Origin of the sequence: Streptomyces sp. NPDC046197 (genome assembly GCF_040646295.1) — a bacterium.
GTDB lineage: Bacteria > Actinomycetota > Actinomycetes > Streptomycetales > Streptomycetaceae > Streptomyces.
Window position 1 is genome coordinate 1 of the sequence record NZ_JBEYZY010000039.1, and the last position, 57,263, is coordinate 57,263.

46 protein-coding genes and 4 pseudogenes (1 of these 50 running past the window's edge) are annotated in these 57,263 nt (G+C 73.5%); 35 read left to right on the forward strand and 15 right to left on the reverse strand.

The genetic code is table 11. From position 1 onward, the window contains the following. Positions 1 to 91: 91 nt before the first annotated feature. A complete protein-coding gene (locus AB0A61_RS34490) occupies positions 92 to 724 on the reverse strand; it encodes a VOC family protein (RefSeq protein WP_361301377.1) in 633 nt (210 codons plus the stop codon). Between the two features lie 321 nt (positions 725 to 1,045). Here AB0A61_RS34490 and AB0A61_RS34495 point away from each other — a divergent pair, with 321 nt between their 5' ends. Both AB0A61_RS34495 and AB0A61_RS34500 read left to right on the forward strand, forming a co-directional pair. Further along, on the forward strand, positions 1,046 to 1,909 hold the full coding sequence (locus tag AB0A61_RS34495) for an isocitrate lyase/PEP mutase family protein (RefSeq protein WP_361301380.1): 864 nt from the start codon (positions 1,046 to 1,048) through the stop codon (positions 1,907 to 1,909). Beyond that, positions 1,906 to 2,166, forward strand: coding sequence for a hypothetical protein (locus tag AB0A61_RS34500; RefSeq protein WP_361301383.1), 261 nt, complete (start codon positions 1,906 to 1,908; stop codon positions 2,164 to 2,166). Before AB0A61_RS34495 ends, AB0A61_RS34500 begins: the two co-directional genes overlap by 4 nt. 109 nt (positions 2,167 to 2,275) lie before the next feature. Here the strand turns inward: AB0A61_RS34500 and AB0A61_RS34505 are convergent, their stop codons facing one another. Continuing rightward, positions 2,276 to 3,289 carry a hydroxyacid dehydrogenase gene (locus AB0A61_RS34505; protein WP_361301386.1) on the reverse strand — a complete coding sequence of 338 codons (1,014 nt, stop codon included), beginning with the start codon at positions 3,287 to 3,289 and terminating at the stop codon, positions 2,276 to 2,278. Between the two features lie 293 nt (positions 3,290 to 3,582). Between AB0A61_RS34505 and AB0A61_RS34510 the strand changes: the two are divergent. Together AB0A61_RS34510 and AB0A61_RS34515 are read left to right on the forward strand one after the other, a co-directional pair. Further along, positions 3,583 to 3,777, forward strand: a pseudogene (locus AB0A61_RS34510) (carboxylesterase family protein); the annotation flags it as partial. A 2-nt stretch (positions 3,778 to 3,779) separates the two neighbouring features. Beyond that, the gene (locus tag AB0A61_RS34515; RefSeq protein ID WP_361301524.1) at positions 3,780 to 4,022 is read left to right on the forward strand and encodes a hypothetical protein; all 243 of its coding nucleotides are present in this window, start codon (positions 3,780 to 3,782) and stop codon (positions 4,020 to 4,022) included. A 284-nt stretch (positions 4,023 to 4,306) separates the two neighbouring features. Here the strand turns inward: AB0A61_RS34515 and mmuM are convergent, their stop codons facing one another. The 3 genes and pseudogenes from mmuM to AB0A61_RS34530 all read right to left on the reverse strand — a co-directional run. Then, on the reverse strand, positions 4,307 to 5,236 hold the full coding sequence (gene mmuM, locus AB0A61_RS34520; protein ID WP_361301389.1) for a homocysteine S-methyltransferase: 930 nt from the start codon (positions 5,234 to 5,236) through the stop codon (positions 4,307 to 4,309). 356 nt (positions 5,237 to 5,592) lie between these two features. Beyond that, entirely contained in the window at positions 5,593 to 6,174 is a 582-nt protein-coding gene (locus tag AB0A61_RS34525) for a TetR-like C-terminal domain-containing protein (protein ID WP_361301392.1), read from the reverse strand. A gap of 192 nt (positions 6,175 to 6,366) precedes the next feature. Then, positions 6,367 to 6,555: pseudogene (locus AB0A61_RS34530) on the reverse strand (D-arabinono-1,4-lactone oxidase); the annotation flags it as partial. Here AB0A61_RS34530 and AB0A61_RS34535 point away from each other — a divergent pair. The 6 genes and pseudogenes from AB0A61_RS34535 to AB0A61_RS34560 form a co-directional block, all read left to right on the forward strand. Continuing rightward, positions 6,548 to 6,718: pseudogene (locus tag AB0A61_RS34535) on the forward strand (pyridoxamine 5'-phosphate oxidase family protein); the annotation flags it as partial. The pseudogenes AB0A61_RS34530 and AB0A61_RS34535 sit on opposite strands and share 8 nt — an antisense overlap. 58 nt (positions 6,719 to 6,776) lie before the next feature. Continuing rightward, complete coding sequence (locus AB0A61_RS34540; RefSeq protein WP_361301395.1) at positions 6,777 to 8,117, forward strand: radical SAM protein; 1,341 nt, start codon at positions 6,777 to 6,779, stop codon at positions 8,115 to 8,117. 229 nt (positions 8,118 to 8,346) lie between these two features. Continuing rightward, positions 8,347 to 9,846, forward strand: a complete 1,500-nt coding sequence (locus tag AB0A61_RS34545) for a cellulose-binding domain-containing protein (protein ID WP_361301398.1) — start codon at positions 8,347 to 8,349, stop codon at positions 9,844 to 9,846. Positions 9,847 to 10,158: 312 nt separating this feature from the next. Continuing rightward, entirely contained in the window at positions 10,159 to 11,244 is a 1,086-nt protein-coding gene (gene rsgA, locus AB0A61_RS34550) for a ribosome small subunit-dependent GTPase A (RefSeq protein WP_361301401.1), read from the forward strand. Between the two features lie 121 nt (positions 11,245 to 11,365). Continuing rightward, positions 11,366 to 12,763, forward strand: a complete 1,398-nt coding sequence (locus tag AB0A61_RS34555; protein WP_361301513.1) for an AlkA N-terminal domain-containing protein — start codon at positions 11,366 to 11,368, stop codon at positions 12,761 to 12,763. A 206-nt stretch (positions 12,764 to 12,969) separates the two neighbouring features. Beyond that, the gene (locus AB0A61_RS34560; RefSeq protein ID WP_361301516.1) at positions 12,970 to 13,473 is read left to right on the forward strand and encodes a methylated-DNA--[protein]-cysteine S-methyltransferase; all 504 of its coding nucleotides are present in this window, start codon (positions 12,970 to 12,972) and stop codon (positions 13,471 to 13,473) included. 183 nt (positions 13,474 to 13,656) lie between these two features. Here AB0A61_RS34560 and AB0A61_RS34565 read toward each other — a convergent pair whose 3' ends face one another. Next, positions 13,657 to 14,037, reverse strand: coding sequence for a PPOX class F420-dependent oxidoreductase (locus AB0A61_RS34565; protein ID WP_361301404.1), 381 nt, complete (start codon positions 14,035 to 14,037; stop codon positions 13,657 to 13,659). An 802-nt stretch (positions 14,038 to 14,839) separates the two neighbouring features. On the opposite strand from AB0A61_RS34565, the pseudogene AB0A61_RS34570 reads away from it, so the two are divergent. The 4 genes and pseudogenes from AB0A61_RS34570 to AB0A61_RS34585 all read left to right on the forward strand — a co-directional run. After that, positions 14,840 to 15,940 (forward strand): annotated as a pseudogene (locus tag AB0A61_RS34570) (SGNH/GDSL hydrolase family protein); the annotation flags it as partial. Between the two features lie 189 nt (positions 15,941 to 16,129). Continuing rightward, positions 16,130 to 17,986, forward strand: coding sequence for a protein phosphatase 2C domain-containing protein (locus tag AB0A61_RS34575; protein WP_361301407.1), 1,857 nt, complete (start codon positions 16,130 to 16,132; stop codon positions 17,984 to 17,986). 65 nt (positions 17,987 to 18,051) lie between these two features. Beyond that, the gene (locus AB0A61_RS34580; RefSeq protein ID WP_361301410.1) at positions 18,052 to 19,794 is read left to right on the forward strand and encodes a pyruvate dehydrogenase; all 1,743 of its coding nucleotides are present in this window, start codon (positions 18,052 to 18,054) and stop codon (positions 19,792 to 19,794) included. A gap of 400 nt (positions 19,795 to 20,194) precedes the next feature. After that, entirely contained in the window at positions 20,195 to 20,644 is a 450-nt protein-coding gene (locus AB0A61_RS34585; RefSeq protein ID WP_361301413.1) for an ATP-binding protein, read from the forward strand. 57 nt (positions 20,645 to 20,701) lie between these two features. Here AB0A61_RS34585 and AB0A61_RS34590 read toward each other — a convergent pair whose 3' ends face one another. Then, positions 20,702 to 21,745 carry a DUF2637 domain-containing protein gene (locus AB0A61_RS34590; RefSeq protein WP_361301415.1) on the reverse strand — a complete coding sequence of 348 codons (1,044 nt, stop codon included), beginning with the start codon at positions 21,743 to 21,745 and terminating at the stop codon, positions 20,702 to 20,704. A 748-nt stretch (positions 21,746 to 22,493) separates the two neighbouring features. Between AB0A61_RS34590 and AB0A61_RS34595 the strand changes: the two genes are divergently transcribed. Then, a complete protein-coding gene (locus AB0A61_RS34595; RefSeq protein ID WP_361301519.1) occupies positions 22,494 to 23,276 on the forward strand; it encodes a GntR family transcriptional regulator in 783 nt (260 codons plus the stop codon). Positions 23,277 to 23,352: 76 nt separating this feature from the next. Here AB0A61_RS34595 and AB0A61_RS34600 read toward each other — a convergent pair whose 3' ends face one another. The 3 genes from AB0A61_RS34600 to AB0A61_RS34610 form a co-directional block, all read right to left on the reverse strand. Beyond that, the gene (locus AB0A61_RS34600; RefSeq protein WP_361301418.1) at positions 23,353 to 23,874 is read right to left on the reverse strand and encodes a DUF2231 domain-containing protein; all 522 of its coding nucleotides are present in this window, start codon (positions 23,872 to 23,874) and stop codon (positions 23,353 to 23,355) included. A gap of 180 nt (positions 23,875 to 24,054) precedes the next feature. Further along, entirely contained in the window at positions 24,055 to 24,843 is a 789-nt protein-coding gene (locus AB0A61_RS34605; protein WP_361301421.1) for a hypothetical protein, read from the reverse strand. A gap of 151 nt (positions 24,844 to 24,994) precedes the next feature. Next, positions 24,995 to 26,665 carry a PucR family transcriptional regulator ligand-binding domain-containing protein gene (locus AB0A61_RS34610; RefSeq protein ID WP_361301424.1) on the reverse strand — a complete coding sequence of 557 codons (1,671 nt, stop codon included), beginning with the start codon at positions 26,663 to 26,665 and terminating at the stop codon, positions 24,995 to 24,997. A gap of 343 nt (positions 26,666 to 27,008) precedes the next feature. Here AB0A61_RS34610 and AB0A61_RS34615 point away from each other — a divergent pair, with 343 nt between their 5' ends. The 5 genes from AB0A61_RS34615 to AB0A61_RS34635 all read left to right on the forward strand — a co-directional run bounded on the left by AB0A61_RS34615 (position 27,009) and on the right by AB0A61_RS34635 (position 33,727). Then, positions 27,009 to 27,902 (forward strand): xanthine dehydrogenase family protein subunit M, encoded by an 894-nt coding sequence (locus AB0A61_RS34615; protein ID WP_361301427.1) that lies wholly within the window; start codon positions 27,009 to 27,011, stop codon positions 27,900 to 27,902. Beyond that, positions 27,902 to 28,477 (forward strand): (2Fe-2S)-binding protein, encoded by a 576-nt coding sequence (locus AB0A61_RS34620; protein ID WP_361301430.1) that lies wholly within the window; start codon positions 27,902 to 27,904, stop codon positions 28,475 to 28,477. The genes AB0A61_RS34615 and AB0A61_RS34620 overlap by 1 nt, the downstream gene beginning before the upstream one ends. 5 nt (positions 28,478 to 28,482) lie before the next feature. Beyond that, complete coding sequence (gene pucD / locus AB0A61_RS34625) at positions 28,483 to 30,906, forward strand: xanthine dehydrogenase subunit D (RefSeq protein WP_361301433.1); 2,424 nt, start codon at positions 28,483 to 28,485, stop codon at positions 30,904 to 30,906. Positions 30,907 to 31,066: 160 nt separating this feature from the next. Then, positions 31,067 to 32,524: an NCS2 family permease gene (locus tag AB0A61_RS34630; RefSeq protein ID WP_361301436.1), complete on the forward strand. Its 1,458-nt coding sequence runs from the start codon at positions 31,067 to 31,069 to the stop codon at positions 32,522 to 32,524. 51 nt (positions 32,525 to 32,575) lie between these two features. Continuing rightward, complete coding sequence (locus AB0A61_RS34635; RefSeq protein ID WP_361301439.1) at positions 32,576 to 33,727, forward strand: XdhC/CoxI family protein; 1,152 nt, start codon at positions 32,576 to 32,578, stop codon at positions 33,725 to 33,727. 47 nt (positions 33,728 to 33,774) lie between these two features. On the opposite strand, the gene AB0A61_RS34640 is transcribed toward AB0A61_RS34635, so the two are convergent. Both AB0A61_RS34640 and AB0A61_RS34645 read right to left on the reverse strand, forming a co-directional pair. After that, entirely contained in the window at positions 33,775 to 34,980 is a 1,206-nt protein-coding gene (locus AB0A61_RS34640) for a GH25 family lysozyme (protein ID WP_361301442.1), read from the reverse strand. 138 nt (positions 34,981 to 35,118) lie between these two features. After that, positions 35,119 to 36,063 carry a peptidoglycan-binding protein gene (locus AB0A61_RS34645; RefSeq protein ID WP_361301445.1) on the reverse strand — a complete coding sequence of 315 codons (945 nt, stop codon included), beginning with the start codon at positions 36,061 to 36,063 and terminating at the stop codon, positions 35,119 to 35,121. Between the two features lie 248 nt (positions 36,064 to 36,311). On the opposite strand from AB0A61_RS34645, the gene AB0A61_RS34650 reads away from it, so the two are divergent. Beyond that, entirely contained in the window at positions 36,312 to 40,175 is a 3,864-nt protein-coding gene (locus tag AB0A61_RS34650; protein ID WP_361301448.1) for a WD40 repeat domain-containing protein, read from the forward strand. A gap of 221 nt (positions 40,176 to 40,396) precedes the next feature. Next, the gene (locus AB0A61_RS34655) at positions 40,397 to 40,777 is read left to right on the forward strand and encodes a peptidoglycan-binding domain-containing protein (RefSeq protein WP_361301451.1); all 381 of its coding nucleotides are present in this window, start codon (positions 40,397 to 40,399) and stop codon (positions 40,775 to 40,777) included. A gap of 139 nt (positions 40,778 to 40,916) precedes the next feature. On the opposite strand, the gene AB0A61_RS34660 is transcribed toward AB0A61_RS34655, so the two are convergent. Further along, on the reverse strand, positions 40,917 to 41,357 hold the full coding sequence (locus AB0A61_RS34660; protein ID WP_361301454.1) for an SRPBCC family protein: 441 nt from the start codon (positions 41,355 to 41,357) through the stop codon (positions 40,917 to 40,919). Positions 41,358 to 41,557: 200 nt separating this feature from the next. Between AB0A61_RS34660 and AB0A61_RS34665 the strand changes: the two genes are divergently transcribed. From AB0A61_RS34665 to AB0A61_RS34725, 13 genes are all read left to right on the forward strand, one after another. After that, on the forward strand, positions 41,558 to 42,568 hold the full coding sequence (locus AB0A61_RS34665; protein WP_361301457.1) for a DUF2278 family protein: 1,011 nt from the start codon (positions 41,558 to 41,560) through the stop codon (positions 42,566 to 42,568). Between the two features lie 189 nt (positions 42,569 to 42,757). Next, positions 42,758 to 43,720 carry an NAD-dependent epimerase/dehydratase family protein gene (locus tag AB0A61_RS34670; RefSeq protein ID WP_361301460.1) on the forward strand — a complete coding sequence of 321 codons (963 nt, stop codon included), beginning with the start codon at positions 42,758 to 42,760 and terminating at the stop codon, positions 43,718 to 43,720. Between the two features lie 199 nt (positions 43,721 to 43,919). Then, positions 43,920 to 45,557: a carbamoyltransferase C-terminal domain-containing protein gene (locus tag AB0A61_RS34675; RefSeq protein WP_361301463.1), complete on the forward strand. Its 1,638-nt coding sequence runs from the start codon at positions 43,920 to 43,922 to the stop codon at positions 45,555 to 45,557. After that, the gene (locus AB0A61_RS34680; RefSeq protein WP_361301465.1) at positions 45,554 to 46,570 is read left to right on the forward strand and encodes a glycosyltransferase; all 1,017 of its coding nucleotides are present in this window, start codon (positions 45,554 to 45,556) and stop codon (positions 46,568 to 46,570) included. Before AB0A61_RS34675 ends, AB0A61_RS34680 begins: the two co-directional genes overlap by 4 nt. Then, the gene (locus AB0A61_RS34685) at positions 46,567 to 47,181 is read left to right on the forward strand and encodes an HAD family hydrolase (protein WP_361301468.1); all 615 of its coding nucleotides are present in this window, start codon (positions 46,567 to 46,569) and stop codon (positions 47,179 to 47,181) included. The genes AB0A61_RS34680 and AB0A61_RS34685 overlap by 4 nt, the downstream gene beginning before the upstream one ends. After that, positions 47,178 to 48,164, forward strand: a complete 987-nt coding sequence (locus AB0A61_RS34690; protein ID WP_361301470.1) for a glycosyltransferase family 9 protein — start codon at positions 47,178 to 47,180, stop codon at positions 48,162 to 48,164. Before AB0A61_RS34685 ends, AB0A61_RS34690 begins: the two co-directional genes overlap by 4 nt. Next, a complete protein-coding gene (locus AB0A61_RS34695) occupies positions 48,161 to 49,114 on the forward strand; it encodes a glycosyltransferase (RefSeq protein ID WP_361301473.1) in 954 nt (317 codons plus the stop codon). The genes AB0A61_RS34690 and AB0A61_RS34695 overlap by 4 nt, the downstream gene beginning before the upstream one ends. Further along, positions 49,111 to 50,328, forward strand: a complete 1,218-nt coding sequence (locus tag AB0A61_RS34700; RefSeq protein ID WP_361301476.1) for a glycosyltransferase — start codon at positions 49,111 to 49,113, stop codon at positions 50,326 to 50,328. Before AB0A61_RS34695 ends, AB0A61_RS34700 begins: the two co-directional genes overlap by 4 nt. 121 nt (positions 50,329 to 50,449) lie before the next feature. Further along, positions 50,450 to 51,034 carry an SIS domain-containing protein gene (locus AB0A61_RS34705; protein WP_361301479.1) on the forward strand — a complete coding sequence of 195 codons (585 nt, stop codon included), beginning with the start codon at positions 50,450 to 50,452 and terminating at the stop codon, positions 51,032 to 51,034. A 1-nt stretch (position 51,035) separates the two neighbouring features. Continuing rightward, positions 51,036 to 52,613: a D-glycero-beta-D-manno-heptose 1-phosphate adenylyltransferase gene (rfaE2, locus tag AB0A61_RS34710; protein WP_361301482.1), complete on the forward strand. Its 1,578-nt coding sequence runs from the start codon at positions 51,036 to 51,038 to the stop codon at positions 52,611 to 52,613. Between the two features lie 257 nt (positions 52,614 to 52,870). Beyond that, entirely contained in the window at positions 52,871 to 53,833 is a 963-nt protein-coding gene (locus tag AB0A61_RS34715; RefSeq protein WP_361301485.1) for a glycosyltransferase family 9 protein, read from the forward strand. Positions 53,834 to 53,849: 16 nt separating this feature from the next. After that, positions 53,850 to 54,725, forward strand: a complete 876-nt coding sequence (locus tag AB0A61_RS34720; protein ID WP_361301488.1) for a glycosyltransferase — start codon at positions 53,850 to 53,852, stop codon at positions 54,723 to 54,725. Next, positions 54,722 to 55,618, forward strand: coding sequence for a glycosyltransferase (locus AB0A61_RS34725; RefSeq protein ID WP_361301491.1), 897 nt, complete (start codon positions 54,722 to 54,724; stop codon positions 55,616 to 55,618). Before AB0A61_RS34720 ends, AB0A61_RS34725 begins: the two co-directional genes overlap by 4 nt. Positions 55,619 to 55,688: 70 nt before the next feature. On the opposite strand, the gene AB0A61_RS34730 is transcribed toward AB0A61_RS34725, so the two are convergent. Beyond that, on the reverse strand, positions 55,689 to 56,021 hold the full coding sequence (locus AB0A61_RS34730) for a hypothetical protein (protein WP_361301494.1): 333 nt from the start codon (positions 56,019 to 56,021) through the stop codon (positions 55,689 to 55,691). Positions 56,022 to 56,431: 410 nt separating this feature from the next. Continuing rightward, positions 56,432 to 57,263 carry the 3' portion of a polysaccharide pyruvyl transferase family protein gene (locus AB0A61_RS34735; RefSeq protein ID WP_361301497.1) on the reverse strand. It continues 224 nt past the right edge of the window, so 832 of the gene's 1,056 nt are visible here — the last part of the coding sequence; the start codon falls outside the window, past its right edge — the gene reads right to left on this strand; its stop codon occupies positions 56,432 to 56,434.

A 57,263-nucleotide genomic window follows, 5' to 3' on the forward strand; every position in this document is an offset into this window, starting at 1 on the left:
CTCCCCGGCCCATTCCCCCATCACCACAACAAAGAGTCTGGCCCCGCCGCTCACGCGGCGGGGCCAGAACCCCAAGATCTTCATGAGTCTTCTAGCCGAAGGTCACGGGTCCCTGCTGCGTCTCCACGGTGAAGGAGAAGCCCACCGGCCCCTCGCTGAGGCGGAGTTCGGTGCCCAGGGCGGCCAGCAGGGGGCGGATCTCGTCCGGGTCGGGGGCGGTCGCCGAGACCTCCACCAGGGGTGTGACGGGCAGTCCCGACGCGGACGGGTGGACCGAGTCACCCCAGTCGATCAGGAAGGGCACCAGACCGGAGGGGTGCGCGTCGGCACCGTCGGTCAGCCGCCACTCCAGCAGGGTGCCGTCGGGGGTGCGGCGGCTCATTGGACGGACGGGACCCGGGTCGTAGCCCCGCGCCCGGGCCGCCGTGACCGCCGCGTCCACGTCGGGGGTGGCGATCGCCCACGTCACCGTCCGTGCCGTGGGAAGACCGTCCACGCCGAAAGGGCGCGCGTCCGACGGATCCGCCTGCTCCGGGTCCGGCCCGATGATCTCCAGGTAGCCGGTACCGCCCAGCGACACCAGGTAGTTGCGGGTGCCGAAACCGACGTGGACACCGCCGGGAGCCGGCGCCACACCGGTCCGCCGCGCGAAGTCGGCGACCGTCGCCGCAAGATCGGGGGTCGCCAGGACGAGGTGGTCAAGGAGCGGCGGGATGGCATTCATTCCGGCCGAGGCTAGGGGTGCCGGTGTCCCCGTTCAAGACAAGCGCCACAAGAGAAAGGCCCCCTTCCTGTGGAACATCTGGTCGAAGGACGGCGGCGTCCTCGACGGTACGTCGAGTCCGGGGGCGGCTTCGTCGGCGTGAGCGGCATGAGTGGGCCAGTGACGTTTCTCCGGTGAACGGGCTACTCCATTCGAGTGAGTAAAGGTCATCCCATGGAGAACTCCCCCATGAACCAAGGAATGCTTTTGTCTTGGCAAAGGGTCGTCGGGTCGGCGGTCCTCTTGGCGTGGTGTGTCCATCCCCCATCGAGGAGTCACGCATTGACTTACGGGAAGAAGCTGCGCGAGCAGATCGCCGAGCCGGGAACCACTCCGCTGATCGGTGTGTACGACATGTACTCGGCGTCGATCGCGGCCGCGCACTACGACGGCATGTTCGTCTCCGGCTTCGGCTTCGCGGCGTCGTACTACGGACTGCCGGACATCGGGTTCATCGCCTGGCCGGACATGGTGGCCTTCGTCCAGCGGCTGCGGGGCGCGTTCCCCGGTCACCACCTACTGGTGGACATCGACGACGGCTACGTCGACCCGGAGGTCGCCTGCCATGTGGTGGAGCGGCTGGAGCGGATCGGTGCCTCCGGGGTGATCCTGGAGGACCAGAAGCGCCCTCGCCGGTGCGGCCACGCCGACGGCAAGCAGGTGCTGCCGCTCGACGAGTACCTGGAGAAGCTGCAGAGGGTGCTGGCGACCCGTCAGGACATGGTCGTGGTGGCCCGTACGGACGCCACCGAGGAGGACGACATCCTCGACCGGGCCAAGGCCCTCGCGGCCACCGACGCGGACGTGATCCTCGTCGACGGGATCCGCAGCGTGGAGTGGATCCGCCGGGTGCGGGACATGGCCGGGGACAAGCCGCTGCTGTTCAACCAGATCGCGGGCGGCAAGTCTCCGAGGCTCTCGCTGGGTGAGCTCACCCGGCTCGGCGTGGACGTCGCCATCTACAGCACCCCCTGCCTCTTCGCAGCCCACGAGGCGATGGACGCCGCGCTCGGCGAGCTGAAGCAGGCCGACGGGCGGCTGCCCGAGACGGACGCGGCCCGTGGCGTCGGCGTGCAGGCCGCCACCCGCCTGCTGGAACGCAACCTGGGCCACCGGCGGCTCGACCGCGCGGGCGTAAGCACGTGAGCGGCAACCTGCCGCCGCTGCGCACGGCCACGCTCCTGGCGGTGGCACTGCTATGCGCCGCAGCGCCCACGGCGACGGCGGCCGACGGCCTGATCACCGTGATCGACAACTCGCAGGCCGACTCGATCCTCGAGGTCGACCGCACTGCCAATGTGCAGACCGGCAGCGGTACGGCGGGCAGCGATCACGACGGCAGCGCCGTCGACCTGATGGAGGCCCTCGTCGGTGCGGCGCACGGAGGGGAGAACGGCGGCTGACACGGTGAACGGCCGGGCGCGGCCCGGCCGTTCACCCCGTTCGCCCGATGCCGGAAGCGGTGGTCGCGGACGGGCCCCTCGGTGATTGCGGACGGGAACCCCTTGAGCGTCACGCCACCCGGCCGAGATCCGCGTACCGCACCTCGTGCGCGGGCGGCAGACCCGCCGTCAGGCGCTCCAACTCCTCGACGACGACACGTCCGAGCCGTTCGAGCTCGTTGCCCAGGGAGCCCGCGAGGTGCGGGGTGAGGAGCACGTTGGGCAGTGTGTACAGCGGGGATTCGGCGGGCAGCGGCTCGGGTTCGGTGACGTCGAGGACGGCGTGCAGGCGGCCGGAGACCAACTCCTCGGTGAGGGCCTCGTGGTCCACCAGGGCGCCCCGAGCGGTGTTGATCAGCACGCCGCCGTCCCGGATCAGCGCAAGGCGCGGGCGGTCGAGCATGTGGCGCGTCTCAGGGATGTCGGGAGCGTGCAGACTCACGATGTCGCCACGGCGCAGCAGGTCCTCCAGCGGCAGCAGTTCGGCGCCCAGTGCCGCGGCCTCCTCGGCGCCGACGTAGGGATCGTGCAGCAGTACCTCGAAGTCGTGCGGCCGCAGCAGCTCCAGCAGCCGCCGGCCCACCCGTGACGCCCCGACGATCCCAACGCTGCGGCCCACATTGCCGATCGTCGCGGTCTCGGCGGGCGAGGGGCGGACGTGCGTGGCACGGAACCGCTCGCGCTGGGTGAACACGTCCTTCCCGGCGAGCAGGATCATCGCGAGCGTGTACTCCGCGACCGGCAGCGCATTGGCGCCCGCCGCGCTGGAGACGGTGACGCCCCGCTCCCACACGGCCTCGCCGACCAGTGCGCGCACGGAACCCGCCGCGTGCAGGACGGCCCGCAGCCGGGGCGCCGCGGTGAGCGTGCGCGCGTCGATACGGGGACAGCCCCAGCCGGTGATCAGCACCTCGGCACCGGCCAGATACGGGGCGGCGGTGCGGTCGGTGAAATCCCGCACGACGTGGGCCGGGTCGAGCTCCGCCGTCCGCCGCAGCCGCGCCAGCAGGGGCGGCGGGAACAGCAGCGGCAGATGCACCGGATCCATGGCGAACACGGCCCTGGGCAGCTTGGCGCTGGGCATGACTCTCCTGAGGCGCGCGGAACGACACTCGGTGAAAGCGCCTTCTACCGTAGATCCGCAGCGCAGGCCGGGGCAATCGGCGCAACGGGTCACCGGGCAGCGGGCACCGCCCGGCGGCTCCGCGCGTCAACTCGCGGACGGCGCAAGGCCGCGGTGACGCGGGCCGCCCCGGCCGACCCTCCCCGCAGATGTACGCCGAACGGCCCTCCCACCGTGCCGCACAGCGGAATACCGGGAGACGATGGAGCGCTGCGGTGGTACCGGTGCACGACGCGGCGAAGGGCTGGTGACGCATGACGGCAGACCAGACGGACCCCGTGGTCGCGACGCCCCACGGCTCGGTGCGCGGCCGGTACGAGAACGGGGTGGCGGTGTTCCGCGGCATCCCGTACGCCGCACCTCCGTTCGGGCCCCGCCGGTTCCGGTCACCGATGCCGCCCGAGCCTTGGGACGGCGTGCGCGACGCGGGTGCCTTCGGGCCGACCGCTGGGTGCGATTCGCCGCCGAGGGCGACCCGGGCCGGGAGGCGTGGGACACGACGCATCCCGTGCGGATCTTCGGCGACGGCCGACCGTATACCGCATACGGTCCGCGGGATCCGGAGCTCGCCCTGTGGACGTCCGGCGGCGCCGATTCCGCACCGGGCCGGGCCGGTGGTCCGCCCGTGCGGGCCACGGAACTGCGGTCGGTGGTACGGCGGTTGCGGCGCTCCGGAGGCGTGCCCGAGCGCTGAGGGCGAGGCCGGGCCATGTCCCCTCGTCCGTATCCGGTTGCCGGTTGCCGGTCGCCTGTGGTCAGTCACTGGTTGCCGGTTGCCGGTCGCCTGCGGTCAGTCACTGGTTGCTGGTTTGTCGCCTGTCGCCTGTCGCCCGTCTTCTGGCTCGGGTTTCCGGGCTCCGGTCCTCCGTCTTCTGCCTCCGGCCGCCGTCTTCCGTCTCCGGTCTCCGGCCTCCGGTCTTCCGTCTCCGGTCTTCCGTCTCCGGATTCCAGCCTTCCGTCTCCGGCCTCCGGCCGTTGCTACCCCGCGCCCAGCGTGCGGGCGACCTCCGTGATCGCCGCGGGGCCGACCCGGCAGCAGCCACCGATCAGCCGGGCTCCGGCGGCCTGCCATGCCTCGACCCGTTCGGCGGTGAAGGCGGAACGGCCCTTCCAGACCCGGGCCTCGGCGTCCCACTCCTCACCGCTGTTGGGGTACACCACCACCGGCTTGCCCGTCACCCGCGCCGCGGTCGCGACGGCGGCCCCGGCGTCCTGCGGGGCGCAGCAGTTGACGCCGACCGCGATCACCTCCTCGGCGTCGGCGGCCAGGGCGAACGCCTCGTCCAGCGGCTGTCCGGCGCGGGTGCGGTCACCGGCGACGGTGTACGACAGCCAGGCCGGCACCCCGAGCCCGCGCACGGCCCGCAGCAGGGCCTGGGCCTCGTCGGTGTCCGGCACGGTCTCCAGGGCCAGGACGTCGGGCCGGGCCGCGGCCAGCACCTCCAGCCGGGGCCGGTGGAAGTGTTCAAGTTCCTCGACCGTGAGCCCGTAGCGGCCCCGGTACTCGGAACCGTCCGCCAGCATCGCCCCGTACGGGCCGGCCGAAGCGGCCACCCACAGCGGCCGCGACACGCCCCGGGCGACTGCCAGCCGTGCCGCTTCTCGCGCCAACCCGACACTCAGGGCGATGAGTTCGGCGGCCCGCCTGCGATCGAATCCCCGCTCGGCGAACCCCTCGAAGGTGGCCTGGTAGCTCGCCGTGATCGTCACGTCGGCGCCCGCCAGGAAGTAGGCGAGGTGCGCCTCGGTGATCGCCTCGGGCCGCTCGGCGAGCAGCCGCGCCGACCACAGTGCGTCACTCAGGTCGTGCCCGGCCGCCTCCAGCTGGTTGGACATGCCGCCGTCGAGCACGACGGTCCCGGCGGCGAGGGCTGCGGCGAGGCTGCGCGGCGCGGTGTCGCTGGTCATGTCACGACGCTAGTCGACCCGGTGGTGGGCGGGCGCCGGGGAGCCGCCTGTTCCGAACGGGTCCGGCCTCTGGCGCCGGAGGGCAGGGTGCGGGTGGGATGAACACCGGATGAGCACCGGATACGTACCGCATGAGCCCCTGGGGCGCCCCGACCGGAACCGGGGCGTCCCAGGCCCCCGCGCAAGTCCTCGCTGGAAGAGATCCGGAAGGAAAGACGCCGCCGATGGAGCGGCCCGTCGACGATCGCACCCGCAGCCCGTACACCGGCTTCACCCGCGCCCAAAGCGAGCTGGTCGATGGCGCGCGTGCCCTGAACGAGAACGCCCCGGCACCCCGTCGGGCGTCGTAGCGCCGGTCAGTCCTGGGTTTCCTCGCGGGGCCAGTGTTCGAGCAGCACGTGCAGGGCGTCGATCGTCTTCTCCCACGAGGCCAGGACGTCGCGCGGGGCTCCGAAGCCGCCGGTGGCCTCCAGGGCGCAGTAGCCGTGGAAGGTGCTGCGCAGCAACCGGACGGCGTCGGTGAGGTCCGGTTCGCCGAGGCCGTAGGCGCGCAGCATGCCGTAGGTGATCTCCGCGGTGCGCTTCAGGACCGGGGACGCGGCGGCCACCGACTGGTCCAGGCGCATCTGCGTGGCCGTGTACCGCCCGGGATGTTCGAGGGCGTACGCGCGGTAGGCGCCGGCGAAGGCGCCCAGCGCTTCCCGGCCGGCCCGCCCGGCCACGGCCGCCGCGATCCGGTCGGTCATCTCGCCCCCGGCGAGCAGCGCGACCCGGGTCCGCAGGTCCTGCAGGTTCTTGACGTGCGAGTACAGGCTGGCGTCCTTGACCCCGAAGTGGCGTGCCAGCGCGGAGATGCTGACCTTCTCGAACCCGACCTCGTCGGCGAGATCGGCCGCCGCCTCGGCGAGACGGTCCCCGGTGAGCCCGACACGGGCCATGACGGACCCCCTTTCCCAGAACCTAAGGGCCCTAGCTTAGTGCCTAGGGGGCACGGGAGAGGCGCGAGGTCGCGGTGGACCGGGGCCGTGTTCGTCGTCCGGCCTGCGCCGATCTCCGCCCGGCGCACGTCCCGCGCGGGCGCCGTTCTCCTGCGGCCGGACGTACGGGGTCTGCTCCCAGGCGTGCGGCGGTCAGCCGGTGAGCACGTCCCGCACGAAGTCGTTGGTGAACTTTCCGGCCGGGTCGAGCTCCCTGGCCAGCCCGCGGAAGTCGTCGAGCCGCGGATACCGGGTCCGCAGCACCGCCGGTGCCACGGTGAACACCTTTCCCCAGTGCGGCCGCGACCCGAAGCCGTCCAGCGCCTCTTCGACCCGCACGGGGGCTCCCGACGACGGCGACGGACCCGACGCCGAACTGGGCCTGTGGGCCGGCGTCCTTCCGCTGACCTCCTCCTGGGGCGCGCCCGTCCCCGATCCCCGGCTGCCGCCGGACCTCGCCGTACCGGGGCACATCGTGCGCCGTGGGGGGACCCGGCACGGCTGACGCCGCAGCGGGGGCATACCGTGAGGAGTCGTACGCCTGAGCCGGGAGGAGAGACGCGATGGGCAGCCGCACCGCGCTGGTCGAGGATCTGATGGAGCGCTTCCCGCATGTGCCGCGGGAGGCCGTCTTCAAGGAGGATCTGCTCCGCGGCGGAGTCGCCTTCGACCAGTCGGCCCTGAGCGACACCGCCAACGAGGCGGCCGGGGACGTCAAACCGAAGTCGTACTTCATCTTCTCCTTCGACCACGGCACCCTGCCCGAGTTGGGCGAGGCCGCACTCAGGCGTCCGCCGGAGGAGATCATCCTCACCGGTGGTCCGTACGACCTGCGGCGCACCGTCGTCTCCGTTCGGGTGAATCCGGCCTCGCCGTACCGTGTGGCCGCCGACGACGAGGGGCTGCTCGGCCTCTACCTCGACGGCAGGCGGATCGCCGACGTCGGCGTGCCGCCCATGCCCGAGTACTACCGGCACACGCTGTCCAACGGGAAGTCCGTGATGGAGGTGGCGCCGACCATCCAGTGGGGCTACCTGATCTACCTCACCGTCTTCCGGGTCTGCCAGTACTTCGGCGCCAAGGAGGAGTGCCAGTACTGCGACATCAACCACAACTGGCGTCAGCACAAGGCGGCCGGACGCCCCTACACGGGCGTGAAGGACGTCGAGGAGGTGCTGGAGGCACTGGAGATCATCGACCGGTACGACACCCAGAAGGCGTCCACCGCCTACACCCTCACCGGTGGCGCGATCACCTCGAAGGTCGCGGGCCGCGACGAGGCGGACTTCTACGGCCAGTACGCCAAGGCCATCGAGGAGCGCTTCCCGGGCCGCTGGATCGGCAAGGTCGTCGCCCAGGCGCTGCCGAAGGACGACGTACAGCGGTTCAAGGACTACGGCGTGCAGATCTACCACCCCAACTACGAGGTGTGGGACCGCCGCCTGTTCGAGCTGTACTGCCCGGGCAAGGAACGCTACGTGGGCCGCGACGAGTGGCACCGGCGCATCCTCGACTCGGCGGAGGTGTTCGGCGCGCGCAACGTGATCCCCAACTTCGTCGCGGGCGTCGAGATGGCCGAGCCCTTCGGCTTCGCCACCGTCGACGAGGCCGTCGCCTCCACCACCGAGGGCCTGCGCTTCTTCATGTCCCACGGCATCACGCCACGGTTCACCACCTGGTGCCCGGAGCCCACGACCCCGCTGGGCAAGGCCAACCCGCAGGGCGCGCCCCTGGAGTACCACATCCGCCTCCTGGAGGCTTACCGCGCCACGATGGACGACTTCGGGCTGTCCTCGCCCCCCGGCTACGGCCCGCCCGGACCCGGCCGCGCCGTGTTCTCCGTCAGCTCCTTCATGGACAGCCTCCCCGCCCGGGAGACGGCGGAGGAGACCCCGGCCGTCTAGTGCCCCGGCACCAGTGCCCCGGCACTGGTTTCCGGCCACGGTGAGTCGAAGGGCCGCTCCGGTCCGTACTACGGACCGGAGTTGAGGGCAGCGGCGTCCGTGACAACATTTGAATACGCGGCTTGTCAGTTGTGTCGAGGACGTGAAAAGCTCCTGCCCTGCCGTGAGATTCCCCTCCAACTCCGCTCTGGACATGCCGAGTTGGCCTCGCCTGTGGAGCAGGAGACTCATGCCCGACCTGCCGACCCCCAAGGACGCCGGCGAGGCCGTGCTGTTCTCGGAATGCTGGGACCCGGTGCTCTCCTACGCCGACCTGTGCACGGCCGGCTCCACCGCGGCCCGGCAACTCGCCACGGAGGCCTTCGCGCTCGGCCTGCGCGAGGTCCGGGCCGCCGAGGCCGGCGCTTCCCGGGGACGCCGCACACCCCGGCTGCCCGTGCTCGCGGGGCTGCTGACCGCCGTGCGCACCAAGGCCGCGGCCTGGGAGGCCGACGGCCTCGGCCCCCAACTCGACCCCGACCTGCGCCTGTGGCTCAACTCCGGCACGGCGGCCCGCTACTCGGGCCCGCCCCTGCGCCGCCCGCTCGCCCTGCGCGGCCTGCGGGACCTGCCGGAACCGGACGCCGCGCTGCTGTGGCTGGCCGAGGTGGAGGCGCTGCCGCTGCCGGTCGTGGCCCGGCGGCTCGGTCTCGACCCGGCCACCGTGTCCGAGGAACTCGCACAGGTACGGACCCTGTTCCGCGACCGCTGCCACCGCAACCACCTCGACACGCCGATGGACGCGCGGTGCCGCAGCTACGCCCGGCTGCTGGACGCGGTCACCCGTTCGTCGCCCACCGCCGACATGCCCGAGGACCTCTCCCGGCACCTCGCCACCTGCGTGGCGTGCGCGGAGGCCGCCGGCTGCCTCAGGCTGCACGGCGGCGGACTCCCCGCGGCCCTCGCCGGGGGCGTGATCGGCTGGGGCGGCCTGGCCTACCTGGAGCGCCGTCGCCGGGCCGCCGAGGCGCGGCTGGGCGCACGCCGCCCCGGGTCGGCGGACTCCGAGCCGGGGGAGCCCGCGCAGGGCACGGGCCGGGCGCGGGCCGTGCGGGGCGGTCTGCTCGCCGCCGCCGTCCTGCTGTCCGCGCTGGCACTGGCCGTGTCGATGATGCCGTTCGGCGGCTCGGCGAACGACGCCGCACGCGGTGACGCCGAGCGCCAGCCGGTCGCCGACCCCGGCATCTCCGTGCCGTCCCCCGCCCCCTCACCTTCGGCCACGGCGTCCGCCGGCCCGAGGCCGTCCCCGAGCGGCACCGGCACCAGGTCCGATCGCAGGCATCCCGACCCCGAGCCCCAGGGCACTTCCTCGTCCACCGCCCGCACCGGCGGCACCCCCCGGCCCGGCACCGGCGCGACGGGCCCGAGCACGCCCGCGACCTGCCGGGTCAGGTACGACCTCACCGGCCAGTGGACCGACGGCTTCCAGGCCAACGTCACGGTCACCACCACCGGGGCCCTCGACACCTGGCGGCTCGCCTGGTCCTTCCGCGACGGCCAGCGGGTCGGCCAGATGTGGGACGCGACCGTCGCCCAGTCCGGACCCCGCGTCACCGCCACCGCCACCGACTACAACAAGTCCGTCGCCGCGAACGGCACCTTCTCCTTCGGCTTTCTCGCCTCCTGGCACGACCGCAACTCGGCGCCGCACGACTTCACGCTGAACGGTCACGCCTGCGCGACGGCGTGACCGACCGCCACCGCGTGGAAAATTCGGTGGCACACCGGCACCGTCCCCCCTACGGTGGGACTCGTCCTCGCAGCTGCTGCGACCGCTGCCGTGGGCCGACTGAGCAGGAAGCCGAGGAAGAACAGCCGAAGCAGAGCAGGAAGAGGAGGTGTTGACCGATGGCCGTCTTTGTGACGGGCGCTGCCCGCATCCAGGAGTTCATCAAGTCCACCTCCGTGGCCACCGGCTGACACCTCGACAGCATTCCGCGCCCGTGTGCGCGCCCGCCGGGGCCACCCTTGTGAAGGGTTTCCCTTGACTTCCACCTCTGCAATGTCCGGTTCGCACTCCGCCCTGGCCCCCTACGGCTGGGACGAGGCATGGGCGGACGCGTTCGCGCCGTACGCGGCCGACGGGCTGCTGCCCGGCCGGGTGGTCCGGGTCGACCGCGGGCAGTGCGACGTCGTCACCGCCGGCGGCGTACTGCGCGCGGACACCGCCTTCGTCACCCCGCACGACCCGATGCGGGTCGTGTGCACCGGCGACTGGGTCGCCGTCGAGCCCGGCGGCAACCCGCGCTACGTACGGACGTACCTGCCGCGCCGCACCGCGTTCGTGCGCTCCACCTCCTCCAAGCGGTCCGAGGGGCAGATCCTCGCCGCCAACGTCGACCACGCGATCGTCGCCGTGTCCATGGCGGTCGAACTCGACCTCGGACGCGTCGAGCGCTTCCTGGCGCTGGCCTGGGAGTCCGGGGCGCAGCCGGTGGTCGTGCTGACCAAGGCCGACCTGGTGCCGGACGCGGCGGGGCTGGCGCATCTCCTCCAGGACGTGGAGCGGACGGCGCCCGGCGTGCCCGTACTGGCGGTCAGTGCCATGACCGGGGACGGGCTCGACGTCCTCGCCGCCGTCGTCTCCGGGGGCACGGCCGTGCTGCTCGGCCAGTCCGGTGCGGGCAAGTCGACCCTGGCCAACGCGCTGCTCGGCGAGGACGTGATGGACGTCCGGGCCGCACGGGACGTCGACGGCAAGGGCCGGCACACGACCACCACCCGCAACCTGCTCGCCCTGCCGGGCGGCGGTGTCCTCGTCGACACCCCGGGACTGCGGGGCGTCGGCCTGTGGGACGCCGAGAGCGGCGTGGGACAGGTCTTCTCCGAGATCGAGGAGCTGGCCGAGCGGTGCCGTTTCCACGACTGCGCGCACCGGAGCGAGCCGGGGTGCGCGGTGCTGGCCGCCGTCGACACCGGCGAAGTGCCCCTGCGGCGGCTGGAGAGCTACCGCAAGCTGCTGCGCGAGAACCAGTGGATCGTCGCCAAGACCGACGCCAGGCTCCGCGCGGAGATCCGCAAGGACTGGAAGCGGAAGGGGGCTCAGGGGCGCGCGGCGATGGAGGCGAAGCGGGGGCGCCACCCCTAGGCAGAACCTGGCCGGACGATGACCTGGCCGGACGCCTCACGTCCGTGTGCTGAGCGTGCTGAGCGTTCTGTCCGATTTCCGCCAGCGGCGGCCCTGGCCGGGGCGGACACTGGTCTACGTGATGGACGAGGACACCAGGTACGAGGCCGTGCGCAGCCGGGACGGCCGGTTCGACGGCGAGTTCTTCTTCGCCGTCGGGACGACCGGAATATACTGCCGTCCCAGCTGCCCGGCCGTGACACCGAAGCGGCACAACGTGCGCTTCTTCACCACGGCCGCCGCCGCCCAGGACGCGGGCTTCCGCGCCTGCCGGCGGTGCCGCCCCGACGCGGTGCCCGGCTCCGCCGAGTGGAACGTGCGGGCGGACGCCGTCGGCCGGGCGATGCGGCTGATCGGCGACGGCGTGATCGACCGGGAGGGCGTCACCGGGCTCGCCGCGCGCCTGGGCTACAGCGCACGGCAGGTGCAGCGGCAGCTCACCGCCGAGCTCGGCGCCGGGCCCGTGGCCCTCGCCCGGGCCCAGCGGGCGCACACCGCGCGCGTCCTGCTGCAGACCACCGAGCTGCCGATCACGCAGATCGCGTTCGCGGCCGGGTTCGCCAGCGTGCGGCAGTTCAACGACACCGTCCGGGCGGTGTACGCGGCGACTCCCAGCGAGCTGCGGGCCGCCGTGCCCCGGGCCCGGAGCAGGCGCTCCGCCGCGCCCACCGCGGGGATCCCGCTGAGGCTCGCCCACCGTGGGCCGTACCAGGCGGGGCCCGTCTTCGATCTGCTGGAGCGCGAGGCCGTGCCCGGCGTCGAGGAGGTGAGCGGTGTGCCCGGCGGGCGGACCTACCGGCGCACCCTGCGCCTGCCGTACGGCACCGGGATCGTCGCCGTCGACGAGCGGTCCGGCGCGGCGCGATCCGCGTCCGGTGCACGCCCCGGCGGCTGGCTGGATGCCCGCCTCCATCTGACCGACCCGCGTGATCTCACGACGGCCGTGCAGCGGCTGCGGCGGCTGTTCGACCTCGACGCCGACCCGTACGCCGTCGACGAACGGCTCGGCGCGGACGGCCGCTTGGCCGCGCTGGTGGCCGCCAGGCCGGGACTGCGGTCGCCGGGCGCGGCCGATCCCGACGAGATCGCGATACGGACGCTGCTGGAGCCGGGGGAGGCGGAGGACCTGGTGCGGCGCTGCGGCAAGGCACTCGACGCCCCCTGCGGAGCCCTCACCCACCTCTTCCCCGAACCGGCCGCCGTCGCCGAGGCCGAGCCGCGAGGCACCCTCCGCACCCTGGCCGCCGCCCTCGCCGACGGCACCGTACGGCTGGACGCCGGGGCCGACCGGGACGACGCACAGGCGGCCCTGGTGGCCCTGCCCGGCCTGGAGCCCGCGAAGGCGGCAGTGATCCGCACCCGCGCCCTCGGCGACCCCGACGTGGCCCCGCCCGGCGTGGCCGCGTCCGGCAGCTGGCGCCCCTGGCGGTCCTACGCCGTTCAACACCTCCGGGTCGCCGGGGAGTTGGAGATCCCATGACCACATCGAGGTACGGGACGACACCCGGCATGACACACGCGACGCCCATCGACACGACCACCGCAACGACGACGCACGGGACCACAAGCGACATGATCACGACGCACGGGACGACCACCGACACGGCCACCGACACGGCCACCGACACGGCCACCGACACGACCACCGACGCGGCCACTGGCATGGCCACCGACGCGGCCACTGGCATGGCCACCGACACGACGACCGACACGACGTACTGGACGAGCCTGGACAGCCCGCTCGGCCCGCTCCTCCTCACCGCCGACTCCTCAGGCGCGCTGACCTCCCTGTCCGTGCCCGGGCAGAAGGGCGGCCGCACCGTCCAGGACACCTGGCGGCGCGACTCCGGCCCGTTCCGCGAGGCCGAGCGGCAGCTCCGGGCCTACTTCGCGGGCGAACTGAAGGAGTTCCGGCTCCCGCTGCGCGCGCGGGGCACCGACTTCCGCGAGCGCGTCTGGGCCGCCCTCGACGACGTGCCCTACGGGGGGACCACGACGTACGGCGAGATCGCCGCGCGGATCGGCGTCTCCCGGGCCGCCGTACGGGCCGTCGGCGGCGCCATCGGCGCCAACCCCCTCCTCGTCCTGCGCCCCTGCCACCGGGTGATCGGCGCGGACGGCTCCCCGACCGGCTACGCGGGCGGTCTGGAGCGGAAGGTGCGGCTGCTCACCCTGGAGGGCGCGCTGTAGCTCGGGTCCGCCGGACAGGCCTAGGGGGTGTCGTTCGGATCGCCTCGCATCAGGCCGCGGCGCATGGTGCGGTGCATCGCAAGGCGGAGCATGACCCGCGTGCCGGGCGTACTCGGGTGATGCGACAACGCGGCGAGGTGCCGTGCCAGGCGTCGCGGACCCGCGGTGATCCGGACAGCACACCTAGGAGGCCCTGTCGTCCTCCAGCCCCCAGCTGTGGATGCGCCGCGGATGGATGCGGATCACCTCCTCGCTGAAGTGCGGGCCCAACTCGTGGGGTCCGGTGAGGAGTTCCGCCTCGCCGCGGATGTCCACGCCGCGGACCCTCCAGGGGCTGAGGCTGACGATGTCGTCGACCACCAGGGCGACCTTCGGGTTCCGCCGCAGGTTGCGCCACTTCTTGGTGCGGCCCATGGCGAGGCCGCCGATCAGGATGGTGCCGTCGTCCTGCGGGAAGAAGCCGACGGGGTTCGCCTGAGGCTGTCCCTGGGGGTCGACCGTGGCCAGCCGTCCCAGCCGCTGCGTCCTCAGATAGGCCCGCTCGGCCTCGGTGAATTCGGTCATGGCAGCAGCCAAGCACTCCGCCGCCGTCGGCGCATCGCCGCGGCCGCCCGGCCCAACTCGCCGTCACCAGCCACCGGCTCGTGCGGCGCCGCGTAGGCCAGGCGGGTGGCTTCCGTGCTGAGCTGCCGTCACGTGCCGGTTCCCGTGTGGCACGGTCGCCTTCCGGGGGCGGTGGGAAGGGCGGATGCCAATGGTCCACGTGGTCCACACGCAGCGCGCGGCGCACGAGGCGCACCCCGCGCACCCCGCGCACCCCGCGCACCCGGCGTACGCGGTGCCCAAGGCCAGGGCCGGACGGGTCCTCGCGGCGCTGCTGCTCCTGCTGGCCGGTACGACGGGGACCGCCGGTGCGGCGACGGGCGTGGTGACGTCGGCGACGTCCGGGGAGGCGATCGGCGCGGCGAGGACCTGGGCTCAGCGACCCGGGGATGAGCGACCCGGGGATGAGCGACCCGGGGCTCAGCGACCCGGACTTGAGCAGACCGGGGCCGGGCGGTTCGGAGTTGAGCAGGCCGCGGCTGAGCAGCCCCGAGTTGAGCAGGCCGAGGCTGAGCAGGCCGGAGATGAGCAGGCCGAGGCTGAGCAGCCCGGGGCGCAGGAGGACGAGGCAACCGGGCTCGGCGCGGAGGAGGACGAGGCAACCGGGCTCGGCGCGGTGGCGTCCGAAGCTGCGGCGACCGGTCTGGCAGCGACCGGACTGGCAGCGACCGGTCTGGCGGCGACTGGCATGGCGGCGAGCGGTGTGGCCGCGACCGGTGCGGCGGTCGGCGCGGTGACCGGCGGGGCGGCCACGGCACCCGTCTGGACCGGTACCTGGGAGGCCGCCCCGTCGGGAACCACCGCCGCGCTCCCCGGAGTCTCGATCCGCAACGTCGTGCACATCAGTGTCGGCGGCCGGGCCCTGCGCGTGCGGCTGAGCAACCGGCTCGGCACAGGGCCCCTGCGCGTCGGCGCCGTCACCGTGGCACTGCGGCAGCCCGGAGGCCCGGGCACCGTCCCGGGTTCGATGCGGGCGGCCGTCTTCGGCGGCGCGCGGACGTTCACCGTCCCGACCGGCCGGGACGCGGTGAGCGATCCGGTGCCGCTCGCCGTCCCGGCGGCCGCCGACCTCCTCGTCACGGTGTACACACCGGACGACTGCGGCCCCGCGACCTACCACCGCGACGCACTGCAGACCAGCTATCTGGCCCCGGGCGCCGACCGGACCGCCGACGAGGACGGTGCCGCGTACACCGGCACGACCAGCCACTGGTACTACGTCACCGGCGTCGACGTCCTCGGTGCCCCGGCCGCCGGGAGCGTCGTCGCGTTCGGCGACTCCCTCACCGACGGCACCGGCTCGACCCGTGGCGCCGACCACCGCTGGCCCGACCGGCTCGCCGAACGCCTGCGCGCCCTGCCCCCGCCGCGCCGGCTCGGCGTCCTCAACGCCGGGATCTCCGGCAACCGCCTGCTGCGCGACGGCGTCGGACCGAGCGGTCTGTCCCGGCTGGACGCCGACGCGCTGTCGCGGGCCGGGGTGCGGGTGCTGATCGTGTGGGAGGGCATCAACGACGTCAAGGGCACACCGGAGGCGAGTGATCCCGCCGAGTACGCGTCGGCCTACCGGGCGATCGCCGACCGCGCGCACGCCCACGGGATCCGGGTCGTCGGCGCGACGCTCACGCCGTACGGCGGGCACAGCGCCTTCACGGCGGCCCGGGAGGCCGTACGGCAGCGGGTCAACGCCCTGATCCGCGGGGGCGGTCCGTTCGACGCGGTCGCCGACTTCGACGCCGTCGTCCGCGACCCGGAGCGGCCGGACCGGATCCGGTCCGCCTACGACTCGGGCGACCACCTCCACTTCAACGACACGGGCCTGCGGGTTCTGGCCGACGCCGTCGACCTGGCCGCGCTCAGGTGACGGGCAGGCCCAGCGGGGGCGTCCGGGGGGCCGGGCCACAGGCTGAGCTTCCGTCAGTGGCCGCCGGGCGGCTTTGTTTCGTACCGGCATTCGAGGTGTCACCCGATGTGCCGTTCGAGGTGCGGGCACAACGCCGGATTTTCCGGATGCCCCGTTTTCATACGGCCCCCGCGGTGGACAATTGGGGGCATGAGCCAGCAGGGGGGAAGGCCCACCGGTAACGAGGACGACTGGTGGAAGCAGCTGTACGACGACTCCACCGAGGACACGGGTCCCACGACCGCGGCCGATTCCCTGGACGACCGCTTCGCGTCGGCGGCGGGGACGCTGGGGAGGACCCCGGGAGCTCCGGGGGCTTGGGAGACGCAGGGGACAGCGGAGACGCTGCGGACACCGGGGACACCGGGGACAGCGAGGCGATCGCGGGCGGAGGACGCGGCCGGGGAGCCTCCGGTCCGTATCCCGCCCGAAGACCGGCCCGCTCCGGACGCTCCGGCCGTGAACGTACCCTCACCACGTAGCTCCCGGCCCGCCGACGAGACCGGCCCCCCGCCTGGACCTGGTCCCGACTGGTGGCGTCGCGCCCCTTGGGAAGCACCGCCCGACGCGACCGCCGGGCCGGTGAACCTCCCTCCGGCCCCACGGCCGCCGGAGTCCGCCGACCGGGCGCGCCGCGGCGGTACGCCATCCCCAAGCGGCGAGGGCACGCCCATGGACGCCCCGGTCCCCACGATCCCCTCCGCCCCGTCCTCGGGCAGGCCGCCCGCCACCCCCCGTCCGCCGTCAGCACCTCCTGCGCCACCAGCACCCCCGCCCCCGTCCGCGCCCCCAGCGGTGCCTGCCTCGACACCGCCGTCCGCACCGACGCCTCCGTCCGAGCCTCCATCGCCCCCCGGCCCTCCCGCCGACCGAATCTCTGCAGGACCCGCGCCGGTTCCACAGGAACGGATTCACGCCCAGGCCGGTTTCCCGCAGCCCCTCGCCCACGGCCGTTCGGCCACCCCGGACGTCCGGTCGGACCCGCCGGAGTCGCCACCGGTGGACCCGCCCGCTCCGGTCGGCCATGTGGGCTCCCGGCCGCCCACCTACGACGCCGAGCCCACCGTGCTGCCGCTCGCCGATCCGGACGAGCTGGACGACCTGGTTCCGGACACCGTGCTGGACGGGGCCCGCTACGGCAGCCGTACGCTGCGGGCGGTCTCCATCCGGGGGGACTCCGCGCGATACCGGGGCGAACCGCGCCGGGACGCGCTGCTCACCGCCCGATTCGGAGGCGGTGAGCAGGCGCTGCTCCTGGTGGCGATGGCGACCGGCGCCCGGGCCACCCCGGGAGCGCACCGTGCGGCCGCCGAGGCGTGCCAGTGGATCGCGCGGTCCGTGGGCCGCAGCCAGGCCCGGCTGGTCGACGACATCCGGGCCGCCCGGCGCGGCGACCTGAAGTCGGGGCTGCACCGTCTCACCGACCGCAGCCTGGGCAGACTGCGCGCCAGCGCCGCCGAACAGGGCATCGCGCCCGAGGAGTACGCGGCCGGCCTGCGCTGTCTGCTGGTCCCCGCCGATCCCGACTGCCGTACCCGCGTCTTCTTCGGCGTCGGCGAGGGCGGACTGTTCCGGCTGCGCGACGGCGAGTGGCAGGACATAGAGCCCCGGGTATCGGAGACCACCGGAGACCCCGTCGTCGGCTTCGGCTCAGTACCGGAGGAGACCCCCGAGGGTGACCGGCTCACCATGGACCTCGGTGTCACCAGGCCGCCGAACCCGTACGACCCGTTCCCCCAGCGCTCCGAACCGTCGGGCACCGCCGCCGAGCCGCCCCGCGAACCCTTCCGCTTCCGCGCCTCCGTCGCCCAGCCGGGTGACACGCTCCTGTTGTGCACCGCAGGCCTGGCCGACCCGCTGCGCGGAGAGCCCGAGCTGTGCGCGTACCTCGGCCGGCGGTGGTCCGGCCCCACTCCGCCCGGCCTCGCCGCGTTCCTCGCGGACACCCAGGTGCGGGTCAAGGGGTACGCGGACGACCGGACCGCCGTGGCCGTCTGGGAGGCGTGAGCGCGCGGGCTGTGGATTCATGGAGCCGGAGGGATCCGCAGCAGACCGAAGGGCATCCGAGAGCCATGGCCAAGCAGAACGTCGCAGAGCAGTTCGTCGACATCCTCGTCCGTGCCGGGGTCAAACGCCTGTACGGAGTGGTGGGGGACAGCCTGAACCCGGTCGTCGACGCGGTCCGCCGCAAGGCCGCCATCGACTGGATCCACGTCCGCCACGAGGAGACCGCCGCCTTCGCGGCGGGCGCGGAAGCACAGGTCACCGGTCACCTCACGGCGTGCGCCGGTTCCTGCGGTCCCGGCAACCTGCACCTCATCAACGGCCTGTACGACGCCCACCGCTCCATGGCCCCGGTCCTCGCCCTCGCCTCGCACATCCCGTCCAGTGAGATCGGCCTGGGCTACTTCCAGGAGACCCACCCCGACCGGCTGTTCACCGAGTGCAGCCACTACAGCGAACTGATCTCCAGCCCGAAGCAGATGCCCCGGGTGCTGCAGACCGCCATCCAGCACGCGGTCGGGCGCAGCGGGGTCAGCGTGGTCTCCCTGCCCGGCGACATCGCCGACGAGCCCGCGCCCGACAGGCCCGCCGAGACCGCCATCGTCACCTCCCGGCCCACCGTCCGGCCGGGCGACGCCGAGATCGACCGGCTGGTCGGGATGATCGACGAGGCAGAACGGGTCACCCTGTTCTGCGGCAGCGGCACGGCGGGCGCGCACGCCGAGGTGATGGAGTTCGCCGGGAAGATCAAGTCGCCCGTGGCACACGCCCTGCGCGGTAAGGAGTGGATTCAGTACGACAATCCCTTCGACGTGGGGATGAGTGGACTCCTCGGCTACGGCGCCGCCTACGAGGCCACCCACGAGTGCGACCTGCTGATCCTGCTCGGCACCGACTTCCCGTACAACGCCTTCCTGCCGCACGACGTGCGGATCGCCCAGGTCGACGTGCGGCCGGAGAACCTGGGCCGCCGCTCCAGGCTGGACCTCGCGGTGTGGGGCGATGCGAGGGAGACCCTGCGCTGTCTGATCCCCCGGGTGAGGACCAAGCAGAACCGCCGCTTCCTCGACAGGATGCTCAAGAAACACGCGGAGGCGCTGGAGGGAGTCGTCAAGGCGTACACCAGGAAGGTCGACAGGCACGTTCCGATCCACCCCGAGTACGTGGCCGCCGTGCTCGACGAAGTCGCCGACGACGACGCGGTGTTCACCGTCGACACCGGCATGTGCAACGTCTGGGCGGCCCGCTACGTCTCGCCCAACGGGCGCCGCCGCGTGATCGGTTCCTTCTCGCACGGCTCGATGGCGAACGCGCTGCCGATGGCGATCGGCGCCCAGTTCGCCGACCGTGGCCGACAGGTGATCTCCATGTCCGGCGACGGCGGATTCGCCATGCTGATGGGCGACTTCCTGACGTTGACGCAGTACGACCTGCCGGTGAAGGTGGTCCTGTTCAACAACTCCTCGCTGAGCATGGTGGAGTTGGAGATGATGGTCGCCGGGCTGCCCTCGTACGGGACGACCAACCGGAACCCCGACTTCGCGGCCGTCGCCCGCGCCTGCGGCGCCCACGGCATCCGGGTGGAGAAGCCCAAGCAGCTCGCCGGTGCGCTCAAGGAGGCCTTCAAGCACAAGGGGCCGGCCCTGGTCGACGTGGTCACCGACCCCAATGCCCTGTCCATCCCGCCGAAGATCAGCGCGGAGATGGTGACCGGCTTCGCCCTGTCCGCCTCCAAGATGGTGCTGGACGGCGGTGTCGGCCGGATGGTGCAGATGGCCCGGTCCAACCTGCGCAACGTGCCCCGGCCGTGAGCGCCGGGACCGTCGTTCTCCGGCCAAATTCGCCCATGGCGGGGCAGGTGGTCCCGGACCGCTCGGTGGTGCGGGGGGCCGGTGTCACGGGTCGCCGGACCTGCCCGCACGGGTGGTATACGGCCGAAGGGGCATACCGGAGTGGCCAGTTGGGACCACTGCGCGCGGCCGGACACCGCCACCGGGGGTGGCCATGTGTGCGGGACGGTGTGGTCGCCAGCGGCGCCGGCCTGTGGCGGAACCGTCCGTCCGTGGCCGAACCCCCGGTCGTTGACGATTCGACATGACTGGCACGTTTCCCACGGGGCATGGATCCCCGTGAACGTGTTCGAGCTGAGGGGGAACCGACATCGGCACGCGGGCGGGGGTCATGAAGAGGCAGGTACGACGAGGCGGTCCCATGACGGTCGGGGCCTCCTCGGTGAAAACGGCGGGGGAACAGACCGACAGCAGCACGGAGCAGCCGACGCCCCAGCTCAGGCGCAGACTGGGGCGGGCGGACCTGCGGGCGGTGCCCGAGTCGCGCCGGGCACTGCGCGAGCTGCTGCGCCACTGGGGCAGGCCCGGTACATCGGAGATCGCCGAGCTGCTCACCAGCGAACTGGTCACCAACGCGCTCATCCACACCGACGACGACGCGATCCTGACGGCCACCGTGTCACCGCGCGGACTCCGGGTGGAGGTACGGGACTTCGTGGCCCGCAGGCCGCGGCCGTGCGTACCGGACGCCGACGACGGTACGCACGGCCGCGGCCTGGTTCTCGTCCAGTCCCTGGCGGACGCCTGGGGCGTACGGGCGCACGGGGTCGGCAAGGCCGTGTGGTTCGAACTCGGCGCGGAAGCCGCGTGAACGGCAAGGGGCGCGGCCCGCGCGGCCACGCCCCCTTGCCGTTCACCGGAGTCCGTCCTAGCCGAACTGCTGCTCCAGGTCCTTGAGCTTGCGCTCGAGGGAGTCCAGGCGCGGCAGGGCCATTGTGTCGTCCTCGGCGGTCAGGTCCACGGTGATCGGGTCAGACCCCTTGCGGACGGGCTGCAGTGAGGGACGGGCGCGTACGGGCAGCGGCTCCGCCGCCGATATGGCAGGCTCCGCGGCGGCCTGCGAGGAACCGCGCTCCAGCGCCTGTGCCTCCATCTGCCGGCCGCCGCCCCGGCCGACGAAGCCGCGGTGGCCACGGCTGATCGCCTTCAGCTGGGCTCGCTCCACGCGCTCCTGCTCGCGCCGCAGGCGCCGGTTCTGCTCCTTCTGGCGCATGTCCTCGCGCACCTCCTCGACCGCCTCGTCGAGGCTGCGCACGCCCTCCAGGAGCATGAGCGACCAGGCCTTGTACGTCTCACGGGGCGCCCGCAGCCAGCGGACGACGCGGATCTGCGGCAGCGGCCGCGGCACCAGGCCCTGCTCCCGCAGGGCGGCCCGGCGGGTCTGCTTCAGCGCGCGGTCGAACAGCACCGCCGCCGACAGCGACATGCCGGAGAAGAACTGCGGGGCGCCGGCGTGGCCGATGCCCCTGGGCGCGTGCACCCAGTTGAACCAGGCCGCGGCGCCCGCGAACGTCCATACGAGTATCCGGGAGCCGAGCGCCGCGTCACCGTGGCTGGCCTCGCGGACCGCGAGCACGGAGCAGAACATCGCGGCGCCGTCCAGTCCGAACGGCACCAGGTACTCCCAGCCGCCGGTCAGCCCGAGATTCTGCTGGCCGAAGCCGACCAGGCCGTGAAAGGACAGTGCGGCGGCGACCGCCGCACAGCAGAACAGAAGCACGTAGGAGGCCGTTCCGTAGACGGCCTCCTTGCGCCTGCGGCGCTCCTCGCTGCGCTCCCACGAGTCGTCCGCGCTCGCGATCTCCCCGGAGGAGCGCTTGCCGCGCGCGAGCACCGCCACCGCCGCCAGCATGCCCAGGAGCAGTACGGCGCCCGGAAGCAGCCAGTTCAGCGATATGTCGGTCAGTCTCATCTGGGGTCCCTTGCATTGGGATAGGGCGTAACGCCCGCCATAGTGGCCCAACCCCGCCTGCCCTCAGGGGGTTTCGGGGCAAGAGGCCGCCAAGGAAGTGCAAGGGGATGCCCAGGGCGGCGTTCTGCTCGAACTGCCGCTTGAGGGGCGGGAGTTGAGTTCGAATAAGACTACCCACACGGATGCTTCGACGGAAAGTTCCCGCGACAGGTGAGGAAGTTGTGAATCACGGTAACGCTGGGGGTGTTCCACGCGCGGGTGATCCTATGGGACGGGCGGGCAGCAGCTCGCCGGGACGCCGATCCACGTCGCCTGAAGGTAAGCCTTGCCTTATTTCAGCTGGGGTCAGGCCGGGGTGGGTGGGAACAGTGGGATATCCCCTAAGGTGCTTGACGGACGAGTAACAACCAGTCGTAATGACCCCAAGCACCGACAAGCCCGGAGGATGACTGTGAAGCAGGGCGCGCAGGGCTCCGCCGGGACCGGCATACCGCAGGTACGTCCCGGTGCGGCATGGGTGCCACCGCAGCCCCGGGCAGCGGACGTGCACCACGAGCCGACCCACCGACCCGTGACGGCCCACGACGAGGCCGCCGCTGCCGTCGCGGGGCTCGGTGGGTGGACTGTTCCGGCGCCCCGGGGGCCCGAGGAGTGGATCGCCGCGGCCGCCCAGGGCCGTGATGCGGGGATCGGTCCGGGCCTCGGGGGTCGTGGTCGTGGTGAGCGGACCGTTCCGGCCGCCCAGGGCTTGGGGGAGGACGCCGTCCCCGCCGCCCGGGGTCGTGGCCGGGACGCCGTTCCGGCCCCCCGGGGTCGTGGCCAGGACACGGTTCCTGCCGCGGGGGCTCCCGGCGCGGCCCGTGGGGAGCACACGCACGGGGAGCGGCCCGGACCGCGTTCGGGGTCCGTGGTGCAGCGGTCCTCCGTGCGCGGGCAGGTGCTCGACGCTCTGCGGGCCGCCCTGGTGGCGGGGGACCTGAAGCCCGGCGAGGTGTATTCGGCGCCCGTGCTCGGTGAGCGTTTCGGGGTCTCCGCGACCCCTGTGCGCGAGGCTATGCAGCAGCTCACCCTGGAGGGCGCCGTCGAGGTCGTGCCCAACCGGGGCTTCCGGGTGGTGGAGCGCGACGCCCGCGAACTCGCGGAGCTGGCCGAGGTGCGGGCACTCATCGAGGTGCCGGTGATGCTGCGGCTGGCCCGTACGGTGCCCGCCGAGCGCTGGGCGGAGCTGCGCCCCCTCGCCGAGGTCACCACCCGTGCCGCAGCCTCCGGCTGCCGGGCCACCTACGCCGAGTCCGACCGCGCCTTCCACCGCGCGATGCTCTCCCTCTCGGGCAACGACCAGCTGGTCCGGATCACCGAGGACCTGCACCGCCGTGCCCAGTGGCCCCTTGTCGGCGGCTCCGTCCGCCACCCCGGCGCCGACCTGCTCGCCGACGCCGCGGAACACGTGGCGCTGGTGGAAGCCCTGGTCGCGGGGGAGCTGGACGCGGTCCAGTCACTGGTCCGCGAGCACTTCGCCGGGGAGGGATGAGCGGACGCCACCGCCGGTCCGGGCAATCGCCGCCGGTCCCGGCAACCGCTGTCGGAAGGCCCCCGCTCCGGCCGCGTCAGCCCCCGTCCCCCGACTTCTTCCCCGACTTCGCCGTCTTCGAATAGGCGTCGTGCCACGCGGCCTTCGCTCCCGAGTCGCCGATGCGGTACACGTCCACGACCGCGCCCACGGCCACCACCAGCGACAGAACGGCCGCGGCGATCCGGAGGACCGATCCCGGGCCGGTCCGCGCGGGCGTGCCGGCCTCCGGTGCCTGCGTCCGCCGGGAGATCCACCACACGCCGGTGGCCAGCACGAACAGGCCGAGCGCCCACGGCAGCATCCCGTCACCCAGCTCGGCGTGCCGCCGTACCAGCGGGTCGCCGTCCACATGCCGCTCCAGCCACTCGCCGGCCTGGGTGGTCAGCGGCACGCTCGCCAGGGTGACCAGGGCGAGCAACGGCAGCACCGGGCCAAGGCGTCGCGCGGCCTGCGGAAACAGTGCGCAGACCACCAGCGCCAAGGCGCTGAGGGGGACCAGGACGACGACGACATGGACCAGCAGCACGTGCGCGGGCAGGCCGTTGATCAGACTCATCAGGCGCTCCTTTGGGGGCGACCGGGGGGACGCACGCGGGCATGGCGCGTCCGTCCGCGTGTTCGGGCGCGCCAGCCTGGCACAGCAACCTCTCAGGTTCTTCTGAGCACCGCCGCAGGCCGTGGCCGCCCCCGCCGCAGGCCGTGGCCGCCCCCGCCGCAGGCCGTGGCCGCCCCCGCCTCAGGCCGTGGCCGCCCCCGCCGCGGGCGGTGGCGGCGCGAGCTGCCGGGCCAGCCAGGTGGGCACACCCCCCAGCAGCCGGAACAGCCGCCGGGCCTCCTCCCGTAGCCGGGACGCCTCCGGCTCGGCCTCGGTGTCGGCCAAGGACGCCAGCGCCGGCGCGGTGCCGACCAGGTAGCCCAACTCCTCGCGGATCCGCAGGGATTCGGCGAAGCCGTGCCGGGCCTCGGCCAACTCACCCTCCCGCAGGGCGAGTCCGGCCAGGTGCCGCCAGGTGAAGGACAGCAGCAGCGGGTCGGTGTACGCGGTGGCCCCGGCGTGGGCGCGGCGGTAGGCGGCGCGCGCGGCCTGCGGGGAGCGGGTGAGGTTCTCGGCGATCAGGCCGCGCCGGAAGTCCAGCAGGGGCCGTCCCGGCGCCCCCGGCGGGATCAGCGCCGCCGCCCGGCCCAGCGCGGCCCGCGCCTCGTCCGCGCGGTCCCGCACCCCGTGCAGCGTGGCCGCGTAGGCAAGTTGCCCGCGTTCACAAGCGGCCGCGCCCCGCTCGTCGTCGCTGTGGGCCAGCGCCTCGGCGGTGCGCAGTGCGTCCTCGGCCTCCTCCCAACCCTGCTCGGTGTACAGACACCGCTCGCCCAGCAGCGCGGCCCGCTGCAGCGCCGCGGCGGCCGTGACCGGCTGGAGCAGTTCCGCCGCGTCGGCCCAGCATGCGCGTGAGCGCAGCCGCCATACCGCGGTCTGGAGTGGATCGTCACCTGGGGTCGTTCCGTTACCAGACATGGCGGTATGCGCCACGTTGCCCTCCCCGAGCACGCCATCGAGCCTTGAGTGGTGGCCGCATCTCAGCACGAACTCCCGGGCCCGGCCAAGGGGGTGGGTGAAGGATTTCACAAAGTCGTGGGCGGCGACAGGACGCGGCAGCGGCCCGCCGTCCGCCCCCGGGACCTCAGCTCATGCGCAGCGCAAGGAAGAAGTCGAGCTTGTCCTCCAGCCGCGACAGGTCGCGTCCCGTCAACTGCTCGATCCGGCCCACCCGGTACCGCAGCGTGTTGACGTGCAGGTGCAGCCGGGTCGCGCACCGGGTCCAGGAGCCGTCGCAGTCGAGGAACGCCTCCAGGGTGGGGATCAGCTCGGCGCGGTGCCGGCGGTCGTAGTCGCGCAGCGGGTCCAGCAGCCGGGCGGTGAAGGCGCGGCGCACGTCGTCCGGCACGAAGGGCAGCAGCAGGACGTGCGAGGCCAGTTCCTGGTGTCCGGCGGCGCAGACGCGTCCCGGGCGGGCCGCGGCCACGCGCCGGGCGTGCCGCGCCTCCTCCAGGGCCCCGCGCAGCCCTTCCGCGGAGTGCACGGCCGCGCTCACGCCCAGCGTGACCCGCCCGTCGCCGTCGAGCCCGGCCGACAGCGGCTCCCGTACGGACTCCAGCAGCGCGTCGGCGAGGATGCCCGGCTCCGAGCCGTCGTGCCCCGTCGACATCGCCGGGAGCGGTACGAGCGCGATGGCCTCGTCGCCCGTGTGGGCCACGGCGATGCGGTCGGAGGGCTCGGGTCCGGTCGTGAGCGGGTCGACCAGGATCTCCTCCAGCAGCGACTGGGCGACCGGGCCGCCCTCGACGTCGCCGCCGTCCCACTCGACCCGGGCCACCACCACCTGCCAGTGCGGGGCGGTCCCCAGGCCGGGCAGCAGCACCGGCGCGGCCACCCTGAGGCGTGCGGCGATCTCGGCGGGCGCCGCGCCCGTCTGCACCAGCTCCAGGACCTCCTGCGCGAGCCGGCGCCGCACCGTGCGCGCCGCGTCCCGCCGGTCCCGCTCGACCGCGATCAGCTGGGTGACACCCTGCAGCAGGTCCAGCCGCTCCTCCGGCCAGTCGCCCGCGTCCGCCTCGACGGCCAGCAGCCACTCCGAGAGCACGCTCTCGCGCACGTCCCGGGCGGCCTGCGGGGAGCGGCCGCTGCGGACCGGGAAGAGCGAGTACACCGTGGAGGCCAGGGTCACCCGGTGCGGGCCGCGCCGGCCGGTACGGGTCGCCGCCAGGTGCTCGGCGGCCAGCCCGGCGCACACGTCGGCGGGCAGGTCCGGGCCCGCCACCTTCGGGCCGGCGATGAGCCGCCCGGTGGGGGAGAGCACCCAGGCCCGCAGGTCCAGGTCCGAGCCGAGCAGGTCCAGCACCACCTCCGGGCCGCCGCCCGCCGGGCCCGAGGTCATCATCCGGCGGTGCCGGTCCACCACGGCCGCGAGGTCGCCGGCCCGCTCGCCGGACACCTGCCGTACGACGTGCTCGGTGATCGTCGCGAACGCCACCGACTCGTGCACGGCGAACAGCGGCAGCCGGTGCCGGGCGCAGGCCAGCACCAGATCCTCCGGCACATCGCCCAGCTCGGCCTCGCCGGCGGCCAGCGCGACGACGCCGGCCTGCACCAGGATGCGTACGAAAGGCTCGGAGTCGGCGGCGCCCCGGCGCCAGGCCAGCCCGGTCAGCACCAGCTCACCGCCGGAGAGGTAGCGGCTCGGGTCGCGCAGGTCGGTGGTCATGACGCCGCGTACGGTGCGGTCCAGTTCGTCCTCGCCGCCGAGCAGCTTCAGGCCCAGCGCATCGGTGTCCAGCAGTGCGCGCAGCCGCATTCTCTTCGCCGCCGTTCTTTGTCTCGAAAACTACGATGAATCTTGTGGCGAGGGCCCGGCCACAGGCCGGTGAGCAGGCTCCGCCGGGTTCGGGGCGGTGTCCTCGCACATCCTCCTGTTTCCAGGGGAAAGCGAAGAGGTTGCTGATGGCCTCCGTTCATACGAATCTACAAGATGTCTGGCCTGGCCAGCTAAACCCTTCATGGTTTCGGTGACTGACCCTGCGGAGCACCGCGCTGTGTACTGACCCCACTCCGCGTAAACAACACATGAACGAGCCGGGCCCGCCGCACACGGATTGGCTCAATCTGTACGACCCACGAGACGAAGAAGAGAGCCGGTCATGGACTTCCTTCGCCCCGCCAGCTGGGAGGAGGCGCTCGCCGCGAAGGCCGAGCATCCCACCGCTGTGCCGATTGCGGGTGGCACCGATGTGATGGTCGAGATCAACTTCGACCACCGCCGGCCCGAGTACCTCCTGGACCTGAACCGCATCGGAGATCTCTACGAGTGGGAGGCCGGCGAGGACAGTGTGCGGCTCGGTGCCTCCGTCCCGTACACCAGGATCATGGACAGTCTCCGTGCCGAGCTGCCGGGACTCGCGCTCGCCTCGCACACGGTCGCCTCCCCGCAGATCCGCAACCGCGGTGGCGTCGGCGGCAACCTCGGCACGGCCTCGCCCGCCGGTGACGCCCACCCCGCCCTCCTCGCGGCCGGCGCGCAGGTCGAGGTGGAGTCGGCGGCCCGGGGCACCCGCCTGATCCCGATCGACGAGTTCTACACCGGCGTCAAGCGCAACGCGCTCCAGCCCGACGAGCTCATCCGCGCCGTGCACGTCAAGAAGGCCGACGGCCCGCAGCAGTTCTCGAAGGTCGGCACCCGCAACGCCATGGTCATCGCGGTGTGCGCCTTCGGTCTCGCCCTGCACCCCGAGACCCGCACGGTCCGCACCGGCATCGGCTCCGCCGCACCCACGCCGGTGCGGGCCAAGGCGGCCGAGGAGTTCCTGAACGCGGCGCTCGAAGAGGGCCGTTTCTGGGACAACGGCAAGATCATCACCCCCTCGGTCGCGAGGCAGTTCGCGCAGCTGTGCTCCGCCGCCTGCAACCCGATCGACGACGTCCGGGGCACCGCGAGCTATCGCCGCCACGCGGTCGGCGTCATGGCCCGCCGGACACTCACCTGGACCTGGGAGTCGTACCGCGGCACCCGCCGCGCCTCAGAGGGAGCTGCGTGATGCGCGTCAACTTCACCGTCAACGGACGTCCGCAGGAGGCCGACGACGTATGGGAGGGCGAGTCCCTGCTGTACGTCCTGCGCGAGCGCCTCGGTCTGCCCGGTTCCAAGAACGCCTGCGAGCAGGGCGAGTGCGGCTCCTGCACGGTACGCCTGGACGGCGTGCCGGTGTGCTCCTGCCTGGTCGCGGCGGGCCAGGTGGAGGGCCGTGAGGTGGTCACCGTCGAGGGTCTCGCGGACTACGCCAGGCAGCGCTCGTGCGGTACGGACGCCTGCGGTACGTCACTCGACGAGGCCAAGGGCTGGGAGGCCAGGCCCGCCTCCGACTCCCAGACCGGCGAGGGCACCGAACTCTCCCCGATCCAGCAGGCGTTCATCGACGCCGGCGCCGTCCAGTGCGGCTTCTGCACCCCGGGTCTGCTCGTCGCCGCCGACGAGATGCTGGAGCGCAACCCGAACCCGACCGACGCGGACATCCGCGAGGCCCTGTCGGGCAACCTGTGCCGTTGCACGGGCTACGAGAAGATCATGGACGCGGTCCGCCTCGCGGCCGCCCGGCAGGGAGAGGCGGTCTGACCCCGATGTCCTCCCCCAAGCTCTCGACTTCGTTCGGGCAGAGCGGTGCCCCCCTCGGCGTTCCCGCCAAGATCACCCAGGGCTCCCACACCAAGGGCGGCATCGGTGAGTCGACCCTGCGCCCCGACGGTACCCTCAAGGTCACCGGCGAGTTCGCGTACTCGTCCGACATGTGGCACGAGGACATGCTCTGGGGCCAGATCCTGCGCTCCACCGTCGCCCACGCCGAGATCGTGTCCATCGACACGAGCGAGGCCCTCGCGACCCCCGGCGTCTACGCCGTCATGACGTACGACGACCTGCCGACCGAGGTCAAGAACTACGGCCTGGAGATCCAGGACACCCCCGTCCTCGCCCACGGCAAGGTCCGCCACCACGGCGAGCCGGTCGCGATCGTCGCCGCCGACCACCCGGAGACCGCGCGCCGCGCCGCCGCCAAGATCAAGGTGGACTACCGGGAACTCCCGGTCGTCACCGACGAGGCCTCCGCGACCGCCCCGGACGCGATCCTCGTCCACGAGAACCGCACCGACCACCACATCGGCCACGTCCCGCACCCGAACATCGTCCACCGCCAGCCCATCATCCGCGGGGACGTGGCGCAGGCCGCGAAGAAGGCCGATGTCGTCGTCCGCGGCGAGTACTACTTCGGCATGCAGGACCAGGCCTTCCTCGGCCCCGAGTCCGGTCTCGCCGTACCGGAGGAGGACGGCGGCGTCCACCTCTACATCGCCACCCAGTGGCTGCACTCCGACCTGCGCCAGATCGCCCCGGTGCTCGGCCTGCCCGAGGAAAAGGTGCGCATGACACTGGCCGGCGTCGGCGGCGCGTTCGGCGGCCGCGAGGACCTGTCGATGCAGATCCACGCCTGCCTGCTGGCGCTGCGCACCGGCAAGCCGGTGAAGATCGTCTACAACCGCTTCGAGTCCTTCTTCGGCCACGTCCACCGCCACCCGGCCCGCCTGTACTACGAGCACGGCGCCACGAAGGACGGCAGGCTCACCCATGTGAAGTGCCGCATCGTCCTGGACGGCGGCGCCTACGCCTCCGCGTCCCCGGCCGTCGTCGGCAACGCCTCCTCCCTCGGCATCGGCCCCTACCGGGTCGACGACGTGGAGATCGAGGCCATCGCCCTCTACACCAACAACCCGCCCTGCGGCGCCATGCGCGGCTTCGGCGCGGTCCAGGCGTGCTTCGCCTACGAGGCACAGATGGACAAGGTGGCCCAGCGACTCGGCATGGACCCGGTGGAGTTCCGGCAGCGCAACGCGATGGAGCAGGGGACCATCATGCCGACCGGCCAGCCCGTCGACTCCCCGGCCCCGGTCGCCGAGCTCCTGCGCCGCGTCAAGGCGATGCCCCTGCCGCCGGAGCGCCAGTGGGAGAGCAGCGAGGGCGCGGACGTACGGCAGTTGCCCGGCGGTCTGTCCAACACCACGCACGGCGAAGGCGTGGTACGCGGCGTGGGTTACGCCGTCGGCATCAAGAACGTCGGCTTCTCCGAGGGCTTCGACGACTACTCCACCGCCCGGGTCCGCATGGAGGTCGTGGCCGGCGAGCCCGTCGCCACCGTGCACACCGCGATGGCGGAGGTCGGCCAGGGCGGGGTCACCGTGCACGCGCAGATCGCCCGCACCGAACTCGGCGTCACCCAGGTGACCATCCACCCGGCCGACACCCAGGTGGGCAGCGCCGGTTCGACGTCCGCGTCCCGTCAGACGTACGTCACCGGCGGAGCCGTGCGGAACGCCTGCGAGCTGGTCCGGGAGAAGGTCCTGGAGATCGGACGCCGCAAGTTCGGCTCCTACCACCCCGCCTGGGCCACCGCCGAACTGCTCCTGGAGAGCGGCAAGGTGGTCACCGACGGCGGCGAGGTGCTCGCCGACCTGGTCGACGTCCTCGAGGACGAGGCGGTCGAGGTCGAGGAGGAGTGGCGGCACCGGCCGACCGAGCCCTTCGACCTGCGCACCGGCCAGGGCAACGGCCACGTCCAGTACTCCTTCGCCGCGCACCGCGCCGTCGTCGAGGTCGACACCGAGCTCGGCCTGGTGAAGGTGATCGAACTGGCCTGCGCCCAGGACGTCGGCAAGGCGCTCAACCCGCTGTCCGTCCTCGGCCAGATCCAGGGCGGTACGACCCAGGGTCTCGGCGTGGCGGTGATGGAGGAGATCATCGTCGACCCGAAGACGGCGAAGGTCAGGAACCCCTCCTTCACCGACTATCTGATCCCCACCATCCTCGACACGCCGACCATCCCCGTCGATGTGCTCGAACTCGCCGACGACCACGCGCCGTACGGGCTGCGCGGCATCGGCGAGGCCCCCACCCTGTCGTCCACCCCGGCCGTCCTCGCGGCGATCCGGAACGCGACCGGGCTGGAACTCAACCGCACGCCGGTCCGTCCGGAACACCTCACCGGAACCGCGTGACCCCACGGGGTTTCGAACGGTGAATCCCTGGGGGGGACTTCCTCCCCCCCAGGCCCCCCGTTGTTCGTCTCGGGCCGTCCCCCGGGTCAGCACATCCCAAATCCCGCACGTCGCCGAAGGCAACTCGCGGGTGCCCCTATGAACCTTGGGAGATGGCACCATGACCCAGCAGTCAGTGGAGCCGAGGACCGCAGCCGAAGACGCGGGTGAAGGCACCCTCGTCCCGGCCGGCCGGTCCTGGCTCGACCGGTACTTCCACATATCCCGGCGGGGATCCACGGTCGCGCGCGAGGTGCGCGGCGGCGTCACCACCTTCATGGCGATGGCGTACATCCTGCTGCTCAACCCCCTGATCCTGTCCGGCAAGGACGCGGCGGGGGACACGCTCGGCCAGAAGGCACTGATCACCGCGACCGCGTTCGCGGCGGCCTTCACCACGCTGCTGATGGGTTTCGCCGGCAAGGTGCCGCTCGCCCTCGCCGCCGGCCTCTCCGTCTCGGGCGTCCTGTCCTCACAGGTCGCCCCGCAGATGACCTGGCCGCAGGCCATGGGCATGTGCGTGATGTACGGCGTGGTCATCATGCTGCTCGTCGTCACCGGCCTGCGCGAGATGATCATGAACGCGATCCCGCTGGCGCTCAAGCACGGGATCACGATGGGCATCGGCCTGTTCATCGCCCTCATCGGCTTCTACAAGTCCGGCTTCGTGCACCAGGGCAGGGCCACCCCCGTCACCCTCGGCCCGGCGGGCCAGCTCACCGGCTGGCCGGTGCTGCTCTTCGCCGGCACCCTCCTGCTGATCTTCATGCTCCAGGCGCGCAACGTGCCCGGCGCCATCCTCATCGGCATCGTCAGCGGCACGGTCGTCGCCGCGGTCCTCGACACCGCCGGGGTCATCAGGCCCGACGCGTGGTCCAACGGTGCCCCCGAACTGCACGGCAGCGCGGTCTCGATGCCGGACTTCTCGCTCTTCGGTCATGTCGAGTTCGGCGGCTGGGGCAAGGTCGGCGCGATGACGGTCGCCCTGATCGTCTTCACGCTGGTCCTGGCCGGCTTCTTCGACGCCATGGCCACCATCATCGGTGTCGGCACCGAGGCCGGACTCGCCGACGACGAGGGCCGGATGCCGGGCCTGTCCAAGGCGCTGTTCATCGACGGCGCGGGCGGCGCCGTCGGCGGTGTGGCGGGCGGCTCCGGCCAGACGGTCTTCATCGAGTCGGCCACGGGCGTCGGCGAGGGAGCACGCACCGGCCTGGCCTCCGTGGTCACCGGGCTGTTCTTCGCGGCCTGCCTGTTCTTCACCCCGCTGACGGCGATCGTGCCGCAGGAGGTCGCGTCCGCCGCACTGGTGGTCATCGGCGCCATGATGCTGATGAACGCACGGCACGTGGACTGGGCGGACCGCGCCACCGCCATCCCGGTCTTCCTGACCGTGGTCCTGATGCCCTTCACGTACACCATCACCACCGGTGTGGCGGCGGGCGTCGTCTCCTACGTCGCCATCAAGGCCGCCCAGGGCAGGGCACGGGAGATCGGCGCCTTCATGTGGGGTCTGACGGTGATCTTCCTCGTGTACTTCGCCCTCAACCCGATCGAGAGCCGGCTGGGCGTGCACTGACGCCCGCCTGCCCGAGCCCTCCACACAACCCCTGTCCAAGGAGACCGACAGATGCTGGACATCGCCGAGGAGCTGAACCGCTGGGTCGAGCAGGGACGTGACTTCGCCGTGGCCACCGTGGTGGCGGTCGGCGGCAGCGCACCCCGCCGGCCGGGCGCCGCACTCGCGGTGGACACCGACGGCACGGCGATCGGCTCGGTCTCCGGTGGTTGTGTGGAGGGCGCCGTGTACGACCTGTGCCAACTGGCGCTGCGGGACGGCGAAACCGTCCTGGAGCGCTTCGGCTACAGCGACGCGGACGCCTTCGCGGTCGGTCTTACCTGCGGCGGCGTCATCGACATCCTCGTCACGCCGGTGCGGGCCGCCGACCCGGCCCGTCCGGTGCTCGCGGCCGGCCTGGCCGCCGCCGCCCGAGGGGAGTCCGCCGCCCTCGCGCGGGTCGTGTCGGGCCCGGCCGAACTGCTGGGCCGGGCACTGCTGGTGCGTCCCGACGGCAACCACGAGGGCGGCTTCGGGGCCCACCCGGAACTGGACCGCACGGTGGTGGGCGAGACCACGGCCTTCCTGGACGCCGGCCGTACCGGCACCCTGGAGATCGGTGAGCAGGGGTCCCGCTGCGGAGCCCCGCTGACGCTGCTGGTCGAGTCGTCGGTCCCGCCGCCGCGGATGGTCGTCTTCGGCGCGATCGACTTCGCCTCCGCGCTGGTCCGCGTCGGCAAGTTCCTCGGCTACCACGTCACGGTGTGCGACGCCCGCCCCGTCTTCGCGACCCGGACGCGCTTCCCGGAGGCCGACGAGATCGTCGTGGAGTGGCCGCACAAGTACCTGGAGCGCACCGACGTGGACGGCCGCACCGTGCTGTGCGTCCTGACCCACGACGCCAAGTTCGACGTCCCCCTGCTGAGGCTGGCGCTGCGTCTTCCGGTGGCGTACGTCGGCGCGATGGGTTCGCGCCGCACCCACCTCGACCGCAACGAACGCCTTCGCGCGGTCGGCGTGACGGAGCTGGAGCTGGCCCGCCTGCGCTCGCCCATCGGCCTGGACCTCGGCGCCCGCACCCCGGAGGAGACCGCCCTGTCCATCGCCGCGGAGATCGTCGCCGGCCGCCGCGGCGGCTCCGGGGTCTCACTGACCGGCGCCCACACCCCGATCCACCACGACCGGGCGTCCGCGCCGGCCGGGCGGATCGGGTCGGTGGCCTGAGCGACTCGGCCGCCGGGTCAGCTCACCTCAACCCACCCCAACTCACCTCAACTCACCAGGTTCATCCAGGTGTTCGCGCCGACGACGCCGTCCTGGGGCAGCCCCCTGGACTTCTGGAAGGTGACCACGGCGTCCCGGGTTCCGGCCCCGAACCGGCCGTCCACCGTGACGGCGGCGCCGTGGGCCTTCAACTCCTCCTGGACCGCCCGCACGGCCGCCCCGGTGTCTCCCTGCCGCACGGTGACGACCAGGTGCTGCCAGGTGTTCGGCCCCACGACGCCGTCGGGGGTCAGACCCCGGGCCCGCTGGAAGGCGACCACGGCGTCCCGCGTTCCCGCCCCGAACCGGCCGTCCACCGTGAGGGACGCCCCGTGGGCGCCGAGCAGGTACTGCACGGTGTTCACCTGCCGGCCGGCCTGCCCCTGCTGCACCAGGGGCCAGCCGGGAGCCGGCGGCGGGGGCGTGTAGTCACCCAGGGCGAACGTCCTCAGTTCCTTCAGGCTGCCGTTGAAGACGTCCTGGTCCCCCGGGAAGGTGCCCGAGGCGGCGGTCTGCCAGACGGTGTAGGTGTTCCAGCCGGCGGGCAGCGGGGTGGGCGTGCCGGACTGGTTGACGATCCACAGCGGGTCGGTCCGGCCGAAACCCCCGTAGTTCCCGGTGCAGGTCGCCCACCAGCTTGCCGCGGTGTAGATCACCGGGTGGCGGCCGGTCCGGGCCTGGTACTCGTTCACGAAGGCCGCGATCCAGCTGGTCATCGCGCTGCGGCTGAGCCCGTAGCAGGTGTCGCCGTGCGCGTTTGCCTCGATGTCCAGGGCGCCGGGGAGGGTCTTGCCGTCGCGCGTCCACTTGCCGCCGTGGGCCAGGAAGTAGTCGGCCTGCGCTCGTCCGCCGGAGGCGTCCGGGCGGGCGAAGTGGTAGGCGCCGCGGATCAGACCGGCGCCGGCCGCCCCGTTGTACTGCTGTGAGAAGTAGCTGTTGGTGTAGCTGACCCCTTCGGTCGCCTTCACGTAGGCGAAGGCCGCGCCCTTGGCGGCCGTCGCCTTCCAGTCGACATGGGGGTTGTAGCCGCTCACGTCGAGCCCGCGCACCGTGGTGGCGGAACGGGCCGCCCCGGTGGCCGCGGTGGTGGCCGCGTGGGCCACCCCGTGGACGTTGATGCACAGGGCCGCGAGTCCGGCGGCGAGCACCGCCGCCCCGCGGGCCCGCCACCCGGCCCTGCCCACCGTGCCCCTGCGCGCGTGGGTATACGTCATCGCTGTCTCTCCGTTCTGGTTCCGTGGTCGGTCATGGCCGGCGCCGCCGGCCCTCCCCGGGCCGGCGGCGCCGTGGACCGGTCCCTGCCGGTGCCGCGGGCACCGGCAGGGACCGGCGGGACGGCCGGGCGTGACCCGCTACGGGCGCACCAGGCCGTAGAAGACGGATCCGGACAGCGGGTAGCTCTTGTCGTAGACGCCGTACTGGCCGGGACGGGCGGGGTCGGACGTGTTGCCCGAGACGACCCGCACGGTTCCACCGCTGACCTGGTCGACGACGCCGATGTGGTACCGGTTGTGCGCGCTGCCGAAGATGATGAGGTCTCCGGGCTTCGCGCTGCCGAGGCCGCTGGTGCCGACCCACCTGTGGTGCGCGACGGCCCAGTCGTAGACGCTGGGCACGTACGTCATGAAGGGGATGTCGGCACCGGACTGCCGCCAGACCCAGGTGGCGAAGGCCGCGCACCACTCGTTGCACACGCTGTACGGCTTGCCGGGAACGCACTTGCGGGAGTCGGCCGTGACCCCGATCTGGCTCTTGGCGGTGTTCACGATCCTGGCCCGCAGCGCGGTCGTGGCGTGGCAGCTCTTGACGAGCCGCTCGATGCCCATGGCCTGCATCGTCTGCTCTCCGGCGATGCCGTCCGCCGAGAGGTGGTGGGCGGTCTGGTAGTTCTTCACCGCGCTCGTCGTGGCCGTGCCGTAGTCGCCGTTGGCCGGGGCTCCGGCCTTGGTCTGCACCTCCTTGACCACGGACGTGAGTCCGGCGAGCGTCTGCGGGCCGATGACGCCGTCGGCACCGAGGCACCGGTCGCTCTGGAAGGACTGGGTCGCCGCCTTGGTCTTGGGGCCGCTGACACCGTCCACGCCACCGGCGTCGTAGGCCAGGCCGTTCAGGTCGCGCTGGGCCAGCTTGATCTCCGACGAGGTGGCGGCCGGCCTGACCGGCGACGAGGTGGCCGCGGAGGCCTGGCCCGGCACGGCCGCCAGGGCACCGGCCGCGACCGCGGCCGTCAGCAGACCGACAACAGCCCGCCGGGAGCGCCGCACCGGGTGCCGGGTCGCTGGAGTGTTCGTCGTCATTTTCCGGAACTCCTCACGTTCGGGGAGAAGAGAAGGTGAAACCCGGGAGAAGCGTTCACACGGCATTCGTCTCGACCGGACGACCGCTGATTTCGCCCCCGGATGGCGTCGGCGGCTCCCCCGCGTCCGCCGTCGCCAAGTCGGTTCTACGGCACGCCACGTTGTCCGGTGTCGGTGAAGGAGCTCCGGACAACCGGCTCCGGACAATAAGCTCGCCGCGAGGCTTCACGACCCGGGGGGCAGTACAAGTGCCGAGAAAAGAAAAGCCGTTGGAGGACGACGGCAGCGCATTGACCGACTTCGCCGCGGGGCTGCGCCTGCTGCGGGACAAAGCGGGAAAGCCCACTTACCGCCAACTCGCGGCGAAGGCGCATTACTCGTCGACCACACTCGCGGACGCGGCAGGCGGCAGAAAGCTGCCCAGTCTGGAGGTCACTCTCGCCTTCGTCCGGGCGTGCGCGGGCGAGGAGGAGGAATGGAAGGCGCGCTGGCAGGAGGTCGCCGCGGGCCTCGCCTCCGCGTCGCCGAACGGGCGGGACGGCTCAGGCCCGGAACAGGACCGTCCATGCCCCTATGCGGGCCTGGCGGCTTTCCAGGCGGAGGACGCCTCCTGGTTCTTCGGGCGCGAAAGACTCACGGACGACCTGGTCTCCCGGGTCCGCACCGATCGTTTCGTCGCGGTGTTCGGGGCGTCGGGTTCCGGCAAGTCCTCGCTTCTCCGGGCCGGTCTGGTCCCGCGCCTGGGCGAGGGCGGCCCGGACGGCGGCCCCGGGTGGCCGACCCTGCTGTTCACCCCGGGGGCCCATCCGCTGGAGGAGTGCGCGGCCCGGCTCGCGGCCTTCGCACAGGGCACGGCCCCGGTACTGCACAGGGAGCTGAACGCCGACCCCCGGGCGCTGCACCAGGCGGTGCTGCAGGCTCTGGCCGAGGCGGACTGCCCCGACGACACGGATCTGCTGCTGGTCGTCGACCAGTTCGAGGAGGTCTTCACCCTCTGCCGGAGCAAGGACGAACGCGACCGTTTCGTCTCGGCGTTACTCACGGCGGCCCAGGCCGCCAACAGCCGTACCCGCGTGGTCATCGGCGTCCGGGCCGACTTCTACGCGAGCTGCTCCGAACACCCCGGACTCGTGGCGGCCCTGCAGGACGCTCAGCTGCTCGTCGGCCCCATGTCGACGGAGGAACTGCGCCGTGCCGTCAGCCGGCCGGCCGTCCAGTCCGAATGCGCCGTCGAGACCGCCCTGCTGGCCCGTGTCGTGGCCGAGGCCACCGGACAGGCCAACGTCCTGCCGCTGGTCTCCCACGCCATGCGGGAAACCTGGCTCCGGCGCCGCGGCAACACACTCACCCTGAGCGGCTACGAGGCCGCGGGCGGCATCCCGCACGCCCTGGCCAACACCGCCGAGGCCCTCTACCAGCAGTTGACCGCCGCCCAGCAGCGGCTCACCCGTTCCGTCCTGCTGCGGATGGTCGCCCTCGGCGAGGGCACCGACGACACCAAACGACCCGTATCGCGTGAGGACTTGGGCCCCGACACCGGCGCCGTGCTGGAGCTGCTCGCCCGGGCGCGGCTGGTCACCCTGGACAGGGACGGTGCCGAGATCACCCACGAGGCGCTGCTGCACGCATGGCCCAGGCTGCGCCGCTGGATCGACGAGGACCGGGCCGGTCTGCTCATGCACCAGCAGATCACGGACGCGGCCACCGTCTGGCACCGGCAGGGGCGCGACCCCGGCGCCCTGTACCGGGGCGGCGTCCTGGCCGCGGCGCGTCAGTGGGCCGCCACCCGTGGCGACGGGCTGGACCCCGGCCCCCGCGTCGAGGAGTTCCTCGCCGCGTCCGTACGGCAGGCGGGCCGCGCGGCCCGGCTGCGCCGCGCCGGAATCGCCGCCGTGTGCGTGCTGGCCCTCGTCGCGTCCGTGGCCGCCGCCGTGGCGTTCAGGAAGAGTGCGACCGCCCAGGCCGAGCGCAACAACGCCATTGCGGGGGAGGTGCAGGCCGAGGCAGGCCAGCTGCGGGAGACCGACCCTTCGCTCGCCGCCCAACTGGACATCGCCGCCTACCGCCTCCGCCCCCGGCCGGAGCTGCGCACCGACCTGATCAGCGCCGCCGGGGCCCCGGCGGCCAGGCTCCTGACCGCCGGAAGCGGCACCGTGTATGCGGTGGCCTACAGCCCCGACGGCCGCACCCTGGCAGCGGCGGGAGCGGACGGCATGATCCGCCTGTGGAACGTCGCGGACCCGGCCGACCCGGTACCGCTCGGCCGCCCTGTCGACGGCCACAGCCAGTGGGTCTACTGGCTCGCCTTCAGCCCCGACGGCCGCACCCTGGCAGCGGCGGGGCGCGACCGCACGGTCCGGCTGTGGAACGTCACCCGCCCGGCGCACCCCGCGCCCTGGGGGCCGCCGCTGACCGGCCACGGGAGTTATGTCTTCTCCGTCTCCTTCAGCCGGGACGGCCGCACCCTCGCCAGTGCGAGCGACGACGGGACGGTCCGGCTGTGGAACGTTGCCGATCCGGCCCACCCCCAACGGCTCGGGCAACCGCTGAAGGGACACGACCACGGTGCCGTGGCCTCGGCCGCGTTCAGCCCCGACGGCCGCACCCTCGCCGACGCGGGGCACGACCACACCATTCGGCTGTGGGACGTCGCCGACCCCGGCCGCCCCCGGCGTCTGGGGCAGCTCACCGGCTTCAAGGACACCGTGTACGCCGTCGCGTTCAGCCCCGACAGCCGCCTCCTGGCGGGCGTGGGCAACGACCGAACCGTCCGGCTGTGGAACGTCGCGGACCCGGCCGCCCCGGTGCCGCTCGGAGCGCCCCTGACCGATCACCACGACACCGTGTACGCGGTCGCCTTCAGCCCGGACGGACGGGTCATGGCCACCGCCGGAGCCGACCACACCGTCCGCCTCTGGAATGTCATGGACCCGTCCGCGCCGGTGCCGATCGGGCAGCCCCTCACCGGTCACACCGAATACGTCTACTGGCTGGCGTTCAGCCCCGACGGGCACAGCCTGGCCTCCGCCGGGGCCGACCACACCGTCAGGCTCTGGCGCCTTCCGAACACCGTCGAACCGGACCCGAGTTACGTCAACACCGTGGCGTTCAGCCCCGTACGGCACATCCTTGCCAGCGGCAGCACCGACAGCACCGTACGATTGTGGAACGTCGCCGACCCGTCCCGGCCCACACCCCTCGGCCACCCTCTCACCGGCCATCACAACGCCGTACGGAAACTGGCGTTCAGCCCCGACGGCACACTCCTGGCCAGCGCCGGCCGGGACGGCACCATCCGGCTGTGGGACGTGCGCGACCCCGCTCGGACGGCGCTCGTGGGACGGCCGCTCACCGGCCACCGGGGCGAGGTCAACTCGGTCGCCTTCAGCCCGGACGGCCGGACCCTGGTGAGCGCGGGCCTGCACGACCATCAGGTCCGCCTGTGGGACGTCTCCCGGCCGGTGAACGCCACCGCCCTGGGCGAGCCGCTCACCGTCCACACCGGACCGGTCACCGCCGTGGCGTTCAGCCCCCGAGGGCATGTGCTGGCCACGGCCTCCGCGGACGACACCACCCGGCTGTGGGACGTGACCCGTCCCGCAAGGCCGGTCCAGCTGGGCCGCCCGCTCGCTGCCCGCAGCGGCGGTGTGTACGGAGTGGCGTTCAGCCCCGACGGCCGGACCCTGGCCACGGCCAACGTCGACCACACGGTACGGCTGTGGAACGTCACCGACCCCGCACGGCCGCTGTCCCTGGCCCAGCCCCTGGCCGGTCACGCCAGCTTCGTGTACGCGGTCGCCTTCAGCCCGGACGGTCACACCCTGGCCAGCAGCAGCGACGACCACACCGTGGACCTGTGGAGCGTCACCGATCCGGCCCACCCGTCCCAGCTGGGTACCGCTCTGGCCGGCCACACCGGGCCGATCGACGACGTGGCCTTCAGCCCCGACGGCCGCACCCTGGCGAGCGCGAGCGACGACCACACCGTACGGCTGTGGCCCCTCGACCCCGACCAGGCGATCCGAAGGCTGTGCGCCGCGGTCGGCGATGTCACCGCGCGGCCGTGGCGGCAGTACGTGCCCGAACCGGCCCCGGGCCGGCCCTGCTCATGACGCGGCGGGAGGCGGCGGGCAGTACCGCTCCCACCCGTCCGACCTGCGGGGCTCCGCCGTCGTTGTCCGGCCGATGCTGTCCGGTGCCGGCTCGCCGACACCGGACAACGGAAGGGGCCTAGACAGGATTCGGTGGCACGAGCGGGACCCGGCCGGCGCAAGCCGCGGGCACCGCTGTCACGGGCCACCGTTTCCCATCCGGACGAACGAACGGAAAGCAGATGTCCACTCGGAAACTGACCGCGAGGATCGGCCTGCTGGCCGCCGCCGTGACTGTCGCCACCGGCGGTCTGTCCATGACGGCCGACGCCTCGACCGCCGCGGCCCCGCTCCGGTACGGGAGCCATGGCTGGGGAGTGAAGTGCGTGCAGGAGGCCGTCAACAACTGGGCGGCGCGGACCGGTCACAGCCGCCCGCTGGGGGTGGACGGCAGCTTCGGGTCCGGCACCCGGACCTGGGTCGAGAGGTTCCAGTCCGCCTCCGGCGTCAGCGCCGACGGTGTCGTGGGCCGGCAGACCGGCAACAGCGTGCTGGCCAACCTGCAGGGCGACAGCACATGGCGGCACGACTGCTACTACTACGTCCCCAGCACCCACGGCTGACGGGCTCCGCCCCGCGCCCTGGGCGCAAGGGTGACCGGCCGTCCGGCCGGTGCCAACGACCGCGCCGCGACCGCCGCTTCGCAAGAGGCGGCGGTCGCCCGCCGGGGACAAGAGGCGGCGGTCAACCGCCGGAGAACCGTCAGGGCCTTCTCAGCAGCCCGTTCACCGCCCGTCCGAACACCGCCCGCGCCGACGCCCCCAGCAGGGGATCGAGGAAACCGGGGAGGAAACGCACGCGCAGTTCCTCGCGCCACAGCACGCGGGCCCGGCCGCCCGGACCCGGCCGTACCTCGATCTCGGCCCAGCCCAGCACCACCCGGCCCCGCTTCTCCAGCCGGCACAGGCCCGCCTCGTCGCCGGCCGGCGGGCGCCACACGGTCACCTCCATCGGGTCGTCGAAACCGAGCGGGCCGATCCCCGAACGGGCCACGATCCGGGTGCCCTCGCCGGTGGGGCCGGGCGTGACCACGGTGATGCGGGTCAGCGGGACCACGTCGGCGTGGTGGGGCCACTGGGTGAGGCGGCGCCACGCCTCGTCGGGGGAGAGCGGCGGCGTACGTGCGAGAAGGAAGTTGACCACGTAACGATCTTAGAGAAACCAGCGTGTTGAGCAGGGCGTTCGCCTGTGCGCTCACGCGGTTGGCCTAGCGGGCTCCTCATGGCCGGGCGTAGGCTGAACAATACCGCGGGATCCCGTACCAACGGGCGGCACAGCGTCGCATCCTCCTACCATTTCTCGCATGGGCGGGCAGTCGGCCCGCCCCGGGGGAGCAGGTCGTCATGCCACTGAAGAGCTACGGCGTACTCGTCTCACGGGCGGTCGGCACCCGGCGCGAGGGCGCCGCCGACACCCCGCACTACCAGATCCACCTGACGGACGATCACGGCACGCACTACCGCGCCGCCGTCAACGTCCTGTCCCAGGAGCACCCCTCCGAGTTGCTCTACCTCGTCGACGACGACCTCCGGCACCCCGTCACGGGCCGCCTGGAGGGCCTGCCGGGCGGCTGGAACACCCTGCCGCCCGGTCCCGGCGGCGCGAACCTCGACTTCCTGCGCGGCAACCTCTTCGACCCGGCCGGGATGCGCACCCTCCCGCCGGACGCCGAGGGCCCGGACAACGACCTGGCCGACCTGCTCGACCACTACGTGCTGCGCGCGGTCGACGACCCGAATGCCCGCCTGTACGTCTTCGGCTCGCGCTTCGGACCGGAACCGGGCCGCAAGGACAAGGTGTTCGGCTTCCAGCCCGGCAACGGCGTCCACGACGTCCACATGAACCAGGGCAACAGTCCCCGCTTCCGGGGCGACGACGGCGTCTGGCAGGACGGCGGCCTCCTGCTGCACTTCCCCGCGCAGTCCCGGTGGGTCGGCATCTACCTCGCCTTCCAGAGCCAGGCCTGGCACACGGACGACGTCACCGGCCACGCCCTGGAAGCCGTCGACACCACGCGCCCGGAGCCGGGTGCGCAGCCGGTCCGTATCGTCGCCGCACTGGTCAACCCCCAGGGCCCGGCGCCGGAGCGGGAGAGCGTCACGCTGATCAACACCTCGCCCGACCCCGTCGACCTGACCGGCTGGCGGATCGTGGGCGGACCGGGAAAGGGCTCCGCCGTGCCACCGGGCCTGCTCGCCGCGGGCGCCTGCCTTGTCGTGCCGCTCACCGACGACACCCCGCTCGGCAACCGCGGCGGCGCCATCACCCTCCTCGACGCGAACGGCCTGAAGGCGGACGGCGTTTCCTACACCGCCGAACAGAGCGCGCGGGAGGGCTGGTCGGTCGTGTTCTGAAGTCCGGGACCCGGGTGACCACCGGGACCGGCACGGCGAGTTGCCATGCGACCCGTGCGTGACAGGCATGGCGGCGACGTAGAGCGACGCGTCGAAGACGTGATGGGCGAAATCCGGTCAAGGTGTGCGATCCAGTCACAGGGTTACTCAGGCCGACACGCAAGTGACGGCAAGAGTGAGGAGAGCCCCGTGAGCGGACACACCTGGCGCCGGGCCCTGGTCACCGGCGGAGCCGGCTTCGTGGGATCCCATCTGTGCGCGCGGCTGCTCGACGCCGGTACCGGCGTCGTGTGCGTGGACAACCTGGCCACCGGCTCACACGGCAACGTGGCCGAACTGGAGAGCCGACGGGGCTTCCGCTTCGTCCGCGCCGACGCCACCGACCCCGAGGCGATGCGCGGCCTGCCGGGCGGCTTCGACCTGGTCCTGCACTTCGCCTGTCCGGCCTCGCCCGCCGACTATCTGCGCCTGCCCCTGGCGACCCTCGACGTCGGCAGCACCGGCACCCGCAACGCCCTGGAGCGCGCCCGCGTCGACGGCGCCCGCTTCGTCCTCGCCTCCACCTCCGAGGTCTACGGCGACCCGCTGGAGCACCCGCAGCACGAGGGCTACTGGGGCAACGTCAATCCGATCGGCCCGCGCAGCGTCTACGACGAGTCCAAGCGCTTCGCCGAGGCCCTCGTCACCGCGCACCGCACCGTCCACGGCACGGACACCGCCATCGTCCGCATCTTCAACACCTACGGGCCCCGCATGCGCACCGGCGACGGCCGGGCGGTGCCCACCTTCGTCGCCCAGGCCCTGGACGGCTTGCCGCTCACGGTCGCGGGCGACGGCAGTCAGACCCGTTCGCTGTGCTACGTGGACGACACCGTCGACGGCGTCCTGGCCCTGGCCGCCTCCGAGGAGGCCGGTCCGGTCAACATCGGCGGCTCCGACGAGATCACCGTGCTGGAGCTCGCCCACCGGATCGTGGAACTGACCGGTTCCACCTCCCGGATCCGCTTCGTCGACCGACCGGTCGACGACCCCGGCAGGCGCCGCCCCGACACCCGGCTCGCCCGCGAACGGCTGGGCTGGCAGCCGCGTGTGAACTGGACCGAGGGCCTTGAGCGCACCATCGGCTGGTTCGCCCGCGCGGCGGCCGCGTGACCCGCCCCGTGACGCCTGACAGTCGACCGCAGTGACTCGAAACGTACTGGTCACAGGCGTGCACACCGGGTGATAAAAGACTGACATGCAGTGAAAAATCATCTATTTTCGCCGCAAGTTACCTTCACGTGTTTGAGACAGCCGCAGCGCGGCACCCTGAGCCGGAAGCCCCACCCCGCCGAACGGGACGGAGCCGCCCATGCGCATCCTTGGTGTCAACGCCCTGTTCCACGACCCGGCCGCCGCCCTCGTCGTCGACGGCAGGACCGTAGCGGCCGCCGAGGAGGAGCGCTTCAGCCGCCGCAAGCACGGCAAGCGCCCGGTGCCCTTCTCCGCGTGGGAACTGCCCGAACTGTCCGCCCGCTGGTGCCTGGAGTGCGCGGGCCTGCGCCCCGGCGAGCTGGACGCGGTCACGTACTCCTTCGACCCGGCCCTCGCCCGGCCCGCCGCCGAGATGGGACTGTCCGACCCCTGGGACCCACTGCGCCTGGAGTACGCCCGTCGCGCCCCCGAGTTCCTCGCCGAGGCGCTGCCCGGGCTCGACCCGGCCAAGGTCGTCTTCGTCGCGCACCACGTCGCGCACGCCGCCTCGGCCGGCCCCGCCTCCCCGCACCCGGACAGCGCCGTCCTCGTCCTCGACGGCCGCGGCGAGTCCGCCTCCCACCTCGCGGGACGCTTCAGCGACGGCAGGCTCGACGCGCTCGCCGCGCAGGCGCTGCCCGACTCCCTCGGCCTGGTCTACGAGGAGCTCACCGAACACCTGGGATTCCTGCGCAGCAGCGACGAGTACAAGGTCATGGCCCTCGCCTCCTACGGCAAGCCCCGCTTCCTGCCCCAGTTGCGCCGGCACGTCCATCCCACCGGCGACGGCGGCTTCCGCGCCCACGGCGTCGACTGGCTCGGCCTCGCCCCGCCCCGCGCCAAGGGCGAGCCGTGGACCCAGGACCACGCCGACCTCGCCGCCAGCACCCAGGCCGTCCTCGAAGAGGTCCTGCTCGAACTCGTCGACTGGCTGCACCGCCAGGCGGGCGGCGAAGCCCTCACCATGGCCGGAGGCGTCGCCCTCAACTGCGTCGCCAACTCCCGTATCGCCGCGCGGGGCCCGTACCGGCACGTGTGGGTGCAGCCCGCCGCCGGGGACGCCGGCACCGCGCTCGGCGGAGCCCTGCACCTGGCCGCCCGCGACCAGGAGACCCCGCGGCCCATCCCCGGGGCCGACCTCGGCCGCGGCTGGAGCGACGAGGAACTGCGCACCCGGCTGGAGGAAGCGGCCGTGCCGTACGAGCGGCCCGACGACATCGCCGAGGCGGTGGCCGCGGAACTCGCCCGCGACGGAGTCGTCGCCTGGTTCCAGGGCCGCAGCGAGTACGGGCCCCGCGCCCTCGGCCACCGCTCGCTGCTGGCCCACCCGGGCCGGGCGGACAACCTGGAGCGGCTCAACAGGGTCAAGGGCCGCGAGGAGTTCCGGCCGGTCGCCCCCATGGTCCTCGCCGAGCGCGCCCACGAGCTGTTCGAAGGGCCGCTGCCCAGCCCCTACATGCTGTTCGTGCACGACGTGCACCGCGACTGGCGCGACCGCATCCCCGCCGTCGTGCACGTGGACGGCACCGCGCGCATCCAGACCGTCGACGAGCGGCAGGAACCCCTGGTCGCCCGGATGCTGCGCGCCTTCGAACGACGCACCGGACTGCCCGTGGTGGTCAACACCAGCCTCAACACCGCCGGCCGGCCCATGGTCGACGACCCGCGCGACGCGCTGGAGTGCTTCGGATCCGCACCCGTCGACCTGCTGGCGATCGGCCCGTACGCGGTGCGCCGGGCAAGGGCGTACGCATGAGCCGCGCCACCACCGGGTCCGCCTACGCCGTGGTGATCCCCACGCTCGCCCGGGACACGCTGGCCGACTGCCTGGCCGCGCTCGTCTCCGCCACCGGGCCCCGGCCCGACGAGATCGTCCTCGTCGACGACCGGCCCGAGCCCGAACCGGACGCGCTGGACCACCCGTTGCGCGTCCTGGGCGACCTGCGCGCCCGCACCACGGTCCTCACCAGCGGGGGCCGCGGACCCGCCGCCGCCCGCAACACCGGCCTGCGCGCGGTCACCGCGCCCTGGGTCGCCTTCCTCGACGACGACGTCCAGGTGGGGCCGCACTGGTGCGACCAACTGGCGCAGGACCTGGCCGAGTCCGGCCCCGACACCGGAGCCGTCCAGGGCGTGATCGCCGTACCACTGCCCGGCGAACGCCGCCCCACCGACTGGGAACGCAACACCGCCGGTCTCGCCCAGGCCCGCTGGATCACCGCCGACATGGCCTACCGCACCGCGGCTCTCAAACAGGTCCGCGGCTTCGACGAACGCTTCCGGCGCGCCTTCCGCGAGGACGCCGACCTCGCGCTGCGCATCCTCGACGGCGGCTGGCGCATCCGGCAGGGCCGCCGCACCACCCGCCACCCCGTGCGCCCCGCCGACCGGTGGGTGTCCCTGCGCGCCCAGCGCGGCAACGCCGACGACGCCCTCATGCGCCACCTGCACGGCCCGGACTGGTGGCAGAAGGCGGTGGCCCCGCGCGGCCGCATCCGCTCCCACCTCGCCATCACCGCCGCCGGCGCGGCCGCCTGCGCGCTGGCCGCGGCCGGACGGCGCCGGGCCGCCGCCCTGGCCGTGCTCGGCTGGGCCGCGGGTACCGCGGAGTTCGCCTGGACCCGCATCGCGCCCGGTCCGCGCACCCGGTACGAGGTGACCACCATGGTCGCCAGCAGCGTGCTCATCCCACCCGTCGCCACCTGGCACTGGCTGAGCGGGATGTGGCGCCACCGCAACGCCCCCGACTGGGCGGAGGTGGCGCCGTGAACCCCGTCAGGGCCGTGCTGTTCGACCGCGACGGCACCCTCGTCGAGGACGTCCCCTACAACGGCGACCCAGACCGGGTCCGCCCGGTCGACGGCGCCCGCGAGGCGCTGCGCATGCTGCGCGCGCACGGCATCCGCACCGGCGTCGTCACCAACCAGTCGGGCGTGGCACGCGGACTCGTCAGCGCCGCGGACGTGCGCCGGGTCAACGAACGCGTCGACGACCTCATCGGGCCCTTCGACGTGTGGGCCGTCTGCCCGCACGCCCCCGGCGACGGCTGCCACTGCCGCAAGCCGCAGCCGGGGATGGTTCTGTGGGCGGCCGGAAGGGTCTGCACCCCGCCCGCGGACATCGTCGTCATCGGCGACATCGGCGCCGACACGGAGGCCGCCCGCCGGGCCGGCGCCCACGGCATCCTCGTCCCCACCGCGCAGACCCGCCCGCAGGAGACGGCCGCCGCCGAGCACGTCGCCGCCGACCTGCCGACCGCCGTACGCGCGGTGCTGGCCGGGCCGCCCTGGGGCCGCGTCCTGGCCGACGAACGGCCCATCGCCGCCGCCTACCGCGAGGTCGCCGAGGGTTCGGGCGGAAGCCGCCGGAGGCCCCGGTGAAGGCTCTCGTGAGCCGTCTCGACAGCTTCGGCGACGTGCTGCTCGCCGGACCCGCCGTGCGCGCCGTGGCCGCCCGCGCCGACACGGTCACGCTGCTGTGCGGGCCACGCGGGGAGCCCGCAGCCCGCATGCTGCCCGGCGTGGACGAGGTGCTCGTCTGGGACGCCCCGTGGGCCGGGTTCGAGCCACCGCCCGTGGACCGCGCGGAAACCGAGGGACTGCTCGACGCCGTCGACGCGGACACGGCCCTCGTCCTCACCTCCCTCCACCAGTCCCCGCTGCCCACCGCCCTGCTGCTGCGCCTCGCCGGGGTCGGCCGCATCGCCGCGGACAGCGTGGACTACCCCGGCTCCCTGCTCGACGTACGCCACCGGCGGGCCCCGCACGCCCACGAGACCGAGGCCGCACTCGACCTGGCCGGGGCCGCGGGCTTCCCACGCGTCGACGACGGGCGGCCGCGAGTGCTGCCCCCGCCGGACACCACCGGCCTGACCGGCCCGGAACCGTACGTCGTGCTGCACCCCGGAGCCAGCGTCCCCGCCCGGTCCTGGAGCCGGGAGCGCTGCGCGCAGGCCGTGCGGGAACTCGCCGCGGCCGGACACCGGGTCGTGGTGACCGGCGGCCGGGGCGAGAAGGAGCTCACCGCGTACGTCGCCGGCCGGCCCGGCCTCGACCTCGGCGGCCGCACCGTCGCGGCGGAACTGGCCGGAGTCCTGGCCGGCGCCCAGGCGGTGGTCACCGGCAACACGGGCCCCGCCCACCTGGCCGCCGCCGTCGGCACCCCCGTGGTCTCCCTGTTCTCCCCGGTCGTACCGGCCGAGCGCTGGCGCCCCTACGGCGTGCCCCATGTGCTGCTCGGCGACCAGAACGCGCCCTGCGCGGACAGCCGGGCCCGGATCTGCCCGGTCCCGGGCCACCCCTGCCTGGAGTTGGTGACCGCGCACGACGTGCTCGCCGCCGTGGAGAAGGTGATGCAGGCGTGAGGATCCTGATCTGGCACGTGCACGGCTCCTGGACGACCGCGTTCGTCCAGGGCCCGCACACCTACGTCGTCCCCGTCACCCCGGACCGCGGGCCCGACGGTCTCGGCCGGGCCCGCACCTTCGACTGGCCCGACTCGGTGACCGAACTCCCGCCGGAGCGCCTGCGGGACGCCGGCATCGACCTCGTCGTGCTGCAACGCCCGCACGAGTACGACCTGGTGCGGCAGTGGCTGGGCCGCCGCCCGCCGATGGTGTACCTGGAGCACAACGCCCCGCACGGCGACGTCCCCGACACCCGACACCCGGCCGCCGGTCTGCCCGGAGTGTCCTGCCTGGTCCACGTCACCCACTTCAACCGCCTGATGTGGGACGCCGGTGGCGCCGAGACCGCCGTCGTCGAGCACGGCATCGTCGACCCCGGCCCGCTGTGGACGGGCGAGCTGCCACACGCGGCCGTCGTGGTCAACGAGCCCGTGCGGCGCGGCCGTACCACGGGCACGGACCTGTTGCCGGCGTTCGCCGACGCGGCCCCGCTGGACGTCTTCGGCATGGGGACCGACGGCCTCGCCGGCCGTCTCGGTCTGCCGCCACGGCGCTGCCGCTCCCACGAACTGGTCCAGCGCCACCTGCACGTGGCCATGGCCAGGCGCCGCGTCTACCTCCACCCGGTCCGCTGGACCTCCCTCGGCCTGTCCCTGCTGGAGGCCATGCACCTCGGCATGCCCGTGGTCGCCCTCGCCACCACCGAGGTCACCGAGGCGGTGCCCCCGGGCGCCGGGGTGGTCTCCAACCGAATGGACGTACTGACCGGCGCCGTACGGGACTTCGTCGCCGACCCGCTGCACGCCCGCACGGTCGGCGAGGGAGCGCGCGCCGCGGCGCTCGCCCGCTACGGACTGCCCCGTTTCCTGGACGACTGGGAGCGGCTGCTGAAGGAGGTGACCCGGTGAGGATCGCCATGGTGTCCGAGCACGCGAGCCCGCTCGCCGCGCTCGGCGGCGTCGACGCCGGTGGCCAGAACGTGTACGTGGCCCGGCTCACCGAGGAGCTGACCCGCCGCGGACACGACGTGACCGTCTACACCCGGCGCGACTCGGCCGACCTGCCCGACCGCGTGCCGCTGCCCGGCGGCGCCGTCGTCGAGCATGTGCCGGCCGGGCCACCCCGGTCCATCCCCAAGGACGCCCTGTTCGAGCACATGCCCGCCTTCGGCGCCCACCTCGCCCGCGCATGGGGCCGCGCGCGGCCCGACGTGGTGCACGCCCACTTCTGGATGTCCGGCATGGCCTCCCTGCTCGGGGCGGGCCCGCACGGCATCCCGGTCGTCCAGACCTTCCACGCCCTCGGCACCGTCAAACGGCGCCACCAGGGCCGGGCGGACACCAGTCCGCCGGAACGCATCGGCGTCGAGCGGCAGATCGGCCGGATCTGCGACCGGGTCCTGGCGACCTGCACCGACGAGGTGCACGAGCTGGCCGGCATGGACATCTCCCCGCGCCGTGTGTCCGTGGTCCCCTGCGGGGTCGACGCCGACCACTTCCGCCCCGGCACGGACCTCGCCGACGTGCCCGCGCGCGGGCAGCGCCACCGCATTCTCGCCTGCGGCAGGCTGGTCCGCCGCAAGGGCTACGACCAGGCCATCCGCGCGCTCACCAGGATCCCGCGCACCGAACTCCTCGTGGCCGGCGGCCCACCGGCCGGCCTGCTGCACACCGAGCCCGAGGCCGAACGACTGCTGAAGACGGCCGTGGAGGAAGGCGTCGGCGACCGGGTACGGCTGCTCGGCGCCGTCGACCCGGCCCGGATGCCCGCGCTGACGCGCAGCGCCGACCTGGTGCTGTGCACCCCGTCGTACGAGCCGTTCGGGATCGTGCCGCTGGAGGCGATGGCGTGTGCGGTGCCCGTCGTCGCCACCGACGTCGGCGGCCACCGGGACTCGGTGGCGGACGGCCGCACCGGCCGGCTCGTCCCGGCGGGCGACCTCGCGGCCGTCGCCGCCGCGGCCCGGGACCTGCTCGGCAGCGACCGCCTGCGGCGCCGCTACGGAGCCGCGGGCCGCGAACGCGTCCTCGCCCGCTTCACCTGGCGGCGGGTGGCCGACGGCGCGGAACAGGTCTACCGGCGGGCCGTGGCCGGGCACGACCTGAAGTCGGAGGTGGCGTGATGCACTCCGCCCACCGGCTGCCGCCGCGAACGGCCCCGAACGACTCATGCCGGCGCCCGCCGAAGACGGCCGCCCCGAACCGCGCCGGCACCGCCGCCGAACCGACCCAGGAGGTGACGTCATGAGCGTCCGGACCCCAGCCGTCGCCGGGCACTGCGACGAACTGCTCGTCGCCCTCGGACGGTTCCGTGGATCCGCGCACATCACCCAGCGCTGGGGCGAGCGACTCGCCCGCGTCCTCGGCGGCGGCGGACGGCTGCTCGCCGCGGGCAACGGCGGCAGCGCCGCCCAGGCCCAGCACCTCACCGCCGAACTCGTCGGGCGCTACCGCGACGACCGGCCGCCGTTCTCGGCCATCGCCCTGCACGCCGACACCTCCAGCACGACCGCCATCGCCAACGACTACGGCGTCGACGCCGTGTTCGCCCGCCAGGTGCGCGCCCACGGCCGCCGCGGCGACGTACTGATGCTGCTGTCCACCAGCGGAGCCAGCGCCAACCTGCTGTCCGCGGCCGCCGCGGGGCGCGCCGCGGGCCTGCGCGTGTGGGCGCTGACCGGGCCCGCCCCGAACCCGCTCAGCGCCGGCAGCGACGAGGCACTGTGCGTGGCCGGGGCCTCCACGGCGACCGTGCAGGAACTCCACCTGGTCGCGGTGCACATGGTCTGCGCGGCGTTCGACGCGGCGCTGGAACGGGGCGGGAGGTGACATGGCGGGCAAGGCACCCCTCGTCGTCGTCGGTGACGCGCTGCTGGACCGGGACCTGACCGGTCACGCGGACCGGCTCGCTCCCGACGCGCCCGTGCCGGTCGTCGCCGACTGCGCGGAGCGGGTACGACCGGGAGGCGCCGCCCTCACCGCGTACCTCGCCGCCCGCGACGGCCGCGACGTCACGCTGATCACCGGCCTGGGAGACGACCCGGCCGGCCGCGAGCTGCGCCGGCTCCTCCAGCCCTGGCTGACCCTGGTGCCGCTCCCCACGACCGGCGCACTGCCGGAGAAGACCCGCGTGCTGGCGCAGGGCCGTCCGGTCGTCCGCCTCGACCGCGGCACCGGGCGGGTCCGCGGGGCCACCGACGAGGCCCGCGCGGCGCTCGGCGGCGCCCCCGCCGTCCTGGTCTCCGACTACGGCCGGGGCGCGGCGGACGCCCTCCGGGACGAGCTGTGCGGGCGCCCACCGGCCGTCTGGGACCCGCATCCGCGGGGTGGCCCGCCGGTGCCGGGGACGAGGCTCGTGACACCGGCGCGGTCCGAGGCCCACCAGTTCGCCGGGGCACTCGTCCGGCCGGACGGAACCGACCGGACACGCGAGGCCCACGGTGCCGTGCCCGGCGGCGCGTCCGACGGCGGCCGGGGCAACGAGCTGTGGGACGTCGCCCACGAGGCCACCGCACTGGTACGGCACTGGCGCGTCGCCGCCGTCACGGTGACCCTCGGGGCGCGTGGGGCGCTGCTCTCGTACGGGGAGCACCCGCTGCTCGTGCCCGCGCCCGCCGCCCACCACGGCGACCCCTGCGGGGCCGGCGACCGCTTCGCCGCCGCGGCGGCCGGGCTGCTCGCCGACGGCGCCCTGGTCGGAGAGGCCGTGGAGGGCGCCGTCGCGGAGGCGACCGCGTTCGTCGGCGCCGGAGGTGCGGGCGGCCTGCCCGACCCGCCACGCACCGGCGCATCCGCCTCCGGGTCCGGCCGGGCCCCCACCCCCGCCGACGGCGCGTCATCGGCCGACGGCTGCCGGGCCCGCGCGGACGGCTCCCGCGCCGCGGCCCGCGACGTCCCGGGTGTCACCGCGGACGGCTCCCGGGCTGCCACAGCCGACGGCCCGCGCACCGCCGACGACCCCTTCGAAGTCGTCGCCCGGGTGCGGACCGGCGGCGGGACCGTCGTCGCCGCCGGCGGCTGCTTCGACCTGCTGCACGCGGGGCACGTCGGGCTGCTCCAGGCCGCCCGGCGGATCGGGGACTGCCTGGTGGTGTGCGTCAACTCCGACGCCTCGGTGCGACGCCGCAAGGGCGACGGCCGGCCGGTCAACCCGCTTGCCGACCGCGTCCGCGTGCTGCGGGCCCTCGCCTGCGTCGACGCCGTGGCCGTCTTCGACGAGGACACCCCCGAGCGCCTCCTCGCCGAACTGCGCCCGGACGTCTGGGTCAAGGGCGGCGACTACGCGGGCGCCGAACTGCCGGAGGCGGCACTGCTGGAGGAATGGGGCGGGCAGGCGGTCCTGCTGCCATACCTCGACGGCCGTTCCTCGACGGCCCTGATGGCCCGCGCGGCGGAGAGCGCCCGATGACGGCCGCTTGTGGCCCGTGGGGCGGAGCGCAATCGATGACGGCCGTCTCGCGGCGTAGGCCGTACTGCCCGCGTGGCGGGAGGGGGCGTTATGACGGCCGTCTCGCGCCTTCGGCCGCGTACCGCCCGGACGGGGGAGCGTGCCCGTTGACGGTTGCTTCCGGCCCGTGCGGCGGAGGGCACCCGATGGCGGCCGCCTCGCGACGTAGGCCCCGTATCGCCCGCACGCCGTGCTGGGAGCTGGGAGAGGAGCGCCCGATGACCGTGCCCCGCCTGCCCCGCCGTCTCCTGGTCCTGCGCGCGCTCGGTCTCGGTGACCTGCTTACCGCCATTCCGGCCCTGCGTGCCCTGCGCCGGGGGTTCCCCGGCCACGAACTGGTGCTCGCCGCGCCGGCCGAGCTGGCACCGCTCGCCGCCGCGACCGGAGCCGTCGACCAGCTCCTGCCCGCCTCGGCCCCCGGCCGCGCCGTGCCGCGCCGCCTGGGCTGGACCGGCCCGCCCCCGGACGTCGCGGTCGACCTGCACGGCAACGGTCCGCCCAGCCACCGGCTCCTGGCGGACCTGTGCCCCGCGCGGCTGTTCGCCTTCGCGCACCCGGGGACACCACGGATCGCGGGACCGCCCTGGTACGCCGAGGAGCACGAGCGGGACCGCTGGTGCCGGCTGCTGCGGTGGTACGGCATCGACGCCCGCCCCACCGACCTGCGGCTGCCCCGCCCCGCCGGAGCCTCCCCGGCCCCCGGCGCGGTCGTGCTGCACCCGGGCGCCGGATCACCGGCTCGTTGCTGGCCCGTCGAGCGGTTCGCGGCGGTCGCGCGGGTCCTGCGGGAGGGCGGCCGTCGCGTCGTCGTCACCGGGGGAGCGGAGGAGGGCGACCTCGTGGCCACCCTGGCCAAGCAGGCCCGGCTGCCCGACACCGACGTGTTCGGCGGCGGCCTGCCCTTCGACCGGTTCTCGGCCCTGGTCGCCGCCGCCCGCGCCGTCGTCAGCGGCGACACCGGCATCGCCCATCTCGCCGTCGCCCATGCCACCCCGTCCGTGACCCTGTGCGGCCCGGTTCCGCCCAGCCGCTGGGGGCCGCCCGCCGGCCCCCGGCACCGGGCGCTGTGGCACGGCCCGGAGGGCGACCCGCACGGCCGCCGACCGGACCCCGCGCTGCTGAAGATCCGCCCGAGCGAGGTCCTGGCCGCCCTCGACGCGCTCCCCGGGCCGCCGCACTGACCCCGTGGATCCGCCCATGAACCGTTCCTCCGTCGGCGTCGTCGTCGCCACCCGCAACCGCTCCGCGCGCCTGGCCGTCACCCTGCGGCACCTGCTCGCCCTCCCGGAGCGGCCGGAGGTGGTGGTGGCCGACAACGACTCCACCGACGACACCCGTGCCCGGCTCGCCCGCGAATTCCCCCAGGTCCGGGTGCTGGCCCTGCCCTCCAACCGGGGCGCGCCCGCCCGCACCCACGGCGTCCGCGCCCTCGACACCCCCTACGTGGCCTTCAGCGACGACGACTCCTGGTGGGCGCCGGGCGCGCTGGCCCGCGCGGCCGGGCTGTTCGACGCGCATCCGCGGCTCGGCCTGCTCGCCGCCCGCACCCTCGTCGGCCCCGGACAGGAGCCCGACGCGCTCAACAAGGTGCTCGCCGACTCCCCGCTCGGCCCGGCCACCGATCTGCCCGGCACCCAGGTGCTCGGCTTCCTCGCCTGCGCCTCCGTCGCCCGGCGCAGCGCCTACCTCGACGCGGGCGGCTTCCACCCGCTGCTCTTCTTCGGCGCCGAGGAGACCCTCCTCGCCTACGACCTCGCCGCCCGCGGCTGGGGCGTCACGCACTGCCCCGACGTCGTCGCCCACCACCATCCGGACCCCGCCCCCCGCACGGGCCGCCCGGCCGTCGTCCGCCGCAACGCACTGCTCACCGCCTGGCTGCGCCGCCCGCTGTCGCAGGCCCTCGCCCGCACCCGCGACCTGACGGCCGAGGCCCGCCGCGACCCCCACGCCCGGCGCGCCCTGCGCGAGACGCTGGCCCGGCTGCCGGGTGCGCTGCGTGCCCGCCGCCCGCTGCCGCCGCACGTGGAAAGGGCCGCCCGTCTGCTGGACGCGGACACCGGAGACATCCCGTGACCGACCTCCGCACCACCGTCGTGATCATCACCCACAACCGGCGCCCCGAACTCCTGCGCACTCTGGACCGGCTCACCGAACTCCCCGAGCGGCCCGAGGTGATCGTCACCGACAACGGCTCCACCGACGGCACCTCCTCCGCGGTCGTCCGCCACCACCCGCGGGTACGGCTGCTGCGCCCCGGCCGCAACCTCGGCGCCGTCGGCCGCAACCTGGCCGTGCGCCGGGTCCGTACCCCCTACGTGGCCTTCTGCGACGACGACTCCTGGTGGGCGCCCGGCGCGCTCGCCGGGGCCGCCGACCTCCTCGACCGGCACGCGGGCCTCGGCTCGGTCACGGCCCGCATCCTCGTCGAACCGGACGGCACCGAGGACCCGATCGTGCAGGAGCTGCGCGACTCGCCGGTCCCCGGCCCGCGCTGGCTGCCCGGCCCCGCGCTGGGCTCCTTCCTGGCCGCGGCGACCGTGCTGCGCACCGACGCGTTCCGGCGCGCGGGCGGCTTCCACCCGCGGCTGTGGCTCGGCGGCGAGGAGGAGTTGCTCGCCGCGGACCTGGCGGCGGACGGGTGGTGGCTGACGTACGCCGACGACCTGACGGTTCATCACCAACCCTCCGTGGTACGGGACGCCACCCGGCGCCGACGTGACGGGATCCGCAACACGCTGTGGTTCACCTGGCTGCGGCGGCCGGCCGGGCCCGCGCTGCGCCGCACCCTGCACCTGGCCCGCACCGTTCCGCGCGACGCCGCCTCCCTGCGCGCCTTCGCCGAGGCGACCGCCGCCCTGCCGTGGGTGCTGAGCGAACGGCGCGTGGTGCCGCCCCCGGTCGAGGCGCGGCTGCGATTGCTGGAAGACAGCCAGCGCCACTCGAAGGCCCGCCGCTACACGGGGTGAGGCGGCCCGTGCAGCGGCCGGCCCTCAGGGCACTCCTGCAGACACTCGCCGGTCAGCGCCGATTACCGGGTCAGAATTCGACCAGTTTCCCGTTCTCGATCCTGCACTGCCACTCCTGTTCGTACACCTCCCCCGTGTAAAGGCCGCTGCCGCCGACCTCGTCGACCGCCGTGAGCGTCTCTCCGTTGATGGTGAGGATGAGTTTTGCTTTCCAGGCCCAGCCGCCCGAGTTGATCACCTGGAGGCGGAAGTTGTACGACCCGTCGGGCATTTCCCGCTGGAATCGTCGCGTCTCGCCCAACCGCGTCTGCACGATCAGACGACCGTTGAGGAACAGGTACGCGTCGTCGTCGCACGGACCGATGTCGACCAGGAGATCAGCTGTAGCCGTCACCTCGTGCACCCCCTTGTTGTGGTGAATGACTTCACCCCGTGCCTGGGAGCAGGAATTCGCGCTCCGTTCCGGGGTGGCATGGCGATGCACTCTTCCGGACCCGGAAAAAATCCGGAATACGGAAATGGGCGTAGCGGGAAACCGGCATACGAGACACCTGTGCGGCGAGGTCTCTCGCGCTCCTCCAGTGCGCCCGGAGCTTTACATTCTGCCGTTCAATGAAACGGTGTTCGCGTCGCGTGGAGGGGGCGCGTTCCCGGCGCGAAGGACGAGGACGCCACTGCCCCTTCCCCGAATTCCTGCCGAGCGTCTCCTCTCGGCGCTTACACAGGCCGATGGCACACGTCCGGTAGCCGGTACCCTCCCGGGCGTAGGCCGCGCGGGCACCGTCCCTCCCACCGGCGTCCGGACGCGTCGCCTCACCGGGCGCCCCACTGACGGAGCGCCTCCACGAGCCCGTCCGTGCCGTCCCGCCACATGCCGTTCGGCCACCGGTTGTCCCGCCACATGCCGTCCCGCCACATGCCGTTCGGCCGCCGGTCGTCCCGCCACATGCCGTTCGGCCGCCGGTCGTCCCGCCACCGGCCGTCCCGTTCCGTGCCGTCCTGCTCCGCGCCCGCCGCGAACTCGTCGCGGATCCGCCGGGCCGCGACCCGGCCCGAGCTCAGACACCAGTCCCACCAGTGGTCCAAGGTGTGGGCGCCGAGCCGTTCGGCAGGCACCAGCGCGGGCCAGCCGCAGGCCCGCGCCTGTGCCGTCACCTTCGCGCCACCCTCGACCGGATCCACCGCCAGCGCCGGTGTACCGGCCCGCAGCGCCAGCACCATCCCGTGCAAGCGGTCGGTGACCACAAGGTCCAACCGGACCAGCACGGACTCCAGTTGCGCGGGTGTCGCACACAGGCGCCAGTCGTGCACGTCGAGCCGGGTCTCCAGCTCCAGGCGCGCGCAGTCCTTGGCGAGGAGCCAGCCCGTCACCTCCTCGGCGACCACCTCGTGCCGACGCGCCCGCCCGTACTCGTGCTGCCCGTGCGTGAGCACCACCCCGGCGACGGGCCGCACCGGGACGGCGGGGGCGCGGGCCGCCAGGTCCCACGCGGGCTCCATGCCCGGGGCGTCCCGGGCCAGGACACGGTGGAAGCCGGTGACGGCGGGGCAGCCGGGATCGAGGACGGAGGTCCCGACCGCGATCCGCACACACCGGCCGAACCGGCGGTGCAGGGCCTCGACCTGCCGTCCGTGCAGCGGGCCG

What these genes read in the sequence shown, in the direction of transcription:
- AB0A61_RS34630 (WP_361301436.1), top strand. Translation starts at nt 31,067, where the DNA reads ATGACCCAGCAGTCAGTGGAGCCGAGGACCGCAGCCGAAGACGCGGGT.
- AB0A61_RS34635 (WP_361301439.1), top strand. Translation starts at nt 32,576, where the DNA reads ATGCTGGACATCGCCGAGGAGCTGAACCGCTGGGTCGAGCAGGGACGT.
- AB0A61_RS34645 (WP_361301445.1), bottom strand. Translation starts at nt 36,063, where the DNA reads ATGACGACGAACACTCCAGCGACCCGGCACCCGGTGCGGCGCTCCCGG.
- AB0A61_RS34615 (WP_361301427.1), top strand. Translation starts at nt 27,009, where the DNA reads ATGGACTTCCTTCGCCCCGCCAGCTGGGAGGAGGCGCTCGCCGCGAAG.
- AB0A61_RS34610 (WP_361301424.1), bottom strand. Translation starts at nt 26,665, where the DNA reads ATGCGGCTGCGCGCACTGCTGGACACCGATGCGCTGGGCCTGAAGCTG.
- AB0A61_RS34715 (WP_361301485.1), top strand. Translation starts at nt 52,871, where the DNA reads ATGACCGTGCCCCGCCTGCCCCGCCGTCTCCTGGTCCTGCGCGCGCTC.
- AB0A61_RS34640 (WP_361301442.1), bottom strand. Translation starts at nt 34,980, where the DNA reads ATGACGTATACCCACGCGCGCAGGGGCACGGTGGGCAGGGCCGGGTGG.
- AB0A61_RS34525 (WP_361301392.1), bottom strand. Translation starts at nt 6,174, where the DNA reads ATGGCCCGTGTCGGGCTCACCGGGGACCGTCTCGCCGAGGCGGCGGCC.
- rsgA (WP_361301401.1), top strand. Translation starts at nt 10,159, where the DNA reads ATGTCCGGTTCGCACTCCGCCCTGGCCCCCTACGGCTGGGACGAGGCA.
- AB0A61_RS34590 (WP_361301415.1), bottom strand. Translation starts at nt 21,745, where the DNA reads ATGAGACTGACCGACATATCGCTGAACTGGCTGCTTCCGGGCGCCGTA.
- AB0A61_RS34720 (WP_361301488.1), top strand. Translation starts at nt 53,850, where the DNA reads ATGAACCGTTCCTCCGTCGGCGTCGTCGTCGCCACCCGCAACCGCTCC.
- AB0A61_RS34705 (WP_361301479.1), top strand. Translation starts at nt 50,450, where the DNA reads ATGAGCGTCCGGACCCCAGCCGTCGCCGGGCACTGCGACGAACTGCTC.
- AB0A61_RS34505 (WP_361301386.1), bottom strand. Translation starts at nt 3,289, where the DNA reads ATGCCCAGCGCCAAGCTGCCCAGGGCCGTGTTCGCCATGGATCCGGTG.
- AB0A61_RS34540 (WP_361301395.1), top strand. Translation starts at nt 6,777, where the DNA reads ATGGGCAGCCGCACCGCGCTGGTCGAGGATCTGATGGAGCGCTTCCCG.
- AB0A61_RS34560 (WP_361301516.1), top strand. Translation starts at nt 12,970, where the DNA reads ATGGCCACCGACACGACGACCGACACGACGTACTGGACGAGCCTGGAC.
- rfaE2 (WP_361301482.1), top strand. Translation starts at nt 51,036, where the DNA reads ATGGCGGGCAAGGCACCCCTCGTCGTCGTCGGTGACGCGCTGCTGGAC.
- AB0A61_RS34600 (WP_361301418.1), bottom strand. Translation starts at nt 23,874, where the DNA reads ATGAGTCTGATCAACGGCCTGCCCGCGCACGTGCTGCTGGTCCATGTC.
- AB0A61_RS34490 (WP_361301377.1), bottom strand. Translation starts at nt 724, where the DNA reads ATGAATGCCATCCCGCCGCTCCTTGACCACCTCGTCCTGGCGACCCCC.
- mmuM (WP_361301389.1), bottom strand. Translation starts at nt 5,236, where the DNA reads ATGACCAGCGACACCGCGCCGCGCAGCCTCGCCGCAGCCCTCGCCGCC.
- AB0A61_RS34655 (WP_361301451.1), top strand. Translation starts at nt 40,397, where the DNA reads ATGTCCACTCGGAAACTGACCGCGAGGATCGGCCTGCTGGCCGCCGCC.
- AB0A61_RS34575 (WP_361301407.1), top strand. Translation starts at nt 16,130, where the DNA reads ATGAGCCAGCAGGGGGGAAGGCCCACCGGTAACGAGGACGACTGGTGG.
- AB0A61_RS34545 (WP_361301398.1), top strand. Translation starts at nt 8,347, where the DNA reads ATGCCCGACCTGCCGACCCCCAAGGACGCCGGCGAGGCCGTGCTGTTC.
- AB0A61_RS34555 (WP_361301513.1), top strand. Translation starts at nt 11,366, where the DNA reads ATGGACGAGGACACCAGGTACGAGGCCGTGCGCAGCCGGGACGGCCGG.
- AB0A61_RS34620 (WP_361301430.1), top strand. Translation starts at nt 27,902, where the DNA reads ATGCGCGTCAACTTCACCGTCAACGGACGTCCGCAGGAGGCCGACGAC.
- AB0A61_RS34580 (WP_361301410.1), top strand. Translation starts at nt 18,052, where the DNA reads ATGGCCAAGCAGAACGTCGCAGAGCAGTTCGTCGACATCCTCGTCCGT.
- AB0A61_RS34565 (WP_361301404.1), bottom strand. Translation starts at nt 14,037, where the DNA reads ATGACCGAATTCACCGAGGCCGAGCGGGCCTATCTGAGGACGCAGCGG.
- AB0A61_RS34675 (WP_361301463.1), top strand. Translation starts at nt 43,920, where the DNA reads ATGCGCATCCTTGGTGTCAACGCCCTGTTCCACGACCCGGCCGCCGCC.
- AB0A61_RS34665 (WP_361301457.1), top strand. Translation starts at nt 41,558, where the DNA reads ATGCCACTGAAGAGCTACGGCGTACTCGTCTCACGGGCGGTCGGCACC.
- AB0A61_RS34680 (WP_361301465.1), top strand. Translation starts at nt 45,554, where the DNA reads ATGAGCCGCGCCACCACCGGGTCCGCCTACGCCGTGGTGATCCCCACG.
- AB0A61_RS34585 (WP_361301413.1), top strand. Translation starts at nt 20,195, where the DNA reads ATGACGGTCGGGGCCTCCTCGGTGAAAACGGCGGGGGAACAGACCGAC.
- pucD (WP_361301433.1), top strand. Translation starts at nt 28,483, where the DNA reads ATGTCCTCCCCCAAGCTCTCGACTTCGTTCGGGCAGAGCGGTGCCCCC.